49 protein-coding genes (1 of these 49 running past the window's edge) are annotated in these 57671 nt (G+C 44.2%); 15 read left to right on the top strand and 34 right to left on the bottom strand.

The annotated features are described in order from the left end of the window. The 27 genes from ACRN9H_RS12205 to ACRN9H_RS12075 all read right to left on the bottom strand — a co-directional run. Nucleotides 1-4042: the 5' portion of a YhdP family protein gene (locus tag ACRN9H_RS12205; RefSeq protein ID WP_432314000.1), read on the bottom strand. The gene continues 101 nt to the left of window position 1, outside the view; the window shows 4042 of its 4143 coding nt (coding positions 1-4042); the start codon lies at nucleotides 4040-4042; the stop codon falls past the left edge of the window. Continuing rightward, complete coding sequence (rng, locus tag ACRN9H_RS12200; protein ID WP_220773393.1) at nucleotides 4042-5508, bottom strand: ribonuclease G; 1467 nt, start codon at nucleotides 5506-5508, stop codon at nucleotides 4042-4044. The genes ACRN9H_RS12205 and rng overlap by 1 nt, the downstream gene beginning before the upstream one ends. 220 nt (nucleotides 5509-5728) lie before the next feature. After that, nucleotides 5729-6334, bottom strand: a complete 606-nt coding sequence (locus tag ACRN9H_RS12195; RefSeq protein ID WP_432313999.1) for a Maf family protein — start codon at nucleotides 6332-6334, stop codon at nucleotides 5729-5731. Nucleotides 6335-6336: 2 nt separating this feature from the next. Beyond that, the gene (gene mreD / locus ACRN9H_RS12190) at nucleotides 6337-6825 is read right to left on the bottom strand and encodes a rod shape-determining protein MreD (protein ID WP_432313998.1); all 489 of its coding nucleotides are present in this window, start codon (nucleotides 6823-6825) and stop codon (nucleotides 6337-6339) included. Beyond that, nucleotides 6822-7859 (bottom strand): rod shape-determining protein MreC, encoded by a 1038-nt coding sequence (gene mreC / locus ACRN9H_RS12185; protein WP_432313997.1) that lies wholly within the window; start codon nucleotides 7857-7859, stop codon nucleotides 6822-6824. The genes mreD and mreC overlap by 4 nt, the downstream gene beginning before the upstream one ends. Before the next feature lie 44 nt (nucleotides 7860-7903). Continuing rightward, complete coding sequence (locus tag ACRN9H_RS12180; protein WP_076499255.1) at nucleotides 7904-8953, bottom strand: rod shape-determining protein; 1050 nt, start codon at nucleotides 8951-8953, stop codon at nucleotides 7904-7906. 340 nt (nucleotides 8954-9293) lie between these two features. Beyond that, nucleotides 9294-13895, bottom strand: coding sequence for a DUF6701 domain-containing protein (locus tag ACRN9H_RS12175; RefSeq protein WP_432313995.1), 4602 nt, complete (start codon nucleotides 13893-13895; stop codon nucleotides 9294-9296). After that, the gene (locus tag ACRN9H_RS12170) at nucleotides 13888-14355 is read right to left on the bottom strand and encodes an MSHA biogenesis protein MshP (protein ID WP_432313993.1); all 468 of its coding nucleotides are present in this window, start codon (nucleotides 14353-14355) and stop codon (nucleotides 13888-13890) included. The genes ACRN9H_RS12175 and ACRN9H_RS12170 overlap by 8 nt, the downstream gene beginning before the upstream one ends. Next, nucleotides 14345-15205 (bottom strand): PilW family protein, encoded by an 861-nt coding sequence (locus ACRN9H_RS12165; protein WP_432313991.1) that lies wholly within the window; start codon nucleotides 15203-15205, stop codon nucleotides 14345-14347. The genes ACRN9H_RS12170 and ACRN9H_RS12165 overlap by 11 nt, the downstream gene beginning before the upstream one ends. Beyond that, nucleotides 15205-15753, bottom strand: a complete 549-nt coding sequence (locus ACRN9H_RS12160; protein WP_432313989.1) for a type IV pilus modification PilV family protein — start codon at nucleotides 15751-15753, stop codon at nucleotides 15205-15207. Before ACRN9H_RS12160 ends, ACRN9H_RS12165 begins: the two co-directional genes overlap by 1 nt. Continuing rightward, nucleotides 15743-16231 carry a type II secretion system protein gene (locus ACRN9H_RS12155; RefSeq protein ID WP_432313987.1) on the bottom strand — a complete coding sequence of 163 codons (489 nt, stop codon included), beginning with the start codon at nucleotides 16229-16231 and terminating at the stop codon, nucleotides 15743-15745. Before ACRN9H_RS12155 ends, ACRN9H_RS12160 begins: the two co-directional genes overlap by 11 nt. 172 nt (nucleotides 16232-16403) lie before the next feature. Next, complete coding sequence (locus tag ACRN9H_RS12150; RefSeq protein ID WP_432313986.1) at nucleotides 16404-16937, bottom strand: type II secretion system protein; 534 nt, start codon at nucleotides 16935-16937, stop codon at nucleotides 16404-16406. A 127-nt stretch (nucleotides 16938-17064) separates the two neighbouring features. After that, a complete protein-coding gene (locus ACRN9H_RS12145) occupies nucleotides 17065-17682 on the bottom strand; it encodes a pilus assembly FimT family protein (protein WP_432314059.1) in 618 nt (205 codons plus the stop codon). 82 nt (nucleotides 17683-17764) lie between these two features. Beyond that, on the bottom strand, nucleotides 17765-18259 hold the full coding sequence (locus ACRN9H_RS12140) for an MSHA biogenesis protein MshF (RefSeq protein WP_432313984.1): 495 nt from the start codon (nucleotides 18257-18259) through the stop codon (nucleotides 17765-17767). Nucleotides 18260-18264: 5 nt separating this feature from the next. Further along, on the bottom strand, nucleotides 18265-19485 hold the full coding sequence (locus ACRN9H_RS12135) for a type II secretion system F family protein (RefSeq protein WP_432313982.1): 1221 nt from the start codon (nucleotides 19483-19485) through the stop codon (nucleotides 18265-18267). 2 nt (nucleotides 19486-19487) lie between these two features. Beyond that, entirely contained in the window at nucleotides 19488-21248 is a 1761-nt protein-coding gene (locus ACRN9H_RS12130) for a GspE/PulE family protein (protein ID WP_220773115.1), read from the bottom strand. After that, entirely contained in the window at nucleotides 21245-22399 is a 1155-nt protein-coding gene (locus ACRN9H_RS12125) for a tetratricopeptide repeat protein (protein WP_432314057.1), read from the bottom strand. The genes ACRN9H_RS12130 and ACRN9H_RS12125 overlap by 4 nt, the downstream gene beginning before the upstream one ends. 14 nt (nucleotides 22400-22413) lie before the next feature. Next, on the bottom strand, nucleotides 22414-23322 hold the full coding sequence (locus ACRN9H_RS12120) for an ExeA family protein (protein ID WP_432313980.1): 909 nt from the start codon (nucleotides 23320-23322) through the stop codon (nucleotides 22414-22416). A 6-nt stretch (nucleotides 23323-23328) separates the two neighbouring features. After that, nucleotides 23329-25008, bottom strand: a complete 1680-nt coding sequence (mshL, locus tag ACRN9H_RS12115) for a pilus (MSHA type) biogenesis protein MshL (protein ID WP_432313978.1) — start codon at nucleotides 25006-25008, stop codon at nucleotides 23329-23331. A gap of 14 nt (nucleotides 25009-25022) precedes the next feature. After that, a complete protein-coding gene (locus ACRN9H_RS12110; protein WP_246611736.1) occupies nucleotides 25023-25343 on the bottom strand; it encodes an MSHA biogenesis protein MshK in 321 nt (106 codons plus the stop codon). Further along, a complete protein-coding gene (locus ACRN9H_RS12105; RefSeq protein WP_432313976.1) occupies nucleotides 25330-25980 on the bottom strand; it encodes an MSHA biogenesis protein MshJ in 651 nt (216 codons plus the stop codon). The genes ACRN9H_RS12110 and ACRN9H_RS12105 overlap by 14 nt, the downstream gene beginning before the upstream one ends. Beyond that, the gene (locus ACRN9H_RS12100; RefSeq protein WP_432313974.1) at nucleotides 25977-26576 is read right to left on the bottom strand and encodes a fimbrial assembly protein; all 600 of its coding nucleotides are present in this window, start codon (nucleotides 26574-26576) and stop codon (nucleotides 25977-25979) included. The genes ACRN9H_RS12105 and ACRN9H_RS12100 overlap by 4 nt, the downstream gene beginning before the upstream one ends. After that, on the bottom strand, nucleotides 26573-27451 hold the full coding sequence (locus ACRN9H_RS12095) for an MSHA biogenesis protein MshI (protein WP_432313973.1): 879 nt from the start codon (nucleotides 27449-27451) through the stop codon (nucleotides 26573-26575). The genes ACRN9H_RS12100 and ACRN9H_RS12095 overlap by 4 nt, the downstream gene beginning before the upstream one ends. Nucleotides 27452-27689: 238 nt before the next feature. After that, the gene (gene csrD / locus ACRN9H_RS12090; protein ID WP_432313972.1) at nucleotides 27690-29633 is read right to left on the bottom strand and encodes an RNase E specificity factor CsrD; all 1944 of its coding nucleotides are present in this window, start codon (nucleotides 29631-29633) and stop codon (nucleotides 27690-27692) included. A 184-nt stretch (nucleotides 29634-29817) separates the two neighbouring features. Next, nucleotides 29818-31062 (bottom strand): malic enzyme-like NAD(P)-binding protein, encoded by a 1245-nt coding sequence (locus ACRN9H_RS12085; protein WP_432313970.1) that lies wholly within the window; start codon nucleotides 31060-31062, stop codon nucleotides 29818-29820. Nucleotides 31063-31586: 524 nt separating this feature from the next. After that, complete coding sequence (gene rpmE, locus ACRN9H_RS12080; RefSeq protein WP_076499292.1) at nucleotides 31587-31799, bottom strand: 50S ribosomal protein L31; 213 nt, start codon at nucleotides 31797-31799, stop codon at nucleotides 31587-31589. A 181-nt stretch (nucleotides 31800-31980) separates the two neighbouring features. Further along, nucleotides 31981-32946 (bottom strand): FimV/HubP family polar landmark protein, encoded by a 966-nt coding sequence (locus ACRN9H_RS12075; RefSeq protein ID WP_432313968.1) that lies wholly within the window; start codon nucleotides 32944-32946, stop codon nucleotides 31981-31983. A 102-nt stretch (nucleotides 32947-33048) separates the two neighbouring features. Between ACRN9H_RS12075 and priA the strand changes: the two genes are divergently transcribed. From priA to ACRN9H_RS12055, 4 genes are all read left to right on the top strand, one after another. After that, nucleotides 33049-35244 carry a primosomal protein N' gene (priA, locus tag ACRN9H_RS12070; RefSeq protein WP_432313966.1) on the top strand — a complete coding sequence of 732 codons (2196 nt, stop codon included), beginning with the start codon at nucleotides 33049-33051 and terminating at the stop codon, nucleotides 35242-35244. A gap of 134 nt (nucleotides 35245-35378) precedes the next feature. After that, nucleotides 35379-37124, top strand: a complete 1746-nt coding sequence (argS, locus tag ACRN9H_RS12065; RefSeq protein ID WP_432313964.1) for an arginine--tRNA ligase — start codon at nucleotides 35379-35381, stop codon at nucleotides 37122-37124. 3 nt (nucleotides 37125-37127) lie between these two features. After that, complete coding sequence (locus ACRN9H_RS12060) at nucleotides 37128-37856, top strand: SPOR domain-containing protein (RefSeq protein ID WP_432313962.1); 729 nt, start codon at nucleotides 37128-37130, stop codon at nucleotides 37854-37856. A gap of 354 nt (nucleotides 37857-38210) precedes the next feature. Beyond that, on the top strand, nucleotides 38211-38435 hold the full coding sequence (locus ACRN9H_RS12055; RefSeq protein ID WP_220773127.1) for a hypothetical protein: 225 nt from the start codon (nucleotides 38211-38213) through the stop codon (nucleotides 38433-38435). Between the two features lie 187 nt (nucleotides 38436-38622). Here the strand turns inward: ACRN9H_RS12055 and ACRN9H_RS12050 are convergent, their stop codons facing one another. The 3 genes from ACRN9H_RS12050 to ACRN9H_RS12040 are packed head-to-tail and all read right to left on the bottom strand — an operon-like array spanning nucleotide 38623 to nucleotide 40979. After that, the gene (locus ACRN9H_RS12050; RefSeq protein WP_432313960.1) at nucleotides 38623-39561 is read right to left on the bottom strand and encodes an SPFH domain-containing protein; all 939 of its coding nucleotides are present in this window, start codon (nucleotides 39559-39561) and stop codon (nucleotides 38623-38625) included. After that, entirely contained in the window at nucleotides 39561-40496 is a 936-nt protein-coding gene (locus tag ACRN9H_RS12045) for an SPFH domain-containing protein (RefSeq protein WP_432313958.1), read from the bottom strand. The genes ACRN9H_RS12050 and ACRN9H_RS12045 overlap by 1 nt, the downstream gene beginning before the upstream one ends. Nucleotides 40497-40508: 12 nt before the next feature. Beyond that, a complete protein-coding gene (locus tag ACRN9H_RS12040) occupies nucleotides 40509-40979 on the bottom strand; it encodes an NfeD family protein (protein WP_432313956.1) in 471 nt (156 codons plus the stop codon). A gap of 465 nt (nucleotides 40980-41444) precedes the next feature. Between ACRN9H_RS12040 and ACRN9H_RS12035 the strand changes: the two genes are divergently transcribed. Next, on the top strand, nucleotides 41445-42197 hold the full coding sequence (locus ACRN9H_RS12035; protein ID WP_432313954.1) for an outer membrane protein OmpK: 753 nt from the start codon (nucleotides 41445-41447) through the stop codon (nucleotides 42195-42197). Nucleotides 42198-42297: 100 nt separating this feature from the next. On the opposite strand, the gene udp is transcribed toward ACRN9H_RS12035, so the two are convergent. Next, nucleotides 42298-43056, bottom strand: a complete 759-nt coding sequence (gene udp / locus ACRN9H_RS12030; RefSeq protein WP_432313952.1) for a uridine phosphorylase — start codon at nucleotides 43054-43056, stop codon at nucleotides 42298-42300. 413 nt (nucleotides 43057-43469) lie between these two features. Between udp and ACRN9H_RS12025 the strand changes: the two genes are divergently transcribed. Further along, complete coding sequence (locus ACRN9H_RS12025; protein ID WP_432313950.1) at nucleotides 43470-43682, top strand: YdcH family protein; 213 nt, start codon at nucleotides 43470-43472, stop codon at nucleotides 43680-43682. Nucleotides 43683-43759: 77 nt separating this feature from the next. On the opposite strand, the gene ACRN9H_RS12020 is transcribed toward ACRN9H_RS12025, so the two are convergent. Together ACRN9H_RS12020 and ACRN9H_RS12015 are read right to left on the bottom strand one after the other, a co-directional pair. Next, entirely contained in the window at nucleotides 43760-44935 is a 1176-nt protein-coding gene (locus ACRN9H_RS12020) for a type III PLP-dependent enzyme (protein ID WP_432313948.1), read from the bottom strand. A 375-nt stretch (nucleotides 44936-45310) separates the two neighbouring features. Continuing rightward, entirely contained in the window at nucleotides 45311-45790 is a 480-nt protein-coding gene (locus ACRN9H_RS12015) for a hypothetical protein (protein ID WP_432313946.1), read from the bottom strand. A 172-nt stretch (nucleotides 45791-45962) separates the two neighbouring features. On the opposite strand from ACRN9H_RS12015, the gene ACRN9H_RS12010 reads away from it, so the two are divergent. Beyond that, on the top strand, nucleotides 45963-46799 hold the full coding sequence (locus ACRN9H_RS12010; protein WP_432313945.1) for a mechanosensitive ion channel family protein: 837 nt from the start codon (nucleotides 45963-45965) through the stop codon (nucleotides 46797-46799). 365 nt (nucleotides 46800-47164) lie between these two features. Next, on the top strand, nucleotides 47165-48325 hold the full coding sequence (locus ACRN9H_RS12005) for a putative sulfate/molybdate transporter (RefSeq protein WP_432313944.1): 1161 nt from the start codon (nucleotides 47165-47167) through the stop codon (nucleotides 48323-48325). Nucleotides 48326-48345: 20 nt separating this feature from the next. On the opposite strand, the gene ACRN9H_RS12000 is transcribed toward ACRN9H_RS12005, so the two are convergent. Further along, nucleotides 48346-50193 carry a sensor histidine kinase gene (locus tag ACRN9H_RS12000; RefSeq protein WP_432313942.1) on the bottom strand — a complete coding sequence of 616 codons (1848 nt, stop codon included), beginning with the start codon at nucleotides 50191-50193 and terminating at the stop codon, nucleotides 48346-48348. A gap of 211 nt (nucleotides 50194-50404) precedes the next feature. Between ACRN9H_RS12000 and ACRN9H_RS11995 the strand changes: the two genes are divergently transcribed. The 7 genes from ACRN9H_RS11995 to ACRN9H_RS11965 all read left to right on the top strand — a co-directional run bounded on the left by ACRN9H_RS11995 (nucleotide 50405) and on the right by ACRN9H_RS11965 (nucleotide 56849). After that, a complete protein-coding gene (locus ACRN9H_RS11995) occupies nucleotides 50405-51007 on the top strand; it encodes a response regulator transcription factor (RefSeq protein WP_432313940.1) in 603 nt (200 codons plus the stop codon). 194 nt (nucleotides 51008-51201) lie between these two features. Beyond that, nucleotides 51202-52386: a flagellin lysine-N-methylase gene (fliB, locus tag ACRN9H_RS11990; protein ID WP_432313938.1), complete on the top strand. Its 1185-nt coding sequence runs from the start codon at nucleotides 51202-51204 to the stop codon at nucleotides 52384-52386. A gap of 474 nt (nucleotides 52387-52860) precedes the next feature. Continuing rightward, a complete protein-coding gene (hslV, locus tag ACRN9H_RS11985; RefSeq protein WP_076499334.1) occupies nucleotides 52861-53385 on the top strand; it encodes an ATP-dependent protease subunit HslV in 525 nt (174 codons plus the stop codon). 19 nt (nucleotides 53386-53404) lie between these two features. Continuing rightward, nucleotides 53405-54733: an ATP-dependent protease ATPase subunit HslU gene (gene hslU, locus ACRN9H_RS11980; protein ID WP_432313936.1), complete on the top strand. Its 1329-nt coding sequence runs from the start codon at nucleotides 53405-53407 to the stop codon at nucleotides 54731-54733. A gap of 190 nt (nucleotides 54734-54923) precedes the next feature. Further along, a complete protein-coding gene (locus ACRN9H_RS11975) occupies nucleotides 54924-55310 on the top strand; it encodes a gamma-butyrobetaine hydroxylase-like domain-containing protein (protein ID WP_006083302.1) in 387 nt (128 codons plus the stop codon). A gap of 814 nt (nucleotides 55311-56124) precedes the next feature. After that, nucleotides 56125-56394, top strand: coding sequence for a hypothetical protein (locus tag ACRN9H_RS11970; protein ID WP_300482981.1), 270 nt, complete (start codon nucleotides 56125-56127; stop codon nucleotides 56392-56394). Next, nucleotides 56394-56849, top strand: a complete 456-nt coding sequence (locus ACRN9H_RS11965) for a hypothetical protein (protein WP_300482983.1) — start codon at nucleotides 56394-56396, stop codon at nucleotides 56847-56849. The genes ACRN9H_RS11970 and ACRN9H_RS11965 overlap by 1 nt, the downstream gene beginning before the upstream one ends. The last annotated feature ends 822 nt before the right edge of the window (nucleotides 56850-57671 follow it).

The following is a 57671-nucleotide window of genomic DNA, read 5'->3' as shown; positions in this document are numbered from 1 at the left end:
GCGACTCTACCGCCTGGCTTTTTTCGGGTGCGGCAGGCGCTGGGGCCTGTAGCGGTGATGTCGACTCTTCAACCTGTTCTGTAGGCTTAACGTCTTGGGATTGCGCCTCTGGTGTCTCGATTGTTTTAGCTGCGGGTTGAGTTTGACTCGCCGCGCCGGCTGGCACTGCTGGGCGCTCAATACCCACTATCGGTAGGATAGACTCGGGAATTTCAATCTCTTTACTCTTACGTTCCAATTCTTCAACCACAGGTTCAGCCATAGTGCCAGTCACTCGAAAGCGAATTTCTGAAATGATCTCAATCACAGGCTCAAGCACTTTTGTCAGTGCAAATGCACCTAACCCTAACGTCCAAGCACTGGTGCTGAGCAATACCACTGTAGGCACACTTGAGGCTAACTGCGGTACAAAGCGAATATCATAATTTAAACTCTCTGTTGTGAGATCCGTAAAACCACGTACCTTCATGTTGCCGACAATGGCATCCATTTCGGTATCCGTTGTTTTTACCACGCCATTGTCAATTTGTAGATTGCCGTTAAAGGAGTTGAAATACATGCCTTGACCAAAAACATCGGTAAAATCCAGTGACAGTTTTCGCACAAGGGAATCTAAGCTAAACAGAGAGAAGATACGCGCGCCCTTATCACTCACCTCAGATAAGTGACCTTTACCGAGGTCAAACTTCACTTTACCGTTTAAGGTTTCGAGGGAAAATGCATAGGGAGCACCTTGCCAAGACACGTCTGCATTTATTTTCAGCGGCGCTTCCTTTACCCCAGGATCGATACCCAATAGCGCCGATAAGTGATCAAATTGTTTGGCCTTTAACTCAACATTGAGTTCAGTTCGATTCTGTTCTGCTTGCAGCCAAATACCACTACCTTGCAAGCTCACGTTAGGGGTTGTTAACGACAGAGTTTGAATTTTATAACCCGTAGCCTGTGGCTCGGCCTGAAATACCAGCGTACCTAACGGTTTATCATGAAAACGAAAATCTTCCACATTGATAGCAACGGGCGGCAAGTTAGTGAGCACTTGATCACTACCAAAACCAGATTCGGCAGCCGAGGCTATCTCAGGGGATAAATACAATTTATTCGCTACGACTTTAAGGCCTTGAGTACGCCAATTTGGATAGAAATCAACACTACCATCAAACTCATTAGCAAGGATATTAAAGCGCCAACCGGTTTCATTGGGTTTAGCATTTAAGGTAAGTTCGGTAAGCGGTTGTCCCGCAAGATCGAAACGACCAATATGGGCATCAATAGCGCTGACCTTAGGGAATAAACTCCTATGGGAAGCTTCATCAACTAAAATCCCCGTTTTCGGTAATGTTTCTTTATTAACGAAAGCGTCTATCACAGGCTGCCAATCCGCTAATGTTGCCTTACCGAGATCCGCTTGAATATGACCTTGGTCGGTATTTCTGGCTTCGTCTTCATCAAACAATCGACCTAATAATAAGTCAAAATAACTCAGATTTGCGCCCTTACTCGCCTCAAACCCGCCTATAAACTCAGTATGACTGGCGACTTTTATATTGAGCGAGGTATTATCTTGATTACCCACAAACTCGGCAACCAAAGGCCGAGGCTCGTCAGTTGGCTTAGCAAAGTATCCTGGGAGTAATAGTTGCGTACCGATCAGATCTGAGGTGACGTTAGCCTGTATATCATAACCTTGCTCAGTAAATAGCATAGTCAAGCCGCCATCAAAATTGACCTTTCCTTGATAAAAATCACTCAAAGGAGAATGTAACTCTGCAGGTAACCTACTGAGATCCCAGCGGCTTTTAAGCTTAAGATTAAGGCCAAAATCCTTGCCTTTAGGCTCGGTATTAAAAGTTAAACTCAGCGGTTGTTCAAACAAGCGGGCATTAATCCCTTTTCCCGTAACAATTTGGTTAGCAAAATCGACGGTGCCAGTCACGTCCTTTAATTGTAACCCTGGCTGCGCAATATATACCGGCGTATTGTTGAAATTGATTTGACCGCGAATATCTTCGTTATCCCCCTCATAGAGTGGAATGCTCAGATCTAAACTACCAGTCACAGCGCCTTGTACTTGCACAACCTCTAAGGTTTTTCCTATAGAACTCGCTAAAGGCGAAGCCTGTAACACTTTGGTTGCATCTTTACCTTGGACGGCAAGGTCAGCTTCAATCCTCAGCAGCGTTTGCTCACCAATGGCAGGAATATAAACATGCGCGCCGCTAGCATCTACCTCCATCAGCTTGCCGTGGTTTACCCATAAATCCATACGGGCATTTTCAAATAAGGCATTAAGAGATAAATCGGTGATAGCGGGCCAATCGGGTTGAAACTGGAATTTAGCATCCGTTAAAGTAAATGCCGCTTGAAACACGCCGCTGTTGTCATCGAAGGGGAAACCGTTTAACGGACCATTCCAAACCACTTGCGCATCTTGGGTTTGGCCTGCTTTAAGTCCAGTATCCAAATATTCGGCTAGCGACTCGCCCATTGCCTTATTGGGGAAATATTTGTCGGCATTCGCGACATCGTTGATATGAACATTCGCGGTCAGTGCCATATGGATTGCGTGACTGAAATCTAACATGAGTGCAGAATCAACACTAACGTCATCATTATTGAGCTGCAATTGTGGCACGCTTAAGGTTAGGGTCTCGCTATCGAATCGCCCCGTCATCGGCGCGCCCTTGAACACTAACGGCGCGGAAAACTCATCACCAAAATCAACTTGATAGATCTGTTCTGGCAGTGACAGCACGAGACTTTTATCTTGCCAGCGTAAGTTAATATCAAAGGGGTTTGTGCTAGGAATACCGCCGACTTTTTGCCAATTTAACTGCGTTATATTTGTGCTGGCAAGTAAAGGCTGGTCAGCTTGTTGGTATAACCGAATGGGCCCAATACTGGCCTTGGGGGATAACGCCGTCCATTGATGCAGCATCTCTTTGTCAGCACCGGGGAATAGCGGCAACAAGGGTAATAGATTTTGAATATTGAATTGATTTACATAAGCAAAAAATTGATCCTTCTCGCTTTTAGCAGCCAAGGTTAACGTCGGCCAATGCTCACCATTGGTGATAAAATCAAGCCCCGTACTTTGTACTTCCCAGCCCGTTGCTGTGGGTTGCCAAACGATATCGCCCGCCTGAATTTCAAATTTTTGCGCCGATTGCTGTAATGTCCATTGCAGCCAACTGGGCTCAAAATGCACCATTGCTGAGCTGATACTGCGATTAGCAAACGTCAACCAAGCCTTAAGATTCACCACGCCTTCTAAGGGTAACTTTTGGCTTGAATCATAAGAGTTGCTCTGGCGCGAAGCCCACTCGCCCAAATCTAATGATGTAGCAGCCAAATACATTTGCCCACTTAAGCTATCGGGGTTTGCCCCATCTCCATGAATCTCTAACTGTAATGCCAGCGACTCATGCTCAGAGGCATTATTATCCAGATACAGTTCCCCAGCACCACGGTGACGCTCGCCATTATTGCGCCAGTTTAAATGGCGAATATTAATAGGACGGAATTCTTGGCGTAAACTGAGCAATTGCACGGTGGCGTCAGTAAGGGAGAACCTATCGAGTTGCTTGAGTAATAAGGCATAAAGCCAATCAATTTGGGGTGGAGTATCCGCTGCAATGGACTTGTTATCAGATAACTTATCTATATTTAACGCAACATGCACGCCATCAAAATTGACATCTTCAATACGTGGAGTCAGCGTGAGCAATGATTGCCAAAAATCGAGTTTTACTTGCACGCTTTTGATTATCACGGTTACCGGCAGGACATCCTGTGGCGGAATAACTAAGTGATTAATATTGATTGCGGGGCCAAAAGCCTGCCAGTGGGCAGATAACTCCCCCACTTGTACATCAATTTTATATTCGTTTTTTACGTAATTAACCAGTTGCTGACGCACTTCATCAACTTGGGGTAACAAACCGCGAATTAAACTGACTGCAAGCGCAAACACCACTAAAACCAGCGCCAAAAGTTGCCAGCAAAAACGGCTGATTTTTTGTGCAGTCAAAGGCGTAGCCACTACATCATCACCACATCATATTTGTACTGTGAGTACATGGGCTCATTCTGTAAGCGGATACGTTTACCTATGTATACCTCAAGTTCGGCGATCTGATGGTTTTCATCAGTATGCAAACTTTGGTAGACCGCAGGCGCGCAGTATAATAAAAACTCATCGGCATCATAGGTACGATTTAAACGAATAATCTCGCGAAACACCTCATAGGAGACAGTTTCAACGGTTTTCATACTGCCGGTGCCATGACACGCAGGACATTCTCCGCACACCACATGTTCTAAACTCTCACGGGTACGCTTACGTGTCATTTCGACTAAACCTAAGCCCGAAAAACCACTCACATTGGTTTTCACTCTATCCTTAGACAAAGCGCTAGTTAAGCTACTGAGTACCCGAGCCTTATGATCCGCGGTCATCATGTCGATAAAATCGATAATGATGATGCCACCGAGATTACGCAGACGTAACTGCCTAGCGATGGCTTGGGTTGCTTCAAGATTAGTATTGAAGATGGTTTCTTCAAGATTTCGGTGCCCAACAAAGGCGCCAGTATTGATATCGACCGTAGTCATCGCTTCCGTCTGATCGATAATCAGATAACCGCCAGACTTAAGTTCGACCTTACGACCAAGCGCGCGTTGAATTTCGTTTTCTACATCGTAGAGATCAAAAATAGGCGCAGGGCCTGAATAATGTTCAATCTTCTGTGCAATCTCAGGCATAAACTCTTGTGCAAAAGACTGTAACTCAGCAAAAGTACCGCGAGAATCAACTTGAATTTGGTCAAGCTCAGTGCCAACAAAATCACGCACAATCCGCACAGGCAATGCTAAATCTTGGTATAACAAAGACACCCCACTGCGCTTACGACGTTCGCTGACTTTAGACCAAACTCGTCGCAAGAATGCCGCATCTTGGGATAATTCATCTTCACCCACCCCTTCAGCGGCGGTGCGGATAATAAAACCACCGTCATCATCCACATAAGGCAAAGTGATTTGTTTAAGGCGATTACGCTCTTCTTCTAGCTCAATACGTTGCGAAACACCCACATGGCTAGAACCCGGCATAAACACTAAATAACGCGAAGGCAGAGTGATATCGGTAGTCAGTCGGGCGCCCTTAGTACCGAGTGGATCTTTAACCACTTGCACCATAATATCTTGCCCTTGACGGACTAATTCGGCGATGTCACGGACAACGAAATGACCTTTCTCAACATCAGCGACGCACTCAGTATGCGGCACTATGTCAGAAGCATGTAAAAAAGCCGCTTTATCTAAGCCGATATCAACAAAAGCCGCTTGCATGCCGGGTAACACACGGCTGATTTTACCTTTATAAATATTGCCTACCAAACCCCGCTTCATTCGGCGTTCAATATGCACTTCTTGCAGCACACCATGCTCAACTAAGGCGACACGCGCCTCTGAAGGAGTTACATTGATCAGTAATTCTGAACCCATCTTGCGCTGTATTTTATTTGGATTTAAGCGACCGGTATTCACGACTCACCCCATTCGGGAAACTAGATTAATTAATCGAAGTTACATATTTTCTAAGCATGAAAACCGAATGAAGCATCGACGATAAAGAATCACTTCATCGGAGACCCGATTAAGAGCCTATCACTCCTGTAAACTCATTCTAACCTCAAGCTAAAAGCATAATACCAATAACACTAGGTTAGATGAGTCCAACTTCGGCTAACAATTCGCGGGTTTCGACTAAAGGTAAACCCACCACACCTGAATAGCTGCCGTTAATCGCCGCAACAAAGCAGCCACCCAGACCTTGTATACCGTAACTACCCGCTTTATCCATCGGCTCTGTTGAGGCAACATAAGCTTCAATATCTGCTTTAGATAAAGTGCAAAAACGCACTTGTGTCTGCACTAATCGTACTAAGGTTTTTGCCGTTAAGGATGGTTCATCCTTATAATAAACCAGTGCCACAGCCGTCATCACGGTATGAATCTGGCCAGATAACTCACTGAGCATTCGCTTAGCATCGGCAGCATCGGCAGGTTTTCCTAATATTTGGTTTTCAAACACCACGATAGTATCAGAACCTAATACCACAGGCTGCGAAATATCCGCGCATAATGCCAGTCCTGCATAGGCTTTTTCGGCCGCTAAACGTTGCACATAATCTGTTGGCGTTTCACGTAATCGGGGCGTTTCATCAATATCGGGAGCCACTTGCGTAAAACTAAAATCGAGGCGACCAAATCCAATTTGTGCCAATAACTCTTTGCGGCGCGGTGAAGTCGAAGCTAGCACTAAATTCACAATTAGCGAACCTTATAATGACGTCGAACGCGACGTAAAATCCAAAATATCCACGGCCAGATGATTAATCCTGAAATGGCGGGCAAAAATAAATCAGTATGGAATACCGCTTCTTGCATCACAAATTCCACCCAGTAAATCACTAAATGGTAAATACAAAGCAGTAGCATGATCACCAGCGACTGCTGCCATTTAGGAAAATTACGTAAACGCTGGCAATGTAAAATAGCGATATAAATCACCAACGACATGGCCAAAGAACGCACTCCTAAGGTAGCGCCCAATAGAATATCTAAAATAAGCCCTAAAACCCATGCGGTTAAAATATTGTATCTATGGGGTAATGCAATAGACCAATACATAATAATCATTAATAACCAGTCTGGCCGCCACGCATCAACCGCACTTGGTAAGGGCATAATCTGGCTGATAATCCCAATGAATAATGTCACCCAAACGATGAGGCGCCCATTGGCGGCTTGGAAACTCATTGATTTACCTCAGTGGCTGGACGAACGGTTTCCGCTGGCGGATTAACAGCAGCTGGCGTAGATGTCACCGGCTTAGCCGCATTGATATCGGGCCTGGTTAGCTTAACTTGAGGAGTAACTGTCTTAACTGTAGGAATGGTCGTATCGGTATTATCCCCATCGGTGGCAGTAGGATGGTCAGCCGCTGGCGCAACCAATTGATTAGGTAAAGTCACACCAGAATCATTAGCGGGCCAAATGAGCAATAAATAGCGAATACGATCTAAAGCCGCTAACGGTTGGGCAGTAACGCGAGCATAGCTTTGGCCATCTTCAGTCAACACTTCCATCACGCGTGCAACAGGGTAGCCTTCAGGGAAACGATTACCTAAACCCGATGTCACCAGTAAATCACCAACACGAATATCGGTACTTTTAGGTACATGGCGCAGTTCTATCTCGTCCAATTCCCCCGTACCATTGGCGACAAGGCGCACATCATTACGGGTGATACGAACAGGTAAGCCATGCGATACATCAGAGAGCAATAGCACCCGACTGGTCATCTCACTGACTTGTACCACTTGGCCTACAACCCCTTGCGCATCAACGACAGGTTGGCCGACAAAGACTCCACTGCGAGAACCGTGATTAAGTACTACATATTGATGAAAAGGATCGCTTGCGACCTCTAACACTTCAGCTACCATTTTGCGCGAGTCAAGATAAGCTGGCGAACCTAACAGTGCCCGCAAGCGCTCATTTTCTTGGCGCAGGTGCTCAAAACGTTGTAAGCGTTCACTCATCAACAACTGTTGTCTCAGCAGTTCTTTATTTTGCAGCGCCAACATATTACGGGTAGCAAAACTTTCAGAGGACCAATCAAGCGCAGCCCCTGGCACACTGGCTAAATACTGTAATGGGCTAAAAACAGAGGCAAGAGATTGCCGAGCAGGATCGAGACGATGATTAGCAACGAGCAAAGCCACCGACAAAATAATTGCCAGTGTCAGACGAAATTGGTTTGAAATACCACGAACAAAAATTGGCTTCATAGGAGAGCTAAGGCGGTGATTAGCCGCCCTATACCGAAGTTAAATTAGGTTTCTTCGGAGAACAGATCGCCGCCATGCATATCAATCATTTCGAGGGCTTTACCACCACCGCGTGCTACGCAGGTTAATGGGTCGTCCGCCACCATGACTGGAATTCCGGTTTCTTGCATTAATAAACGGTCTAAATCACGCAGTAATGCGCCGCCGCCTGTTAATACCATACCGCGCTCAGAAATATCAGAAGCAAGTTCTGGTGGGGATTGCTCTAAAGCCACCATAACTGCACTAACGATGCCAGATAATGGCTCTTGCAGCGCTTCTAAAATTTCGTTGCTATTAAGCGTAAAACTACGAGGTACACCTTCAGCCAAATTACGACCACGGACTTCGATTTCAAGTACTTCATCGCCAGGATAAGCGGTACCGATAGTATGCTTGATACGTTCAGCTGTAGCTTCACCAATCAAACTGCCGTAGTTACGACGGACATAATTGATAATGGCATCATCAAACTTATCACCACCAATACGCACTGAAGATGAGTACACTACGCCATTGAGAGAAATAATCGCGACTTCAGTAGTACCACCACCGATATCTACGACCATAGAACCCGTCGCTTCAGATACAGGTAAACCCGCACCAATCGCAGCAGCCATAGGCTCTTCAATCAAATATACTTCACGTGCACCGGCGCCCATGGCCGATTCACGGATCGCACGACGTTCAACCTGCGTTGCGCCAACTGGCACACACACTAGAACCCGTGGACTTGGACGAAAAAAGCTATTGTTATGCACTTGCTTAATAAAGTGCTGTAGCATTTTTTCTGTCACATAAAAGTCAGCAATAACGCCGTCTTTCATTGGACGGATAGCTTGGATGTTGCCAGGTGTTCGCCCTAGCATCTGTTTAGCTTCTGTGCCGACTGCGGCAACAGATTTCTGACCGGAGCCACCACGCTCACCACGTATAGCAACAACAGAAGGCTCATCCAGGACTATGCCTTCACCACGAACATAAATTAATGTGTTAGCTGTACCCAAATCGATCGATAGATCATTAGAAAAAATGCCACGCAGCTTCTTAAACATGTAACTAGCCTGTATTCTGTGGAGCCAGAAGAAAAGAAAAATCAGCTAACTTTATCAATGCCACCCTGATTCCACAAGACCGAGGAGGTTAACAATCGCTAATGAAGTGATTTTTTTTCAAATCGCCACGTAAAAAACAGTATTTAAGCGGAAAATACTGTTTATTGTCGAAAATGTCAGCAACAAAAAACGAGCAAACACACAATTCAGCAACAAATATCAAACTAACGCATTGCATTTAGAATCTGTTACAAGCGTTTTCGTCGACTTCCAATAAGTGAAATGGCTGCCCATTTCAATGGAAAGCCTGAGTTCAATTTAATGAGAGAAATTACTCAGATTAGTTTGCCTCACGCCAATAGATTATTTTGTCATGCCCTCGATAGCGACCAAAATACGCACTTGCCCGCGGTTCAGTGACCTCTGTTGGCGATACGCCATTCCAATTCCAGTACCATTCTAGCCATGTTGGCACATCCAAGGGCGCCGTCACTTGACCACGGTATGGCAACCCACTTGTTGTAACGGCTTGCCAGAGCAACTCAAATTGGCCAGCTTGGAATGTTGCAGTCCCGCCAGAACGCACAACACTTTGTCCCGCCACTAAGTCGGGATCAAAATTGTAACCAAGAGCGGAATTATCAACCGGCGAACCCAAAGCATACACTGCCGTTGTGCAGTTATCGGCAGTATTTAAGGCCCAGCTGCTGCCATTCCAATATTCGGCTCGAGTCGGCATACGCAGTATTTCAGTCTCAGGGCCATAGGTGTTATCCATCACCACACGGCCATGACGAAGTTTTTGAGTGCTGATTTTCTTAGCATTACAGTTAGTGCAAGTACCTGTTGATGCCGCATCCATGTCGGGTGAAGCAACATAGGAATAGATGCTATTGGGATGAGGATCGTTATCCAGCACTTGTACACCAATATCGAGCAGCTCGAAGGGGCCATCCTGATACAAATTGGTCAATACATTAGGTGTCACTCGGCTGAAGTTCGCTCGGTAACTGTTACCTAAGCTTGCAACCCCTTTGGCCCAACTTGTTGATATTATTGGTAAGGCACTTAAACGGTTTTGTAAATCGATACCATTATTGATGTTCTCGCCCACAAGCATGGCTGTGGCAAAAGAGAACGGTGCAAAGTAGTTTTGCGTTATATCGCCGGCGATATTAAGCGCGCTTAATGTCATCGACATTGGGAATGATTGATCCATATAGCTAAAGCTATTGCAGGCTGGATACACGAATGCCTCGCTCACCAAAAATCTATCAGGGACAAAACGACCAATATTGGCTGAGTAGCCAAGCGGAATATTCAAACTACTCGCAGTACCTAGGTAGTTACTGCTTGCCTTGGCAGTAAGTTGGAACACGCCAACCTCACTAATAGTCTGATTACTAATAGTATTCAGATTAGTGCTATTCGCCATATGACTATAGGATGCAACACCTAATGCGCCATCAAGTCCACCGTTGGCAATGCTTGGCGCAACGACTTTACTGGCAAGTTTTATCTGCGCATCACTAAAGTTAGGCGTGGATAAGTTGCCCGAACAAAAGTCTGAGTCGCCATCGTTTTCCCACGCCATCGCTTGCACTGTCATACCAAAGGACTGGCCAGCCTTACGATAAACATTACACGCCATACTCGCGCTTGCGCAACTAGCATTAGCATCTACGGGTTTGACACATAATCCTGCCGGAACACTGACAAATAGATCTGCGCCCGTCATCACTAAACCTTGCTCATCCCCTGCCCCCGTATACTTAGCATCTAGCTGTAACTTGCCGGCATCGGGATAATTAACCGAAATAGTTGCTTCGCCTTTAGCATTAAAGACGAGGCTTAAAGGCGTAGGAGCGGAAACCACACTGCTAATAGGGGTGCTATTGATGGTAACTGCTTTGGGTAAGATGGGTGCGCTCGGTTCTACGTAACCACTCCAAAAACTGAGACTCTTCGTCTTATCTTGGAAGCTCGGAATACATTGCTGAGTTACATCTGATTTTTTCACCGCTTTAACTAATACATCTACGGGCTTATTTGCTAGCTTATCAGGGACATCAAAAATAAAACCACTGTCAGCAAAGGCCAGCGAACAATTACTTTCACTTAATGAACCTGATCCAATCCGACAGAGAGTTTTACTCAATGGCTTAGTCGTCGGGTTTGAACCTTTTACGCCTAAATTGACCACTCCAGGCGTATTCCGCCGTAGTTGTAATTGCGTTGTTCCACCACTAAAACTCACTTGATTACCGCCAACCCACACACCATCACTTATCGAATCAGGTAATAGCGTAGCACTAAGAGGCTCAGTAAAAAGTTGGCTACAGCTCGCATTAGCGCAGGCTCGAATCGTTACCGTCTGGGTGTTACAAGTGAGCCCTTGACCCGTATGGTCAAACTCAAAATGATCGATTTGAGCGCCTATGGGATTAGATTTTAAAGCACAAATTTGCACATTATCAATTTCGTGATTGTTATTTGACCCACCTGTAGAGCCAGTCAAAGACAATAAGAAATTATTCGGTATGGCCGCCTGACCAGTTTGTGCTGCTGCGTTAAATGCAGAAACCAAAGTCACAAAACCAGATCCTGTATTACGCTCAACCTTAACCACTGACTGACTAGATAACTGCGAATCAATAGTGATTTTATATCTGTGTGCTGGCGACACATTGTTACTATCCACCGCGGGCGATAAACAGTTCCCCCCCGTATTAGTCGTGCCGTTATTACAAGTGCCGCGTAAATAGCGATACCCACTCGTTCCCACACCCGAACCGCGAACCGCAACAGACTGTCGTCGCTGGCCCACATTAGTGCTACCACCTTCACCGGAGAAATTGCCGAACTCATCAATTCCCACACCAAGCCAACCGCCCGCAAAACCACTAATACCAGGTTTATAACCGTAACCTAAAGGACCACCAAAGGCTCCGGGCTGAGGTGTGATTGCGGCATCAGATAACACCACACTAATGCCGTCGGCGCCGTTACCACCGTAGGCATAGTGGTCAAACTGAATTTCAACTAAATTATTAGCAGCGGGAAAGAGTCGTTGATAGGTAGATGCTGTCGATTGGTTAGATTTAGCTTCAGTTAATCGCAAACGACTACTTACAATTGATGGAGTGAAAGTGCCGCTACTGCGGGAAACGACCCAATCGTTACTTAAAGGGCTTTGGGAAAAGGTATCATCAAAGCATTGCAACACAGGCGCGGCTTTTTCAAAAGCAACAAAACCATAATTTTCAGATGGATGAGAGCGCTCAATAGTTTGGTAGGTATCTTCATCATTTACCATACTGACCTGAGTCGCACTCAGATTACAGCGTCTTAACCAGCCACCATCGCTATCATTACGAGAATTTTTACCTGCAACCAAAGTTGGAGAATTCACAAATTCCGTTAAATTAGTGTAATAAGCACATTGTTCAGCTAAGGTTTTGCTGCTACTTCCTGAATGGGTCATTGCAGTACCAAATTGATAACGAACATCCTCACCATTTAAATTAATGGCGCCTTTAGCAACGGGTAGCGCTAGATAAGCAACAGATTCATTCGCTAAATTTTTTATATTTGCAGGCTGGCACAGTGGACTATTTGAATTTTTGTACACCTGAGAAACATCCATATTAATCTTTAACCCATTAGACGTCGGTTCCGCCACGCTCGTCAGCCAACAATTATTATTATTGGTCTGTATCTGATTAAGTACCACGGCATAACGATTATCTAAGCTAACATTGGTCCAGCTATTATTATTCATACCAAATGCGTTACTAATATTGATATTTCCAGCTCGTAGAGGGGTGCCATCTGGCAAAGTATAATCGCCTGGCGTAACGGCTATCCAATGTACCTCTTGCATATTTGATGCAGGAGCACTCGCTCCAGAAGGCTGCGCCTGGCGCCAAGTAAAGCCTGTTGATGATATTGATGTGATGAAAGTAGAAGATGGAACATCATTATTAGTATTTGTAGTAGATATTGTCGGCATTAAAAAAACTAAAGGCTTTACGCCCGTTGGGAAAGCGCGTTCAAAGGTGACGGAAGCGGTAGTCGCCTTACCGTAATTAAGCTGAAGGCTTACCCCGTTAACTATTTCTGTATCCTCATTAATCGTTAGTTTACGTGATGTAATACGCCCGACTATGGTATTTCGTCCATTAATAATGACGTCTGCATCACTATATATATAACCATTAATTACAATATTTGAAGTATTTAAAGCGACATTACTGTAGCCCAAAAATAATAACTCGCCGACACGATTAGGATTAAACTTTAGTGCACCAGACATGTTGATTGAATTTTTAACGAAAAAACGTACATTACCAGCCGTATTGATAACAGGTGTACCGCCTGTAATAGTGAAATTTTCAACCCAGTAATCTCCAGCAGGCAAATTAAGCACTGTAGATTTGTCTAAAATTAAATTCTTTATTTTATAAGTTTGGTGCGTGGATGAAAATGTTAGGTTACAGCTATTATTATCTAAAATTACCGAGCCAAACTCAGTCGTATTATCTGCACCAAGTGTTGCGTTAGGTTGGCACTCTCCATAGCTAATGCCTGTAGTACCTCTACTTGTTTGGAATAAATTTGTGGCTGCCGTTAAATCTAATCCAGCAATATCTTGACCAGTAATATCACAATAACGAGTACCACCAGCACCATCATCACAGACATTATTACTCATACTATTACTGCTTTTATTACTGGAACAGTAAGCAAGATTTTGCCCATTTGTTCCATCAATAAAGCCTTGATAAATAGTTAAATTAGATGCGGGGTTTGCGCAGCCATTAGCTGTGCCATGATGTCCTTGAACCACAGCGGGGAAATATTTTCCATAGTCTACATTCTCAAAGGCCTGAATCGAGGTGCTAAATAGCAGAATACAAAATACTGTTATAAATCTAACCACGGGCTTCTACCTCAACTTGTCGGCTAACACGGGTCTCGCCGCTTTCACATATTGCTTTACTGTTAATCCTATATTGAGTGACTGCGCCTACCGCATAAGCTGTACAAGTCAACGTCACACTACAGGCATGGAAACCGGTTACATTAGGGGGGGTCCAAGGGCTGGTTGCTAGGCAAATGCCAACGGAACCATTCAATGGAAATAACTGAGCTAATGCCGCATCGGCGCCACTATTGGCGGCGGCAAAGGCTCGAGTGCCCCACACCTCTTGGGTGAGTGCGGTATCGCTGTCCTGCACAATATTAATGAGGGCAGAAGCTAATAAAAACATCACTGTAATTACAAACACACCGATGATAAGCGCACTACCTCGTTGCTGCACTGGTAATGACGCTCTTGATAGCGATGATCTGGATGATGAGCGTTTATATGCCGTTTTACGACCAGAGTTAAGGAACATTAATCACCTGCACTTGATGTCTGTATTGAAACGTCTCACCATTAACATTAAATCTAGGTTGTAAGTGCACCATGGCATTATTAACCAAGGTTGATGGCGTCAATGTCAGAGGCAGATCGGTATTATTCGTTAAACTGTTTGCCACACTTTGCGCCATCAACACACCGCTCCCCATCATATTAGGCTTAGGCTGAATAGTGCTGAAGTTATAGCTGGTATAACGCTGTAATTGTAATTCATTACTCGCGGCGACTTTTTCAAAACAGTAACTTACTGGATTAGTGCCAAAATAAATTCGCTGCCGCGGTGAGCCTTCGGCAAAACGCAAGGCCGAAGTAAATGTTAACGTAACTTGATTACCCGCTGTCGCGATAGCTTTAATCTGAGCACGCTTCTGCCTTGTACTGCTGGAGGTATTTGCATAGACATCAGTATCAAGTAACGGATAGATCCAAACGAATTGATTGACGCTAATCGCACTCGGGACATTGTCTAGCATAACAGTGCCAGAGCTCGCTATAGCAGCAGGACTTATAGGCATAGACAAGTAAGTCGTACTGGCTTTAATAGGTACAAATTCAATACATTGGAAGGTTAACGAATCGGTATTAACTCGCAAACTATTGGGCAAAGCACTGCGTAATTCACGGGTCATACGCTCCACGGCAAAACGGCTCTGACTGAGCACTTGGTCAACAGAACTCGATTCAACAAAAATTCGGGTACCAAAAAGTATAAAACTACTCACGCCAACCACAAGAATACCCAGAATTAAGATTACCGTAACCATCTCAACCAAGGTAAAGCCCCGTGCGGAGTTTTTGTTAACAACAGAGACATGTGAGGCCATCAGTAATTACTCCTCACCATATTGTAAGTAATCACTTCGCTGTCGGGCGTTGTCACATTAATAGTGACTAGCTTAGTATTCGCCACACTGCCGTAAACCACAGTGACACTTAAACGATAGTTGGGATAAGCATCAACATAGGTTTGAGTCGAATTCAGCATAGTTACAGTTTCATTTAAGCCATTGTAATCATCAACATCGTTAAAATTATTTCGACTCTCTAAGACTCCAGAAATTTTATCTCTACCTAACTCAGTCGCCAAGGTACAAGTTTTACCCGTAGGACTACCACAAGCCGGCGTCCCACCATTAGCATTAGTGTTTTGGTCATAGCGTTTACCCCATATTTCATTCATCAGTGAATGGGCAAGTTCAGCACTGCGTACTCTCTGTAATGTTTTTGCGGCGCGATCAGCCTGTGGGAATAACATGCTGGTAAGCATCACTATCGCAATGCCAATTACTAACATGCCTACCACCAATTCAATTAAGGTGAAGCCCTTACTCGATGATTCTTTGCGAAGAAATAAGCGAGAATTAGTTGGCATAAATATATCCCTCGGAGGACACATTAATCAGCACAGTGTCATTAGCGGTCACGCGAATACAGCTACCATTACACACGGGAAAGAGTCGGCCCCGACTGTCGAAATCAAGGGTGAAGTTAGTGCTATTCGTGCTCACCAGCACTAATTGAGCTCCACCTTGAAAAGCTTGGCTATAAAGCGGATTGGGTGACAATGCTGTACCCGTACAAACCGCTCCCGCGCGTGAAGGGAATTGACTCACTTGATAACCAGTATTAGAAACAGCTACGCGAAAACATCTGTCGGTATTATTGAGCGCCTTTTGCTGCACTTGACGCAGCTCACCTATAAACTCATTACGTAAACTATAGGCACTGTAGGATGACTGAGTAAACAGGCGCGGCAACACCACTACAGCAAGAATTGAAATCAAGATGATGGTGGTCACTAACTCTACTAAGGTAAATCCAGCCTGTTTTGACATAGGAAATTTAAGCATTGCTCACTTTAATTACTGATTTCAAGTACTAGTTTCAGTTTCTGCCAACCTTATGATTAACGCAAATAAATGTCGGTAATTTCTTTGTAGACTCATTTATTGCTAATCATATATGCAGCGTATTTCACCTAAAAAAAAGGCCTGCTAGGCAGGCCATTCTCTTAGCTATCAACTAGCATTTAGACGCATCCGGTGTAGCAGTGAACGTTGGTGTAGTAGTAGCTGTCGCAGGTGAGTATTCAATAAAGCACTCCGCTGGAGCACCACTTTGCCAAAACTTAACAACACTGGCGTCAGAGAAAAGCACCCAATCAGAACCATTAGTTGATGCGGCGCTACCAGTCGTAATATCCGTGCCTAGAGACTCAACGCTGATATCCAATGCTCTTGGGAAATTAGTCGCAGTTGCGTCCATATAACCAAAAATAGTGGACACGTCATCTGCAATTTCAGTAGTTCCAGTACCAGGAGTACCAGCAATATCGACTAAAGTGGCAGTTGATGCTTTTTCTAAACCAGCTAATGCCGCTTTAGAATAAACTAAAGTATTTGCACCTTGGATTGAAGCTTTCAGGCCACTCAGTGCAGATACACGAGCATCCGATTGCAAGTTAATAAACTTAGGTGCCGCTGTGACAGCAAGAATACCTAAGATAATGATCACTACGACTAATTCAATTAAGGTAAAGCCTTGTTGTCTTTTCATATCAAACTACCTTTCTTTATAAGTGAGTACTCGTGCGAGTACTAATTAAGTTAAACCACTTTTAAGCTAATTCGCTTAAAACTAAAATCATTTCAAACATAAAAAAAATAAAACTATAAATTATAATCTAAGGTGTAAATGGCGTTTGGGTAAAGCTTAGCACTTTACCTGTACCAGGGTTATACACGACCCCTTTAGCACCTGTTGTTGATAAATCTGGCGTTGGTGTGGGTACACCATTAGTTTGGTTTAACACCAGTGAAGCCACTTGGTGATAAACGCATAAATCTAAACCAGCGACAGCAGTACCTGTGATCGAGTTCGCACTGCCACCCGCACCATCAATCATACGTACTGTGTAACGTTGGTTACGAGCATCATCAGTGTAAAGCACATTACGAGGTGCGCTCTGCAATACAGTATTAAACACTTCTTGGCAGCTAGCATCTGTCATCGCCGTGGCATCCGTCACTGATATGCCCGTTGGATAACCAAAGCGAGGGTCGAGAGCCACTGGTGTGCCGTCAAGAATAACGCTGCTATTTTGGCGTCCGTCAACTTCCCACTGAGAGCGAACAAAACTCACTGCAGTTGATAAGCCTCCGGCGACACCGTCAACACTGGCATCTTCAGCACTATCGGTAACATTTAAAAACCGAGGGATCGCAGTTGCTGCCAATAAACCCAAAATCACAATGACAATGACAAGCTCAATTAATGAGAACCCTGCTTGTTTCGTTTTCACAGTTTTCATATATGCCCCTATGCTTAATCATTTTATTCTAACAGTTAAATCAATTTTAAAAAGCTATTGAGATAACAATATTTTACGGTGCAGCCAAAAATGTAACGCTGCCAGAATCCAGTTGATAACCTAAACTATCGCCATTGGACGACAAATAGCTACAGCTATTATCTTGAGCCGAATAATCAGCGACCAAGTCCGTATTATCAAGTTCTGCCCCCATTAACTGCCACCATAAATCCTGACAACCTTGGGCAGTGAATGACTTAGGTTGTGGCCAACCGAGATCATTCACACTGACGACACTGATTTCTGGTTTTATCGATATATTGTCCAATACTTCCCAATTCAACTGCATCTGTTGTGGTTTACCTAGGGATAGCCACTGCGATCGCACCATGACCAACACATTCAATAAACGAGTATGTTCGACTTCTAATCCACGCGCCGCAATTTGCGGTAACGTCAAAAAATACTTAGCACCGACAACAGCCATAATAACTAATACTAGCCCTACAGAGATCATACGCCCATAGATATGTAATAGATCATTATCGGCCTTTTGTTGGCTCTGCATTAGGGCTACTTCCCACCTTTAACGACATTGAGCATATCCCACATCGGCAGATATATACCTAGTGCTAATATTAAGACAATTACTGCGACAAAACCGATCAAAATAGGTTCCAATTTAGCGGTGAGATTCTTTAAATCATAATCAACTTCACCCTCATAAAAATCAGCAGCGTCATTAAGTAATTGATCAATTTGCCCCGTTTCTTCCCCTACTGCGACCATTTGCAGCACTAGAGGTGTAAACAGCTTGCTCTGATTCGACACCCTTAGCATAGAATCACCAGACTCAATTCCACGGCGCATACCGACTATTTTGTCATGCATATAGGCATTATCTACGGCATCAGCCACTAAGCTTAACGCCTGTGTCATCGGCACTCCAGCGCTGAGCATCATAGAAAAACTACGACAATAACGCGCTAACGTTGACCGCTCAATAATCGACCCCACAGCAGGAATGTGTAATTTCCATTTATCCCACTGTTTCTCGCCTTTTTCTGTATGGTGCCAATAGCGAATACCGATAATCGAACCAATAAGCGCCACCAGCATTAGCCCCCAATAATTCACAAATAGATTCGATGTACCAATCAGCACTTTTGTCGCCCAAGGTAAGTCAGCACCAAAACGTGAGAACATCTCGGCAAATTTAGGGATCACCATAATATTCAGGATCACCATCGCAATAGCGATAGCAATTAATACAAACATGGGGTAACGCATGGCCGCTTTAATGCGTCTCCGCGTTTCTTGCTCGCGCTCGATATAGCCCGAAAGCTGAATAAACGCATCTTCTAACTTACCGGTGTTCTCACCCACATGCACCATAGAAACAAACAAAGAATCAAACACATCAGGATGTTGATTCATCGATGATGATAATGGCCGCCCGGCTGTCAGCTGCTCAGAGATATTATTTAACGCATCTTTCATCCGCTGAGAATGTGCCGTTTCAGATAAGCCCGCAATCGCCCGTAAAATAGGGATGCCAGAGCGCGTCAGCGAGTACATTTGCCGAGTAAAAATCTGTAATTCTTCTAGCGCGACTTTACTGCCAAACAGCTGAGCCAATGAGAAGGGTTTAGTCACTTTGGCCACGTTGACCTCAAGGGGAATAATACCCCGCGACAGCAGGATATCAGCGGCAGCACTTTCCGATGCTGCATCTAATTGCCCCGTCACGGGTTGACCTTGACCACTGCGTCCACGGTATTGATAAATTGGCATAATTACGCCTCAATGCCTTGTTGACTGATAATATCCTTAGATAAGGGGATGTGTGATTCGCTCACGTCCTCGACCAACTTCGCCACCTCTTCAATCGTCGTCATGCCTTCACTCAAATATTGTAAAGCTGACTCGGCAAGCGGAGTAAAGTTAGGGCTATTTAACGCGGCTCTGGCGAAATCCTGTGGATTACTGGTACGCATGGCATCAACCATCTTATCGTCCAGCTCAAGAATTTCAAAAATACCAATACGGCCGCGATAGCCACTGCCGTTGCAACTCTGGCAACCGGTACCTATTTTAAAGTTTGCATGGGTAAAATCTTTACGACTCACACTAGTTAACCACGCCTTTTCCTGCGCGGTCGGTTGATAGTCGACCCCACAGTTATGGCACACCCGCCGCACTAAACGCTGGGCAATAATGACTCTTAAGGCACTGGCGACTAAGTAACTGGCAGCGCCCATATCCAGTAAACGTAGTGCACTGGTGACCGCATCGTTAGTGTGTAATGTCGATAACACAAAGTGACCGGTTAACGCGCCCCTAAGACCAATCTCAACGGTTTCTTGGTCACGCATCTCACCGACCATGATGATGTCGGGGTCTTGGCGTAACGTGGTACGTAAAACGTTCGCAAAATCTAAACCAATCTTATGGTTAACTTGTACTTGGTTTATTCGTGGTAATTGATATTCGATAGGATCTTCGACGGTAATAATCTTACGATCAGCGGTATTAAGCTCGCTCAGAATGCCATATAGAGTAGTGGTTTTACCGCTACCTGTCGGCCCAGTCACCAATAGCATGCCGTGAGGACGTTTAATTTGTTTACGAATACGCGCCAAAATAGCCGGTGGCATACCGGTTTCGTTCAAGGTTAATAAACCCGCCGATTGATCAAGTAAACGCATTACCACAGATTCGCCGTGGTAAATCGGCATGGTCGACATCCGCACATCAATATGATGTCCTTTGATCTCCATTTGAAAGCGACCGTCTTGTGGCAATCTTTTTTCTGAAATATCGAGTCCGGCCATTAACTTAAGTCGCAGCACTAATGCGGCGGCAATGTTAACTTCATTCAGAATCGTTTCGTGTAACTGACCATCGATACGCTGACGAATACGCAGGGCTTTATCACCGGGCTCAATATGAATATCCGAGGCGCGCATTTGCACCGCATCCTCAAAAATCGACTGTAGTAACTTAACGACTGTGGTTTCATTATCACTGTCGCCTGAGGTGAGGCTGGCTAAATCGAACATCTGATCGGCGGCGTATTCCTCTTCAAGCTTACCGGCGATCTGAGCAATTTGGTCTGTGCGGCGATATAAGTTATCAAAAGCTTGTAGCAGTTGCTGCTCGGGCGCCACGGCTAACTTTAAACGTTTGGGGGCAATAAGGGCTTCGAGGTGATCAAGCGCCTGCAAATCAGCCGGGTCGCTCATCGCCACGAGCACGCTGTCGCCTCTGTCTTCAACCGCTAAAGCGCGGAAACGTCGTGCTTGCACTTCAGGAATTAAGTGCACCACCTCTGCGGAAATAGGCAGTTTGCTGATATCAAGAAAGGGGACATTTAACTGCTGGGATAAAAACTGCAGTAATTGATGCTCAGTAATCGATTGTAGATCGATCAAAGTACGGCCTAACTTTTTGCCGGTGTTACGCTGTTCAGCCAACGCTTGTTGTAACTGCGTTTCAGTAATAATTGATTCTTGAACTAACAGATCGCCTAAACGCATTTTTAATCTGGGTTTCATTGGCTATCTCCTAGCTGAGTTAAACGTTGTTCAATAAAGGCACTCGCCTGCGCTGATAAGCCTCTATGGCCTAGTGCAGTGCGATAAGCTTGGCGTGCTTGGGTAAATTGTTGCTGAGAATCAAGTGAATAAGCCAATCCCATCCACCATTTAGCCTGTATTGGTTCTTGTTGTAATAACTGCCTATAAGCTTGTTCTGCTAAGGAAAACTGGCCTAATTTTTGTGCGATATCCGATTGTGCCATCCACTTTTGCCTCGCGAGCAGGTGCGTGTCGGGTATGTTAGCTAACGTCGCCAGTGCCAAACTAGGCTGAGCAGAAGCTTGCTGAACCCTTGCGAGAAGCAGCGCAAAGTCGACTTCTTGCGGATATAAGATAAGACCTTGTTGTAGCAGATCGCTGGCTTGAGCTAATTGATTCTGCCCATAATGCAGCGCAGCCAATTGTTTACGTGCTTCATGCATGCCAGGGTCTAGCGCGAGTGTTTGTTCATAATAATCAATAGCACGACTGAGTTGACCGTCCTTCTGCGCCTCGCTCGCTAACGCAAAACGCTTATTTGCCAATTGCTGTGGCGTTAATGTCACTTCTGTTATCGCCATTTTCCCCTGTGCTTTTGGAGCAGTATTAGCAGCAACGGCGGATATGCTATCTGGCTGATTATGATCATCCTTGGCAGGCATATCCTCAACGAACTCAAGGCTCATGTCTGATTCTGACTCTTGTTCAGACTCAGGCTCTAAATCAGTCTCAGGCACGGGTATGGCAAGCTGTTTAGCGGCTAAAACTGGCGTAGTGATTTGAGTATTGGAGCCAATTTCAGCACGGGCGGCTGTCGTTACCTTGACGGGTGTCGCCACAGTATCAAGGCTTGCCGAGGTGGGTTTCCAAACTACGCTGTCAACTGGCACAGGATCTGTGGGAGCCGAGATTAATGGATTATGTTCATTTGTGAGAGTCGGTGTTGCTTCAACTGATGTTGCCATAAAGGTTTGCCAGCCATAAACAACTCCACCGCCTAGCAACAGCGAAAAAACGCAGAACAATAACCTGTTAAAATAGGAGTTAGAACGAGCTAAATACTGTATCTGTGGTTGGATAACGTTACTAAGCTCATGACCTTGTTGGCGCTTATCGAGATCCTGCAGCATCTTGTTGATCACGCTCATACAACATCCTTAAAAAAATGCTGTAATCCAAGGCCAAATACTAAAGTCATTAGCGCTAAAAACGGTAACCACTTCCACGGCCATAATCGGCTGGTACTGGCATCTTCGGTATCTTGAATTGCTGCTTTAACATGGGAGCTTTGTACACAAGCAGCGCCCTCGCCAAAACTTAACAACAAGGCTTTGTGGGCAAGAATATTGATCAATCTGGGGATCCCTCGGGACGCATGGGCTATCTGACGTGTTTCCCGTGATGTAAATAAGGCTTCGCCAGCGCGTCCTGCTATGGCTAATCGGTGGCGAATATAAGCATCTGTTTCGTCTAGTGTTAATGGACGCAGATTATAACTAAAAGTAATGCGTTGCCTTAATTGCCTAAATTCTTGGCGTTTAAGCCGCTCATCAAGCTCTGGCTGTGCAAATAACACGACTTGTAATAATTTGCGCGTCTCGGTTTCAAGATTAGTGAATAAACGCAGCGCCTCTAAACTATCGTCCGGTAATGCCTGTGCTTCATCAAGCACTAATACAATAGCGTGCCCATGGGCACTTAAAGCTAAAAGCTGTTGTTGAATAAGCCCTGTGAGCTGTTGTTGATCAATATTACTGGCGTATTTAAGGCCCAGCTCACTCGCCACCGCCCAACGTAACTCCGTAGGGGTAAGGTAAGGATTCGGCAAATAAGCACAATGGAACTTACTCGGTAATTCATTGATGAGTTTACGACAAATCAATGTCTTACCCGTTCCTACTTCCCCAGTCACCTTAATAAAGCCTTCACCCGTTTGTAGGGCGGTTTGCAATACTTGCAAGGCTTCTACGTGCGGTGATAGTCCGAAAAAAAATCCGGTATTGGGTGTCAGTGAAAATGGCGCTTGGCTGAGGCCAAAATGCTTCTGATACATAGAAGCTTAATTTGTCTCCGGATACCAACGATCTAATAAGGTCTTAGAACGTTGTAACTCGGTTTTCCAGGTATCGACACCTACAACCGTAGGTTTAAGTAAAATGATTAACTCAGTTTTCTTCTTTTGTTTACTGCGGTTTTTAAACAACTCACCTAACAAAGGAATATCACCCAGCAAAGGCACTTGCGATACCACTTCAATATTTTCACTCTTCATCAGGCCGCCAATCACCACCACATCACCTGAAGCTGCACGAATAACGGTATCTGACTCACGAATTTCACTCTGAGCCAAAGGTAACTCTAAAGAGGCATCGCTCACTTTAATATTTTTAGTTTGTTCTTTTACATCAATAACTGACGGATGCACATGTAACAGTACGTTACCATCACGATCAATTTGCGGAGTGACATCTAAAGCAATACCAGAGAAAAATGGCGTAAGTTCTACCTGCGGCGTTGTCACGGGTGTTGTACTCGCCACTGTGGTCGATGAAACGTCAGTCACAAAATATTCATCAGTCCCCACTTTAATCACCGCTTTTTGGTTATTCGATGCCGTGACCCTTGGGCTAGACAGCACATCGACATCGCCTTGGGTATCTAAGAAATTGATCATCGTCGTAAAGTCTGAGCCTTTGATGCTAAGTGAGGTAACACCACCTATTGCAGAGGTAATTTTATCGCTTAGACCTGGGCCTGCTGAGGTGCCAAAATTCACATTAGTATTACCGACATGTCCCAGCACATTGTCCCACTGAATGCCTTGTTGATAGCCATCGGATAAGGTCACTTCGAGGATTTTAGCTTCAAGGATAACTTGGCGCTGTAAATGGCTTTCTGCTGTATTTAAGAAAGTACGCACTTGACGTAATTCACTCGGAAAAGCACGAATGGTGACTAAACCCGCCTGCGGCGTGACAACCACCTGACGACCGCCTCCGGTTTCACCAATAATAGAGGTCAGCGTTTCTTTTAACTCGCCCCAAAAATCTGTCTTAGTACGCGAACGAATAAAAGTGCCGTTAGAGCTGTCACTACTGCCATTGTTACTGGAGTTGTTACCGTTATTACTATTCGAATTATTGTTCGAATTACTATTATTTGAATTATCGCTGTTTGAGTTATTACTGTTTGAATTATTGTTATCCGACAGGCGCCCCGAACTCACCGAGGTGAGCGACAAACCGTCACGCTCCATATACAGATAGTTCAGTGGAAAAGTCTCTGTGCGCATTCCTGCTGGGAATACGCGTAAAATTCGGCCTTCACGACTTACTTCGTAGCCATAAATATCTTCAACCACTTGAATCGCTTCGGTTAAAGTTACGCCTTTCAAAGAGAGCGAAATCGTTCCTTGCACATCGGGATGCACGGCGACGCTCAGGGGCGTACCTTGGACTAAGCTTGGGAAAAAGACTTTTGCATCCACATCTAGGGCCGACACATCGAAACGGCGCTCAGCTTCCATGACTGGAGTTAAACCAGACAATAAGGCTCCAGCATTCAATTCTCGCTGCACCGCATCTGGCATAGTCGCAGGCGGTGGCGTTGTTGATACCGTCGCTGTCGCCATTGAAGCGGCTAATTCATTTTTACTCGCCTCGGGTTGTGGCCTATTTGTGGTCTGACACGCCACAAGACAAAGTGAGAGTAGAGGTGTGAAGTATTTAATCGCTGTCATCGGAGGTGTATTCCCTATCTCTCTGTTATTGCTTGAAACAATGTCAATTTCCGGCCATCGGATAGTGACACATAAGCTGGGGTGATCTTAACAATTCTCAGCCCCTGAATATTGTCACCTACAGACACTATTTTGTTATTAATTACAGCGTAAGCAGTGTTGCCGGAGCTGACTATGCTATTGAGGATTATCGCCTGATCTTGCATTTGACTCGTGGTATCTACCGCAGCAAAGCCTTTGCCCGGCAATGTGGGATCTCGCAGCGACTCAGCCAAAACAGCTGTGGAGCTTAAGCAAAGTAAAATGCTAATAATATAAGACTTATTTAGACACACTGATAAAGTCCTTATTAATACTTAAGGTATAAAGTTCAATCTCAATCGTCGCCAGTGGGTATTGTGCAACGTTATAATCAAGACGCTTCCAATACAACTTATCTGGCATAGCTTCAACTGCTTCAACAAAACGCAGTACGGAGAAATAATCGCCTTCTAAACTCAAGCGAATACCATGGCTATACAGGTTCAACTTTTTATCTTCACCTACCGCTAACAAGGGTATGGGCGCTATCGACATAAACTTAATTAATTTAATCCCTTGCACTTGTCCAAGTAAGTTACTTAGTAGCTCAGGCATATAATCTGCCGGTACCATAGCCACCATTTGCTCATCGAGTTGGCTATCTAAATCTTGGTTTTGCTGTTCGACTATAGCTAAGCGCTGCTGATAATCTAGGTTAGGATCTAGGGCTAGGCGCTGTTGATATAGATCAACTTGCTGAGCTGAAATACTATTTTCTTGCTCTAGGACTTTAAGCTGCTGCGAAATCGATGCATGGGTTTTCCAAATCGATTCGAGCGGCAAGTAACTCAGCATGCCCAGCACGGCCAACACAGCAGTTGCAATTAACACCCGCTCTCGGCGGCTTAACGCATTAAACTGCTGACCTAAATGGGTTAACTTTTGCTTCATTGCGTGGCCTCCTTGCTACTACTTTTCAAGGTAAAAGCCAAAGGTTTATCTTCACCACGATCCATACTCATCGACGAGAAAGCGTGTCCTTTGAGAGTACGTGTTGTCTTAAGCTTATCTACCCACAGCGGAATACTCTGTGGGTGGTCAGCAAAACCTTCGAACATAAAGTCCTGCTCGTTGATTACAATATGACTTAGCCACACACTGCCATCCGCTACGGCGGCAAGGTCTTTAAGTACTGGAGCAAAACCGCGGCTCGTTAAGGAAGCCCTTAAGCTTAATTCTCCCATGAGCAACTGCTTTAACTCTAACTGCTGGGTCACTAAATTGACTCGTTCAACCAGCGCAGGATCGGCTTTGCGTGCAGTGAGCTCCGCCTCTAATGTCTGCTTTTGAGTATCAAATTGCTGTTTTTGCTGCGTTGCAAATTGTAATTCTTGCCGTAAAGAGTTGACTTGCCAGTAGCTATAACTCACACAAACGGCCAAAAGGAGTAAAACACTTAGGGCATAAGCCCCTAAACGAGTAAAAGTCAGCCTTTGCTTTGGTGGCAATAATGAGGGAGTGTAAAGGTTAACGCGGTATTTAATCACTCTACACCTCTTGAAAACTCGGCAAATGCGAGCTGCGCCATTTGAGCGTTAACACTGCTTTTATTGATAACATTCACACTTTGATTAAAATTAGCTGAAAGTAATGTCGCCAATTTATCCACTGCGCCATCGACAAGCAGTTCGATAGAAGCCACAGGAGCTTGTCTTAATTGACTCTCAAAATAATCCATCGAACGCTGGATTTCTAAGCTGAGATTGTCTGCCATACCATAAGCAAGTTCCTCTGCTGGAGCCTTATCTAAATGAGTAAATCCTCGTACTCGGCGCTGCATATAAAGCTGGCCTTGCTTAACCACAGTTAATAACAATTCCTGACCGGGATTATGGCTCACCACTAACCGAGCTTGGTTATCATCACCAAAAAGGTTTGTCATCGCTAATTCTTCGATACCGATACCAGCAAGTTGTAGATTTTGTTCGTGCATAGCTTGAACCATACTGACAAGCTTGGTTTTATCCACCACCACTACATTAATTTTATTACTGGCTAAGGGGGACTCAAAATAATCCAAATGAATCTGTGGCACAGGCAAGCTAACCATATCTTTAACTGACCACAGTAAAGCTTGCGGCAGCTCAGTCACATCGACATTGGGTTTATCGGTTAGCAGTAATTGATACAGGCTTGAAGCTAAAATCAGTTGTAACTGTGCATTGGGAAAAGATTTGGCTACAGCACTGAAGCCTGCAGACCAGTTTTCATTTTTAAGTTCAAAGGGTTGCCACTGCTCGCTCTTGGCATCTTGTACAGGCGCATATACCCATAACTTATCGGCGCAGACATAGACCCCGATATTAATAGGGGGCGTGTTTTGCTGCCAAAAGGCGAATCGACCCATAAAACTTTTTCCCATAAAATGCCTATAACTAACTGAATTTAAAAGCTTGAGTTTGCTCTTTCGTTTAAACGTCTTGTTTTCTTGCTATCCAATGTTTAATAGCTCTGTGTTTAAACATTCTATTAATACTACCAGCACCGTAATTTTACCTGATTAGTCTAGCTGCTAATGGGCATAGTTTATAGATAAATACGTGAATTATATGTGCTATTTTTCATCTACAATGGCAACAACTACACAAAAATTCAAGATTCTACTTGGCCTCTATCGGTTCACTAAAATACATTCCCTGTGCAGCGCTAACACCAAGAATTTTTAGTGTCTGCCACTCTTCAAAAACCTCAACGCCTTCGGCACAAACTTGCACCTCAGTGCGATATAAACCACCAATCAAGCTACGGATAAATAACTGGTTTTCAGGTCGCATATGGATGTGCCGTACGATAGAACGATGCACCTTAATTAAATCAAAATGACACTCACGAATATAATAAGTACCGACAACTTGCTCACCAACATGATCCACACAGAGTCTGGCACCCATTTTGCGAATCATATCCAACTTAGGGAGTAACTTTTCTTGATGTTGGATCACGATATCTTCAGCTACTTCAAAAATCAGCCGCGGGGTCAAATGCCGATATTCTAATAACGTTGTTTTTAGCCATTGTGTAAATGCTCGGCTCATTAACGAATCCAAGCTCAAGTTAATACTGTATCGCTGCGGCGCAGATTTTACATTTGAGGGTAAATTCGATACTTCGATCGTTGGCTCATTCGATAATAACAGTAAAACACGTTCAATAATTTGCCTTTCAACCTGCGGCATTAAGCCACATTTATTAGCCATAGGAATAAATAAACTGGCACGAATTAATGCCCCTTGATTATCCCTAGAACGCGTAAATATCTCCTTATGATGTTCATTACCATCAGAATCGATTACCGGCTGGCTAAAGGGGAAAAATCGCTTTTGCACTAAGGCATTTTCTAAAAAGCTCCGCCAACGCACTGAACCTTTAGTAAACTCTTCATCAATCGCCCCTTTATCGTACATAAACCAATTACTATTGCCTTGTAATTGTGCCGCCCTTAACGCCATATCAGCCTCTTCAATTAACTGCGCTGCATTGTCTCCTGCGGTAAAATAGGCGCAGCCAAGGTGGAAAAAGTTGTCACGATTATCGATCTCGGGTAAAGGCTGACTCAAACATATCTTGAGTAACTTACTGGCCAATTTTTCAGCTTCAATAAGCGATATTTGTGGTACTACAATGGCAAACTGATGATGGGAGCGACGGGCAAAGATACTATTGGCTTGGTTTTGTAAAAGCAGGCTAATAGCATTAACGGTCGAGTTGAGAAATTCTTTCGCCGCTATTTCACCTTGGGATTGTTGTAATAAATCCAGATCATCCATTTCTAATAAATAAATAACGCCATGGGCGAGCATCGACTGATTATGACTCAGCGCATCGAGACGGTTAGTTAAAAATAACCGATTACCTATATGAGTTTCTGCATCCAGAAAAGTATTAGAGCGGATAAATTTGTCAAAACGACCCCGCTCCTTTTGCGCATCTTGTAACTCTTCGAGTAGCTTAGTTAACGCACGATTAATTAACCGAGGTCTACCCTTTCCGGGACTTGCCAGCGCCTCCTCATGCTTACCTTGTAAAATTAATCGACTACGTAAAGCTAATTCCTCAATACCATCTAATTGCTGTGAAAACCATAAATGGCCAAAACGCACTAATGCAATAACGGCAAAAATACCGATTAATAGAATAAGAATCTCATACCAACTGAAAGTGTAGTGATCGAAGGGTTGTGGCAAGGTCAATTGCATGTGCAAGCCAGATTTAGGCTCTAGTACATGGTCGTATATCACCGCATTTTGAGTGGAAAGATTACCTTTATAGGCAAATAACACTTCATCTTTTAAGCTCAGACGAAAATCAACAGCATTATAAGCAAGAAGCATTGGCGGCAACCAAGCCTCTAACTCCCAGTCTGGCTGACGCTGATAATGCTCCACCAGCATAGTCTCAAGTCCAACCACTTTTTGCTGCTGGAACTTATAAGTCAGCTGCACAAAGCTCATCACCGCGCTCAATATAAATACGAAGGCAACTGCAGCCAAAGACATTAACCAAAAACTGGTTAATTTTGTAGTTAACATCCGAGTGAATTTCATCTATCCGCTATCCTGCAGGATTATTATAATTATCGAAAATATTTCAACATAAGATTAACAAATCTATCTGCTGATTATTCAGTAGCCTAACCCAAAAGGCAACTAAGGTGCGGTAACTTAACCCAAACCTAGAAATAAAAAAGAGACTCATAAGTCTCTTTTTTATGTAGTCAGAACTTTTTGTTTAGTCGGCGTATTGGGGCAAAGTCGTAATAACAGCAACCCCAGAGTCAATAGCCGCTTGTGCAACAGCACGTGCGACTACTGGCAATAAGCGTGGGTCCATCGGTTTTGGCAGCACATACTCAGTACCGAAACTTAATGACGTCACGTTAGGGTAAGCCTTTAATACGCTTGATGGTACCGCTTCTTTTGCCAGTCCCGCAATCGCATAGACAGCAGCAATTTTCATCTCATCATTAATACATGAGGCACGTACATCTAATGCACCGCGGAAAATAAACGGAAAACAGAGGACATTATTAACTTGGTTTGGATAATCACTACGGCCCGTACCCATAATTAGATCACTACGTGTTGCATGGGCAAGTGCTGGTGTAATTTCAGGGTCTGGATTAGAACAGGCAAATATTACTGGCTTATCAGCCATTAATGCGACTTCTTCTGCACCAATCACGTCAGGTCCAGATAAACCTAAAAACACATCCGCGCCCTTAATGGCATCAAGCAGCGTACGTTTATCGGTATCATTCGCAAACAATGCTTTATATTCATTAAGGTCTGTGCGGCCAGAATGAATAACACCTTTAGTATCTAGCATATAAATGTTAGCGCGATTCGCACCACACTTTACCAGCATAGTCATACAAGCTATGGCGGCGGCACCGGCTCCCATACACACAAAGATCGCGTCGCGAATCAACTTACCTTGAATTTCCAGCGCATTGATCATACCCGCAGCGGTCACGATTGCGGTGCCGTGTTGATCGTCATGGAATACAGGCACTTTACAACGGGCAATCAATTCGCGCTCAATAATAAAGCATTCTGGTGCTTTAATATCTTCAAGATTAATACCACCAAAAGTGTCTGCAATCGCAGCAACGGTATTAATAAATTCTTCAGGCGTATTATGCGTAATTTCAATATCCGTCGAATCAATATTCGCAAAATGCTTGAATAATAATGCCTTACCTTCCATTACAGGTTTAGATGCCAAAGGGCCTAAATTACCTAGACCTAAGATAGCGGTACCATTAGTAATCACGGCAACCGTATTACCTTTATTGGTATAACGATAGGCATTGTCAGGATTAGCCGCGATTTCACGTACTGGCTCAGCCACTCCTGGACTATAAGCTAAGGCAAGATCGTGACTCGTTTCGGCTGGTTTAGTTAAACAAACTGCGGTTTTTCCTGGAACGGGGAATTCATGATAATCGAGTGCTTGTTGACGAATATCTGACATTTTAAAATCCTGAAATGCGGCATTTATAAGTTATGAACGTAAGGTCGACCAACACCTATTTAGCCTCTTATAAGGGCGATATAAATAGTCTTGCTGGTCGAGGTAAGATACGCCAATAAAGCGACTTTTAAAATAAGATATTCATAATTTTCATCTTAGCAGGCAAATAGATCCTCTAAGCTTAATTTTATAAACTTATCTCATCTAATAAAGCGACATTTATTATTAATTACTGTAGAAAAAAAACATATATTTTATCGATATGATGCGAGTTACAGCAGGTTTACAGGCGTAATTTTGGTTAAATTACAATATCTAACTGTTAGCCTGTTTATCTTATCCTTAAATACTATAAAAAAGTAGAATAACTAATTTGAATTATAGATATTGGATATATTGGTGATTTATTGAGTGAAGCCATACCAGATGGGTGTTTTATATAGCGCTAGAGGATTGAGAATAACCAATGACAAAAAGTAAAAAGGCACCGAAGGCGCCTTTTTTTAGAATAATTACAATTGTAATTATTTCTTTGCAAGTGCACCAAAGCGCTTGTTGAACTTGTCGATACGACCGCCAGTATCAACAACTTTTTGTGTACCAGTATAGAATGGGTGACAAGCACCACATACGTCTAAGTGTAAATCTTTACCAGCAGTAGAGTTTACTTTGATAACGTTACCACAAGTACAGTTTGCAGTGATGATAGCGTATGTTGGGTGAATACCTGGTTTCATTGGGGTTACCTCAAAAGTGTAAGGCCATGTCGCTCTTCCAACCCGTAGTCGGATACCACATGCATGTTAATAACAATATGTTTAGGGCGCAGAATGTTACAGCATAGCCCTGACGGATACAAGTAGATTATCTGAGCATTTAGTGGTTAAAACCGTCTATTTTTCATGTTGATTTGCCACTTTATTTTCCGGCTTCTTTCGCCTCAAACAACGCCTTTGCCTCTTGCGCATTGGCATACTGCGCTAAAATTATTTTCGAAGGGCAAGCTAGCACCGCATTACTCTTGAGTGCGTTGATTTTATTCTTCGAGAAAGCAGCAGGGTTTGCCTCATAAATCGCCAGCATCGCACCATAAACGCTCACGTTCCAATCCTTTGCATAGCGATTGGCCGTGCGCCATAGCGTCTCACCTGCGACATACGTTAACTGACAATGTTCAAGCGGCGGAGAGGCGCTTTGAGCATTATTGGCCTGCAGTCGTTTATGCTCATCATTCACTGCCACCAAGGTTTCTGCCTGCATAACGCTATCGGCTGCGTTAAGCATTTTATCTGCAGCGGCAACGGGCACTTTTTGCCCAAGAGCAGTATCAGAAAAGTTAAACCCTACAGCGGCTGCCACTACAGGCTCATTCGATTGGGGATTTAAAGTCGTGGGGCTTTTATCGGTGAGTAACGCTGATTCGGCCATCGTTTTGGTAGGCGGCTCAACGGCGGTAGCAATACGTTTGGGAGTCGGTGCGGTAGTCGTTTTAGTCCCTGCTGCTGTCGCAGTTGCTGTTTTGGCTATCGAGGTTGATCTAACGGCACCAAATAAATTGATACTTTTGACGTCATACCATCGATCAAGGCGATATTCTCTCACTAAGAGTTTAGCGCTGCTATCCTTCACATCTTCAACGCCCGTCAGTAACACTAGAAAGCGATTAAGCTCCTCAACCATTAACTTTTCTTCGCCGCCAGCTTGCACCACCACAAACTCTAAGCGCGACATATCTTGATTGTCAGCAATCACATTCACCCTGAGTTTAGGATAACCTCCTAACTCAAACATACGGCTGTTAACGCTCACATGGGAGACTTGTGCCATGCTCGGCGCGCTACACACTAAAGCCAGTAGACCTAATGATTTCACTATATTAGTCATTTATTTGCTCTTAACTATCCTTGGTAAACCATCATTAGGGCTAGCCCTAGCCTGCCGCGCTGAGTACACTAAACCACATTCTTGCCTAAGACTTGCCTGCATATGTCATTGTTTGTCGAAGTTGCGTTACCTGTGCCTATGCGGCAAACCTTTAGCTACCGCGTACCCGAAACTTATCCTAGTACACCGCAGATAGGCGTGCGCGTTAAAGTCCCCTTCGGTCGTCAACAATTAATCGGATTAGTCACAGGTATCACAGATACGTGCAGCTTAGCCCCTAAGCAAATTAAGTCCGTGCTTGAGTTTATCGACGATAAACCTTTGTTGCCTGAATCACTCTATAAATTAACCCTTTGGGCTGCGAGGTACTATTTTTGCAGCCAAGGGCAGATGCTAACCCAAGCTCTACCTGTGGCTCTGCGTAAAGGGCTCGATGCCGCGCCGCAAAAAATCCAATTTTGGCAATTAACCGAAATAGGCCAAAATATTGCGCCAGAAGCGGTTAAGCGCGCGCCCGCTCAAAAGAAATTACTCGAGTTGCTAAAATCAGCCAACTTAACCCAAGAAGAAGTCATTAGCTTAGACATCAGTAAAGCGGCACTGAAAGCCCTCGAAGATAAAGGCTGGGTGGCGCGCCATGAGAAAATCGCCGAGCTTAATCTGGACTGGCGTACCACACTTGAAATGGACGAAACGCCACATAAACTGAATAAAGAACAGGCCGTCGCGGTTGCGACCTTAAACTTACAGCAAGGATATCACTGTACTTTATTAGAAGGCATTACCGGTTCGGGTAAAACGGAAGTCTATCTTGCTGTACTCGAAGAAATCCTCAAGCAAGGCAAACAAGCGTTAATTTTAGTGCCTGAAATCGGCTTAACACCCCAGACAATCAATCGCTTTAAGCGCCGCTTCAAAGTCAATGTTGCCATTTTGCATTCAGGGTTAACCGACAATCAGAGACTCGAAGCATGGCGCCAAGCCCGCTGTGGTCAGGCTGCAATCATTATCGGCACCCGCTCAGCCTTGTTCACACCTATGGCGTATCCCGGCATCATCATACTCGATGAAGAACACGACAGTAGCTTCAAGCAACAGGAAGGTGTGGGTTATCATGCCCGCGACTTGGCAGTTATGCGTGGCCATTTAGAAGCGATTCCGGTGATTTTGGGCACAGCGACGCCCTCACTCGAAAGTCTACAAAATGCCTTAAGCGGACGTTACCATCATTTACAACTGGGTGAACGCGCAGGTGCAGCTAAAAAAGTGCGCCAAGGCATTATCGACATTAAAAATATGCCGCTGAAAGCCGGTATGTCAGTGCCGTTACTGAACGAAATCCGCCTGCATTTAGACGCAGGCAACCAAGTCTTGTTGTTTCTCAATCGCCGCGGCTTCGCACCAGCCCTGCTTTGCCACGAGTGTGGGCACTTACACGAATGCGACCGCTGCGACGCGTTTTTCACGGTACATCAATCCCTTGGCGAAATTTGCTGCCATCATTGTGGCAATCAATACGCTATCCCCAAGCAATGTCACAAATGTGGCAGCACTATGTTGATGGGCCAAGGCATAGGCACAGAACAGCTCGCCGAAGCGCTGCAACTGGAGTTTCCTAAACATCCGGTGGTGCGTATCGACCGAGATACCACCCGCCTTAAAGGTTCACTAGAAACCCACTTAAATGCGATTCATAAGGGGGAATATAAAATCTTAGTGGGCACACAAATGCTCGCCAAAGGCCACCACTTTCCTGATGTCACGCTTGTTGGATTACTCGATGTCGATGGTGCCTTATTTAGTGCCGACTTCCGTGCGCCCGAGCGTTTTGGACAACTTTATACCCAAGTCGCCGGTCGTGCGGGCCGCGCCAGTAAACCCGGCACGGTATTATTGCAAACTCACCAGAGTGACAATCCCATTTTGCGGGATTTACTGCACCGCGGTTATGGCGAGTTTGCTCGCAGCCAGCTAAAAGAGCGTCAACAAGCGCTGCTGCCGCCAGCATGGCACATGGTGTTGGTGCGCGCCGAAGCGCATTTAGCCAGTGATGCCGATAACTTTCTCAACGCCTTTGCCGCGCTCTTGCCCCAAGATAAAGAATTTGAGGTGATTGGCCCTATGCCAGCGCCCTTAGATAAAAAAGCCGGCAAGTTCCGTCGACAACTGCTATTCCAAGCGAAAAACCGCAACCGTCTGCAGCAAGAGTTTGAACGTATTCATCCGCTTGTAGAGCAACTCATTGAGGCCAAACGCTGCCGATGGAGCTTAGACAGAGATCCGCAGGATCTCCTCTGAGTCGCGGATTTAATAAATATTTAAGCATCATTTAATAAAAAATCATCGGGAAGATAGCAATTGCTCACCACAAACGGCTAAAATATGCGGTTATTCCCTGTATTCACTCTTAAAGTTAGTGCCGATTAAAACCCATGAAATCACATATCCAATCATTACTTGAACAAACACTCGAATCCTTTAAACAACAAGGTATTGTGCCTGCTGACTTTGAGGCGCGCATTCAGGTAGATCGAACCAAGGATAAGAGCCATGGCGACTTAGCAACTAACTTAGCCATGATGCTGACCAAGGTCGCGGGCAAGAACCCACGCGAATTAGCTCAGCTGATCATTGATACCTTACCCGCCTCTACTTTTGTGGCTAAGGTTGAAATTGCAGGACCAGGCTTTATCAACTTTTTCATCAACGACAGCGCCTTAGCAGATCAACTGCAAAATGCACTGAACGATGAGCATTTCGGTATCAAACTGCCGACGCCGCAAACCGTCGTCGTCGATTACTCTTCACCAAACCTTGCCAAAGAAATGCACGTAGGCCACCTGCGTTCAACCATCATTGGTGACAGTGTGGTGCGCGCACTAGAATTTTTAGGCCATAACGTCATTCGCCAAAACCATGTGGGCGACTGGGGTACTCAGTTTGGTATGTTGCTGGCCTATATGGAAGAACTCCGAGCCAAAAATGGTGAGCGAGCACAGCTAGAATTGTCTGATTTAGAAAACTTTTATCGTGCCGCTAAATTACGTTTTGACGAATCGGCAGAGTTTGCCACTCGCGCTCGTCAATTAGTGGTTGAGCTGCAATCAGGCGACGCATATTGCAATAAACTGTGGCGCGAATTTAACGATATTTCATTAAGTCACTGCCACGACGTTTACGCCCGATTAGGCGTGAGTTTGACCCGCGCCGATGTTCACGGTGAAAGTGCTTATAATGCCGATCTTGAACAAGTGGTTAAAGATCTAGATGCCCAAGGTTTATTAACTGAAAGCAACGGTGCCAAAGTGGTATTCCAAGAAGCCTTCCGTAATAAAGAAGGTGAGCCACTGCCGGTTATCATCCAAAAGGCCGATGGCGGCTACTTGTATGCCACCTCAGATCTTGCGGCAATGCGTTATCGCTCAAGCGTATTAAAAGCTGATCGCGTATTGTATTTTGTTGACCTACGTCAGGCGCTGCATTTCCAGCAAGTTTTTAGCCTCGCTAAACTGGCTAAATTTGTTCGTGAAGATATGTCATTAGAACACTTAGGATTTGGCACCATGAACGGCGAAGATGGCCGTCCATTCAAAACCCGTAGCGGTGGTGTGGTTAAATTAGTCGATTTATTAGATGAAGCTAACGTGCGCGCGCTCGAACTCGTACGCAGCAAAAATCCTGATATGGATGAGGCGACATTGACTGAAATCGCCCGTGTCGTTGGGATCAGCGCCGTCAAATATGCAGACTTATCAAAAAATCGTACCAGCGATTACATCTTCAGCTTTGAACAAATGCTTAGCTTTGAAGGCAATACCGCGCCTTACCTGTTATACGCTTATACCCGTGTTGTGGGCATATTCAAGCGTGTAACGGATTTGGACCTCAGCCAAGCTAAAATCGAACTTGAGCATGAAAAAGAGAAAGATCTCGGTAACAAGTTGGCGCAGTTCGGTGAAATCCTCAATCGCGTTGTAGACAAAGGCCAACCACACGTATTGTGTGCGTATTTATATGAACTCGCAGGGGCTTTTTCTAGTTTCTACGAAGCTTGCCCTGTGCTTGCTGCCGATAACGACGCGCAAAAGAATAGCCGTTTATTGTTAGCACAACTGACAGCCCGCACCTTACAAAAAGGCCTAAATCTACTCGGTATCGAAACATTAGAGCGGATGTAAGCCATGAGTCATCGCGATTATGCCAATAGAAGGCCGCAAACGGGCGCTAAACCGCGCCCAGTACGCGCAACTCGTCCATCTAGAGCCAAGCCTTCACAATCTAAAGCGGCGCGGCGCACTCAACTGCCGCTGACGCTGATAGCCTTTGCCATACTCGCTGTGGGTGGTTTCATCTATTTTCTCTGGAGTATTAAAAATAATGCTCCGCAAGAGGAAAAGCAGCAACCCACTGTGGTCAAAAAAGCCCAAATCAAGGTTAAGCCGCAAGAAACAACCTTACTCACTCCTAAGGTGAAGGAACCCGCGCGCCAAGTGGTGGTGATCCCCGAGGAAATAGCTGAGCCTGTACCTGTAGCTGAGCCCGTAGTCGTCCCATTGAAGAAAGATCCTAATGCCTTGCCGCCAAAGCCAAAGGAAGAATGGACCTATCTCAAGGAGCTCGAAAACAAACATGTCGAGGTCGATATCCCCGATGTGGTGGCAAGCCGCACACCAGTGCTATATCAGTTGCAGTGTGCGTCTTTCCGCCAAGAGTCACAGGCTAACGAGATGAAAGCCGTGATCGCATTTCAAGGTTTAGAAGCACAGGTAAGGCAAATCGAAGGCACGACTGGTACTTGGTACAAAGTCGCTCTAGGCCCCTACGAGCGCAAGCGTGATGCCGAGCGTAAACGCCATACGTTACAAAAGGCGGGTATTAATGGTTGTCAGATTTTGCCCGTTCCCAAATAACATTTACATCCTATATTAGCTTATTTTAATAGGCTAATGACTCAAAAAATAGCGGCCAGCGTTTTATCGAAGCCGCTATTTTTTATTTGTTAAACGATAATGTGATATCGCTTCGATTGCCGCTTCATCACTCACCATTCATCCAATCACCTCTTAAAAACCTCTGTTTTAAACAACTCAGATTTAAAAAAAATATTTTAACAAAGTTGTAAGTTACTGTTAGTAAATAACAAATAATTTTATTAATAAAGATTAACATGCAGTTTAATTGACCTAGATCAAACTTAGGCGTATTTCTTAATCAACAGCCAAACGACTGTATCTTTATTAAATCCAACCTTAGGGTGACGTATTATGAATGCACTAATTGAGATAGAAGCCACCGAATTTAGCCAACTTTTCAAGAATGGCGACATGCTAGGCATTAGGATGTTTATGGAGCATGTCCGCATGCCACTGGATGTTCAGGATAAAATTTATGATGAAATATCTGCACTGAAACAATTAGAACAAAACCAAATAGCAGCGCTGATAGAAACTCACAGTCATTCCCAAATTCATGAACGTTTAGCTTATTAGTATTACACTTAATGAATCATCTAACCCTGACAACAGCTTCTAATCATTCATTCAACAGAAGCTGTACCATCAATTTTAGCCCTCGACTAACTCATCAAATGACGACCAAAAAATAAGGTCAAATACAGAATATTTGACCTTATTTTATAACAAGAATAAAACCTAAGTTATCGGTTAACTAACAACCTTAAGTGTGTTTTTCTTCCGTTAAGCCGATGCTATTCATCCAATAGTCGAAATCAACCATATTACCCGGCAATACAACGCGACTACTCTTCTGACTTAAGCCATCGAGTTGCTTAAAGTACTGCTGGCCGAGCTGCATCCGCAGAGCATTGTGACCACCAGGCGCAGCAATCACAGAGGCAAGACGTTCTATCGATTCCGCCGTTGCGCGAGAAATGGTTAAAATTTCCTCAGCCTTACCTTCGGCTTCGTTAATCCGGCGCTGCATCTCACCTTCAGAACGGTTTACCGTTTCAGCTTTAACCCCTTCAGAACGATTAATTTTGCTCTGTTTGTCGCCTTCACTCTTAGCCAATAATGCACGACGCTCACGCTCAGCATTCACTTGCATTTCCATGGCATTTTTAACGGTTTCTGGTGGGGTAATATTTTTAATCTCATAACGGTGTACGCGTATTCCCCACATAGCGCCCGCCTGATCTAAAACTTGCACAACCTTAGCAGAAATCACATCACGCTCTTCGAAGGTACGGTCCAGATCGAGCGTACCAATAACTGAACGCGTTGTCGTTTGTGCTAACTGGATTGCGGCATAGCGATAGTCAGTAATGCCGTAACTGGCTTTAACTGGATCAGTCACAGAGATATAAATGACCCCATCGACTTCAACGTTCACTTCATCGCTCGAAAAACACTCCTGCGGTGGAACGTCTATGGTCTCTTCTTTCAAATCATGAATAAAAGCGACTTTGTCCACAAAGGGGATCAAGGTATGAAAACCCGCATCTAAGGTACTGTGATACTTACCTAAACGCTCAACAATATGAGCAGACTTAGTCGGTACTAGGCGAATAGATTGGAATAACTTAATCACGAAAATGGCAAAGATAAGTCCCCAAATTGCCATAACAATTAAATCAGTATCTAGGGGAATATTCATTATCGTGCTCCTTTGCCAAGATTATTCTGGCCGCTCATTGTCTGAGTGACTTGCTCCATACCTTCGAAGAAACCTTCGAGTTTTGCCATTTCCGCAGGAACCACTGACACTTGTGCATCATTTAGAATTTTACCGACCTGAGCAATAAACTGCTCTTTTAGTAGCATATTCATTGCATCAGTACCGCCATTAACGGCTAACGCTTGCGAGATCATCGCCATGCCTTCGGATTTCGCTTTGGCAATAATCGCGATCTCTTGACCTGTACCTTTGGCTTCATTAATCCGTTTTTGTTTTTGGCCTTCTGAAAGGTTAATTGCCTCTTGGCGTTCACCTTCAGACATATTGATCATCGCCGCTTTCTCAGCATTGGCTAAGGTAATTTCAGCGCGCTTACGACGCTCTGCTTCCATTTGCTTTTCAAGGGTATGGATAACATGACGTGAAGGGGTGATATTACGGATCTCATAACGTAGCACCTTAATCCCCCAAGGCTCAGATGCCTTATCAATTTCACGTACTATGGATTCATTTAGGCTATCACGCTCTGAAAAAGTCTCACTCAAACTCAACTTACCGATCTCAGAACGCATGGTTGTTTGGGCTAAGTTCACCGCAGCTTTACGATAGTTCTCAATGCCATAACTTGCCAACTTACCGTCCATCACTTTTAGATAGACGAGGCCATCGACCTCAAGTTGAGTGTTATCTTTAGAGATACAGCTCTGCGGCGGCACATCTAATACTTGTTCACGAGTATCATGACGATAGGAGACACGATCGAAGAAGGGAATGAGAAAGTGAAATCCTGGTTGTAATACTGCACGAAATTTACCAAGACGCTCAATAACATGCACTTCACGCATCGGTACGATGAGCATTAGCTTATAGAGAATAAAAAAGATAAATAAAATGACTAAGGTAAATATAAACATAGATCCCATCCTTTAATTTTTGGCAGTTTCTACAGCAACGGGCTCAACGACTAGAGCAATATTTTCACGACAAATAATTCTGACATCAGTACCTGCAACTATGATACTGCCATCGCCAAGTGCTGGCCATTCACTTCCTTGGAACTCCACCCGCCCAGTTGCTTGCCCTGGACCAATGGTTTTTTTTACATGAGCAATTTGATTATATAAGTCGATTGCCTCATCGGTGTTATCCAAATGGGAATCCCCGCCAACGAGCCTTTGTGTCACTTGTCTAAAGGCCAATAACAGCACAATCGCGGCAATAAACCACAAGGTCATACTCTGCACTACGCCTTCGACTATCCCTATACTTAACGCACCAGCCACAACTAAACACGCGGCGCCGAGCAACACAATCACGCCACCGGGAACCACCAGTTCAGCCAGCATTAATACTAAACCCACCACAGCCCACACTAAAATCGGATTTGAAAACTCCATATTTCCCCCTGAAATGAGAGTGTCCTATGCAGCAACTATAGCAGCAGCGTTACGGATAATCGACATAATATGTCGAAGTTTACAGTTCACAATCTAGCATCAGCTAAACACTATTCTGATGCGCGCACACATTTAAGCCATTACTTTGTTTTAATATTAAGCATAATCAATTTAAAAACTTAAAATAATTTAGACATGACTCTGACGTTAAAAACAACAAAAACCTTTAAATCAATAGTATAAATACAAATTGGCACACCTGTTTATTATGTGATATTGACAACAACACTCAATAAAAACTTTGAATAACGATACGATTTTGCATATATTGCCCTCACTTTTTAGTCACTCCTTTGACGTGCTCCCGCGTTACGTTTGAACTAACTCATCAAAGCATGCCATTAGAGCAAAGAATAGATTGAATAAGACACGAATTAACATCGACCTCTACAGCAGGAAATAACAATGAAAAAAACAGGCCTATGCCTAGCATTAATGCTTTCTCCTCAAGCGCTTGCCGGTGACTTAGTACAATGGTGGGATTTCAGTGCCACAGCGCTATATGGTGAAGACTACGATTTAGCAGCCTCGGATAAACAAGCCACTGTCACACTAGAAACGGCGGGCGCTTGGAAATACGGTGATTGGTTTGCCTTTCAAGATTTTATCTATTTCAAAGGTAACGATGCAGGTATGGACAGCACGACGTATGGTGAAATTTCACCACGCTTCAGTGCCAGTAAAATCCTTGGCGAAAAGATAGCCTTTGGTCCGGTGACCGATCTATCTCTGGCATTAACCTATGAAGAAGGTGAAGGCCCTGTCCACAGTTTGCTTTACGGCTTAGGCATAGATGTCACCGTGCCTTATTTCACCTATTTGAACTTTAATACTTACCGTCGTAATGGTATGAGCACCGGTAACAATAGCGATGGCTGGCAGTTCACACCTGTTTTCCGTATCGATATTCCTATTGGCTCAGCCAACATAGTGCTCGATGGCTTTATCGATTGGGTATTTGCCACCGATGATAACGGCTACGAAGAGAACTTCCACTTCAACCCACAGCTAAAATACGATCTTGGTAAGAGTCTGTTCGGCGATCATCAAGCCAATAAGTTATTTGTGGGTATTGAATATGACCTGTGGACAAATAAATATGGCGTAAAAGGCGTAGATCAAGATACTTATTCTGTGATTGCTAAGTACCACTTTTAATCGGTATTAACGCAGTTTAAAAGCAATAAAAAAGGTGCCTGAGGCACCTTTTTTATTGAGCAGTCCCTTTACAGAGAAGCACTGTTTAGCTGAATTAACCTTAAGCGAGCAGTTTTTTCGCCGCAGCAATCACGATAGAAATCGCGTCCACTTCGGTTTTCTTCATTGTGGTTTCATTAGGAATTTCTTGCTGAGTGCGGTTAACAATAACCCCTGCTACACAGGCTGCACGCCAACCTTGAGTGGCGCACATAGTGAATAAGGTGGATGACTCCATCTCATAGTTCAACACGCCCATGTCTTGCCACTCTTTCATTGATCCTGCAAAGCGACGTGTTATACGGCCACTGACAGTGTCGTAACGCTCTTGACCTGGATAGAAAGTATCAGAAGATGCAGTAATACCAATATGTGGTTCTACGCCAGCATCACGACACGCTGCAACCATAGCAGTAGTACATTCAAAGTTGGCAACCGCAGGAAACTCCATAGGTGCAAAATGTAAGCTCGCGCCATCTAAACGAACTGAAGCTTGAGTCACAATCACGTCACCTACATTCACATGAGGTTGGATAGCGCCTGTAGTACCAATGCGCAAAAAGGTATTCACACCCAATTGTGCAAGTTCTTCTACTGCAATCGAAGTCGATGGACCACCGATACCGGTTGAACACACGACGACAGGCTTACCATCGGCATACGCTAAATAGCTGGTATATTCGCGGTGGCTAGCAAGAAACGTCGCATTATCCATTAATTCGGCAATACGTTTTACACGCTCTGGATCACCTGGCACGATTGCCAAGGTAGCACCATCGAGCATCGCTTTAGTCAAACCTAAGTGAAATACATCAGCCATTGTGAAAACCCCTTTCATTTTTGATAATTAAATTCTTATTAAATCGACTTTAACCTAGTATCGAAGCGGTGAAGGTTAACTTGATCACAGAATTATCGGCAAGAAGTAATTGTTTAGTCGTAATGAAATTACTTATTGCATGTAAATCTGATCACAAGATAGCAAATTTACTCGCGTTGCGGATATCAGTCTGATTTATGCCTGACAAAGTGTGAGCTAGATCCAGCTCAACTGCCATCACTTATGATTAATAATGTGTAGTCTACTGATTTATATTAGATTTAAATAAATCATCCTTGAGTATTAATCTAACGCCGAGCAGAATTTGAGCAAAATGACTTCTTATCGCTAAGTATAAAGGTTAGGGTTAAAGCGAAACTAACTGTGAAATAGTGACGATAAGGAGAATACCGATGTTTCCAGAATACAGAGAATTAATTTCTACCCTAAAGACCAAGGATGCTCATTTTCAACGTAAATTCGATGAGCACAATCAATTAGATGAGGAAATCAAACAGCTGGAAAAACGTGTGGGCAGTGATTTCAATCCAGCGGTGAAGGAGCTTAAAAGTAAGAAATTACACCTAAAAGAAGAAATTTATCAGATCCTCAAATCCCACGGATAACTTCAACGTTTTCTAGATAACCATTCTAGATAGCAATAAGGGCGCCTAAGCGCCCTTATTACCATAATCTCAATCGTTTACAGGTAGTAATCTTTCAGCGGGGGAAAACCATTAAAGCACACTGCCGAATACGTCGTAGTATAAGCGCCAGCGGTTAACCAATACATACGATCGCCAATGGCTAAGTCATTTGGTAAGCCATAGCTATAGTGCTCATACATGATATCTGCACTGTCACAGGTTGGACCGGCAATCACGCATTTATCCAGCTCGCCTTGACGCTCAGTATAAATCGGGAACTTAATCGCCTCGTCCATCGTTTCAATCAAGCCTGAGAATTTACCCACATCGGTAAACACCCAACGCTCTAACGCTGTGTAGGATTTTTTGCTGATCAGTACCACTTCAGACACTAAAATCCCCGCGTTAGAAATCAACGAACGACCTGGTTCCAAAATAATTTGTGGTAAATCGTCACCGAAATCTTCCTTCAGGAAGTGAGTAATCTGCTCAGCATACACACCCAGTTGATTCGTTTTATCAATATAGTTAGCAGGGAAACCACCGCCCATGTTGATCATCTTCAGGGTGATATTGTGCTCATCACGCAGACGGTCAAAAATGCTTTTCACTTTACCAATAGCGGAATCCCAAGCACCAATATCGCGTTGCTGAGAGCCTACATGGAACGAAATACCAAAAGGTTCTAAACCCAATTCCTGCGCCAATACTAATAAGTCATAGGCCATTTCATTTTGGCAGCCAAATTTACGTGATAGTGGCCAATCAGCTGTATCTGTGCCTTCGGTCAGAATACGCACATAAACACGCGAACCCGGCGCTTCTTCGGCGATCATACGCAAATCGGCTTCAGAGTCGGATGCATACATACGCACGCCTCGTTCATAAAATGCACGTACATCTTGGCGCTTTTTAATGGTGTTACCGTAGCTTACGCGATCGGTTGTTACACCGACATTCATGACCATATCGAGCTCATAAATTGAGGCGATATCAAAATTTGATCCCTTATCTTTTAACAAAGATAAGACCTCGGCCGCTGGGTTTGCCTTAACTGCATAATAAACGTTGGCGTAAGGAAAACTATTAACCATGTCATCGTATTGTTTCGCTATGATACTGGTATCGATCACAACGAATGGGGTTGCTTTGTCTTTGGCAAACGCTTCAATACGCTTGAAGGTATCCGTATCATAATAGTCAGCAACATCAATAGATTGAAATTGGCTCATTGGGCCAGAGTCTCCTTGGGGTCAGATAAATAAACATGCGTGTAATGTCTTAAAAACGTGCGCAGTAAACGATATTTCCTTACTTTACGCAATGAATTTTTATGCCGAATTTATAACTTTTTATTCTAGAATAAATTGACGATAGACTACTTTAAAAAAAGCATTTGTAAAACAAATGATTATAAACATAAACCCTAAGGCAAACGAGCGTTCATCATTCAAACAAAAATGAATTGTTACAATGCGAACAAAAGGGAAGTAGATAGACACGTGATGGCTAGAATAGCCAGCACAAAGTCACTTGTTTTAAGAGGCGATCACACCGCCAAATAACGCGAATGTGATGCCTTAATACTGCGGTATTGAACTAAATGGTTACTGCGGTTGGTTAAGTTTTACGAGCGCTTGGCTCAAGGCCTCACTGGAATCAAAATAGGCAATATCTACAATGTTACGCTGATTGAGCAATATCATAGTGGCCATATCTTTAGTGTCTGGTAATAAACGACTGATCTCCCCTTCTCTATCTAAGCCAATCGAAAAAGGTAAATCTTTCATTTGTGGCACTGCAACAAACTTAGCAATCAAAGAGGGCATGCCGCTAATATCGGCGACATAAACCAAGCCAGTAGGCATTTGAGTTTCACTCAAAGGAGTGAGTGTTTCTTTAATTATATCGCCACCTTTCATACTACGGCTAAAGAGTAACACTTGGGTTTTATCCGTCACTGTAACGGCTTTATCATGCTGATCGAGCAGTGTAATAGAATTAACCATATCTCCGGCAACATAACTTGCCGCAAGCGCCCATACTGGGGTCAATAGACAAGACAGGCATAACAACAGCGTTTTCATAAACACTCAACTCCCTTAAATTAGATAAGCTAACAGCATACCTGACTCACCCAATTCACTCATTAAACCAACCGCGATTACATGATACGCTTCACAGATGAATGGCGAATCAGTACCTGTACTGGCTTCTACACTATACTGATACGGTTAAATTTATTACAGAGATATCATAATGATAACACCGGGAATCAATCAAGAATTACAACAATTACAGGGTGTTTATCAACTGGTCACAGAGTTTTTAGTCACCTATAGTTTCCAGCTCGTGGGCGCCTTACTGATCTTTTTACTCGGCCTATGGGTCGCCAGTAAAGTATCGCGCTTAGTCGCTAAACAGTTCAAAAAACACAATGTCGATATCACCCTCAGCAATTTTGTCAGTAACCTTATCCGTATTCTCATCATCGTTATGGTCGGGATTATTGCCCTGAGCAAAATCGGCATCAGCGTGACCCCTATGGTGGCCGCAATCGGTGCCATCTCTCTTGGAGCGGGTTTAGCGCTGCAAGGTATGTTGGCGAACTATGCTGCTGGCGTAACCATTATTGTAACGCGGCCTTTTGTAGTAGGTAACACCATTGAAATAAAAGGAGAAAGTGGTGTTGTTAAACGTATTAATTTAGGCATGACCATTCTCACTAATGAGGAAGGAGAACAAATTAATATTCCCAATAAGCATATTGTTGGTGAGATTCTGCATAATTCCTTCAGTAATAAGTTAGTAGAAACCCAATTTAATCTCAGTTACAGCACAGATCCCGAACACGCCATTAGTGTGCTCACTGAGTTATTAAGCAACAATCCCTATGTTTATCAAGAGACCACACCCAATATCGGCATCAATGGTTTTAATACTGTCGGGATTGAAATGAGCGTACGTTATTGGGTGCCAACGCAAAGCTATTTTCAACACAAATATAAGGTGAACTTAGCCCTCTACAACGCCCTTAAGCAGGCAGGAATAGAGATTGCGTGCCCAATTAAAGAGGTGCACATACAACATCAATAACGCTAATGATTTAGGGTGCTTGATTAAACTAGCCCCCTAAATCACACACTGAAAATGAATTTGTGTAAGAGTGCCGTGTCTGTATTACCATCTATTGACTAGTAATTTACAACGACTCATTCGCGAGATGAACCTTCAATATCTTCGTGATATCAACACTCTAAGCGCAAAAACAATACTGATAGCAAGACTAAACGTAAGTACGCAGATACAGACAATTAGACTCAGCCATCAGCCCACCTTGCCCCAGATTGTCCCGACGCGCATCTAGATTGGGTAGTTTTACTCAGTTTACCACCCGAATAACTTTATTTTTCTGGCACTTATTTTGCGTAAACATAGCGTGTTCCATTACGGCAATGTGTATGTTCTCGAGCAATTCCCCTAAAAAAGTGTGTGACCAGTCATTTAACCGTTTACTTGGAGAAACCAGTGGTGCCTTTGCCGATCTCGGCACTTTTTTACCTTTAGTGCTCGGACTTATCGCCCTTAATCAATTTTCAGCCCAAGGAATATTTTTTGGCTTTGGGCTATTTGCCATCCTAAGCGCATTATTTTACCGCCGCCCGATTCCCGTACAACCGATGAAAGTCATCGCAGCACTCGTTATTGCCCAAGGGTTATCGCCAGGAATGTTGCAAGCAAGCGCTATGTTAATGGGGATAATACTGCTTATCCTTGCCTTTAGCGGTGCGATTACTTGGTTAGCTAAACAACTTTCTCAAGCCGTGAGTGTCGGTATTCAGCTCGCAATTGGTCTACAGCTGATGTGGATGGGCGCAAAAATGATGAGTGAGTTTTGGTTATTAGGTTTTGGTGCTTTTGGACTATTATTTGCCAGTAAATTTTTACCGTTACGCTACTTAGCGATGCCTTTAGTGATTACAGCAGGGATGATTTGGCAGGCAAGCACGCAAACAGGGTTAGCCAGCAATAGTTTTGATATCCAAGCGATGACAACGCCATTTCAGTTAACTTGGCCGACAGCCGTCGAATGGACTTCTGCCGCCCTTTTACTGGTAGTACCGCAACTGGCATTGACCCTAACCAATGCCGTTATTGCCATTTCAGCGATGGCACAGGAAAAATTCCCCGAAGATGCCGCTAAACTCACGCCAAAAAACTTTGCGATAACCTCAGGCCTAGCCAATTTATTACTCGCGCCCTTTGGCGCCTCAGCCATGTGCCACGGCGCAGGGGGTCTCACGGTACAGTATCATTTTGGCGCACGCACTTATCTTGCACCACTTATTTTTGGCAGTACTTGTTTGATTATCGCCCTCTGCTGGGGCAGTAATATCGCTTGGTTGTTAAGCTTAATTCCGATGGCGACCCTCGGTAGCTTACTGACGATTGCGGGGTTACAACTGGCGTGGTCGAAACGCTTAATCGATGGTAGACCTTTTTGTATCTTGGTGATTTTATCTACCGCTGTCACTTGCCTTGCAATCAATGCCGCCGCCGGACTTGCCGTAGGTATTATTCTAGAGCAAGTTCGCCGCAGGGCCATATTAGCCATGCGTTAGGTTTAAGTTATCTGAGTATCTTATCCCTTGGGCAATACCACTGTTACAACGCAACCTTGCTGCCAAGGTAATATCACTTCACTGCTGCAATCTTGGCAGTTTTCGATTTGAATGCTGCCGTGGTGGCGAGTGACAACATCTTTACAAATAGCTAAGCCGAGCCCTAAACCTTCATCTTTAGTCGATGCGAAAGAAGCCATTAAGTCGCTCGCCTGCCCTAGTAGCCCTTCGCCATTATCAATCACTAACACTTTGATTTCATGGGGCTGATAATAAATATCGATCCATAATTGACGCACACGATTATCACCGCAGAGCTCTAGCGCATCTAAACTATTTTTCACCAAGTTAACCCACATCTGGCTCAAACCAACACTATCGCCCATTAACTCAAAGGGTTCTCCATGAACGTTCACATGGCTATGTATTTGAGCACGATCTAGCTCGCGCCGCAGTAAAGCTAAGGCTTCTTTAACTACCAGTACAATATTTAAAGGTTCAGCCTTTGCCTGACGGCGTTTCAGTAAGCCGCGAATCCGGTGTACAACAGCGCCCGCACGAATAGATTGCGCATTAATTTTACCCAGCACATCATAAAGTTCTTGATTATCCTGCCCCAATCGCTCCAACTGCAGCATAGCGCCTTCGCTGTATTGAGTGATGGCAGCAATGGGTTGATTGAGTTCATGGGCAAGACCCGCGCCAATCTCCCCCAAAATCGCCGCGCTTTGTAGGCGTTCAAGTTGCAGCGCTTTATCCTTTAATTGTCGTTCTGTGTTGAGTAAAAATTCACTTTTCTGGCGAAACTTATACTCAAGCCATAAGTGGTAAATCGTGGATATGATAAAAATTAGCAGTAGTGCGCCGCCCCACTCTTTGTTTTTTGCCATCCATTTATGAACCGTTTGATAAAGTGGCGGCGATCCGCGCTGTAGCTGTAATTCTTTAAATAACTCAATGACTTTTAGCTGGCTTATCGGCGCAGTCCAGCCCAAAGTATCAGCCGTGATCGCAGCCACATGGTCAGCAGGCAAATCAAATAAGGCGCGGGTAATCGCCATTGTGAGCTGAGGAGGAACGGTATCCGCCGCCGCAAATGACCAGTTGGGATATAATGCAGTGCTGACCTCACAATCATATCCAGCGGGCGTATTCGGGTGGATCACTCGGTAATCGGTCTTTTTAACCAGACCCGTTTCGATCATTTCCTCTAAGGTACAAAAAGGTACAATGGCGGCATCGGCGTTACCATCGCGCACTTGATAAACCAATGGCTCAAGCGGAAATCCAAGAAAACGTACTTGCCCAAAAAACTCTTCGGAAATAAAGCCCATTTTATACAACAAGCCCATGGCGGCTTGGTATCCACCTAAGGCTTGCGGATCGCTGGCGACGACATTGCGCCCACGCAAATCCCGCAGAGTGCGGATAGGGCTATCGGCGCGCACGATAATCGTCGCACCGATAGTAAAAGTGCTGCCCTGATGTTTACGGCTTTTCATAGTCGCCAGCCAAGACAGCGGGAAATGATTACTTAAGTGCAAATACTGCCCAGGATTGGTGACAATAAACTGCAGATCGTTACTGAGTAACTGGCTGCGCATGCCATTAAAATCAACGGGCACAACCTCAAAATGACTATTAGGCACCTGCTCAGAGAGATAATCCATCATAGGTTGCCAACGCTGTTTGGCCTGTAATACACCATGATTTGCTAACACACCAACTTTAAATTGATGCTCTTTCAACGCTTCGTCAGCGATGCTAACGCTAGAATGGCATAACACCAGCCCACTCAAACACAGCAGTAACCAGTAGCCAAATGTGTTAAATAGTGAAACCCGCTGCAAGGACTCATGTTTTTTCATAGGTATTGTTTGTTTTTAAGAGCCTAGTCATTGATGCCAAGACCATAACTTACCGCCATTATTGCTGCTGTGAAATGCCGCCAAACTCTGACATTAAGATCATAGGATAAGGCTAGTTTAGTGATGCAACTCCCAAGACCTAGACTTAAAATTGAGCTAAGTATCCCTGCGGCTTAAGCTGTTCATGCCCTTTAACTCCAGCAGGAAAGCTATGTTGACCAAATTGCCATTGTATTTAGTTGATGACGATGCCGCGATCCTCGATTCATTGGGGTTTATGCTCAGACAATTTGGTTATCAAGTGCAAACCTTTAGTAATGGCCACGACTTTCTCAAGCACTGTGCATTATCACAAGCAGGTTGCGTTATTTTAGATAGCCGTATGCCTGAAATCACCGGTCAGGAAATACAACAAAAACTACTGGAGACTAAAAGCCCATTGGGGGTGATATTTCTTACGGGTCACGGTGATTTACCAATGGCATTAAGTGCTTTTCGCAAAGGGGCCTGCGATTTTTTTCAAAAGCCAGTGTCAGGTAAATCATTAGTCCAAGCAATTGAAAAGGCACAGCGAGAAAGTCTGACCAACTTCGAACAACAAAGCTTGCAGCAAAAGTTTGAAAGACTCACCGAGCGAGAACAACAAGTGTTAGCCCATCTCATCCAAGGCATGACTAACAAACAAATCTCGGAGGTGATGTTTTTATCGCTGCGCACAATTGAAGTGCACCGCGCAAAAATCATCAAAAAACTCGAAGTCAATAATATGGCAGAACTGGTGCAACACTTAGGTAATCTGAACTCAATCCTATAAGCCATAAATGACTATCTACTTAACGCCTGTTACGTTACGTGTAAAACATTGCATTAAAACTATAAATAAGTCATCCGCTTGGCTGTTGTAACTGTTTTATTTAACTTTGTTTAACACGGTTTGACTAAACTGGCATTAGTCCGTTTTATTTGTTATATTTCATCTAACTCACTGTAAGAATAAAGAAATTACTGATGGACAATATCATCATAAAACCAGGCTATGTCACATTATTCCAATGTATTGGGCCCGAGTGTGAAGACAGCTGTTGTAACGATTGGCGCATATCTTTTGATAAAAAAAGCTATAAAAACACCATCAAACATCCATTACTCGCCACAACAGCAAAAACGGCCTTTATTGAAACAAAAAAAAGCGCAAACGATTGGGCCGATATAAGACTCAATGAACAAGGTGCATGCCCATTCGTTAATGAACAAAAGCTGTGTGATGTCCATGCAAAAGCGGGGGTGCAGGCGCTGAGCCACACATGTAAAACATATCCACGGTTCCACAAGATCATTGGTGGTAATAAGCATGAAAGCCTCTATTTATCTTGCCCAGAAGTCGCTCGCTTAGTGCTGTTCAATCCTGACGCTTTCCAATTTGACACTAATAGAAGTGGCACAAAACAGCCATCATCACCCAGCCCGCTATGGTTAGAAAAAACCCATGAATCCTGTATCGACCTATTGGTGAATATGAAGGGAGGCTGGCAACAAGCATTACTGGCAATCGGATTATTAATCAAAGTCAGCGACCAAGTTCGTCAGAATATCCTGCCAATAGAAGAGCTCGACAAACGCTTACAACAATTAAAATTGTATGCTGAGTCTGGAGCGTTGGCGGAGCAATATGAAAAGTTACCTTATACGCCTAAGCCACAGATGCATGCGTTTATCACGGTTCACAATGAACTATGTAAATCACACTCTAGAGGATTGCGTGCAAGATTTACCACGTTAAATGAAGCGGTTGGCGTATTGTGTAATGAAGAAAATGAGTACCATATTGATGCGTTGAATCAAGCTTGGACTGAACATGCAGCGCCGGCTCTGGCTGGGCATACCGAACTGTTTGAACGCTATATTTTGTATTCTATTTATCACAACCACTTCCCTTTACTAGACTCACAACAACCCTCTTGGGAAGCATTTCGTTTACTCGTGCTCGATTGTTTTATGATCCGTTGCTATTTATCTGCAATCGCCTTTAAGAATAAAGGACTATCAGAAAGTGACATAGTGATGTGTTTTCAGATTTATCAAGTTGTTAGGCAACATAAAACTGAGTTTGTAAAGAGTATGAGCGCAACATTGCAAGAATGCGGAATAGACAGTGTGCCTGCCGCTATTTGCCTTTTAAAAACTCAAGCATAACGCTTTAATACTATAGCTATTAACGCGCCTTTCACTGCAGATAAGCCACACTATGTGGCGGAGTAAACTGCGACAAACTGTCGCAGTTTGTGCATTTGGCTTTGTTAAATATCGTCTCTACCCGCACACTTGTGTATTAGGTTCCTTTCTTTGTGCCCCGCAGGCGCTCAAGAAATCCACTGCTTTTGAACCTCCCCCGAGGGCAACTATGTCCTCGGGTATTTTTCAAGCCGGATATCAGGGTTTCAATTAATCCCTGCGAGTCTCTTTTAAAAATTTTGGTGACCATGCTGCATCAAAATCGGCAGTACAACCCTTCCCCAGTAAGCGCTTATTTTTGCTGCCAAAGGCGCGCGAAAGATCGCAAACTCCTTTGGCTTTTCTCGCTATAACTTGAATTATTGTCATCTATCCCCATATCTACTGCATCATCCACCGCATGATTTGTCATTGCGGGTCAGAAGAGGATTCATTGTGACCACTATCGTATCAGTACGCCGTAATAATCAAGTTGTCATCGCCGGCGATGGCCAAGTCTCCCTAGGCAATACCGTGATGAAAGGTAACGCCAAAAAAGTGCGTCGCTTATATCACAACAAGGTACTGGCAGGTTTTGCAGGCGGCACCGCCGATGCTTTCACTCTATTTGAGCGTTTTGAAGCCAAACTCGAAATGCACCAAGGTCATTTATTACGCTCGGCCGTTGAGCTCGCCAAAGATTGGCGTACCGACCGTATGCTGCGAAAACTCGAAGCTTTGTTGGTTGTTGCCGATGCCGAAACCTCGCTGATCATCACAGGTAATGGTGATGTGGTTCAGCCAGAATACGATTTAGTCGCTATCGGTTCGGGCGGCAACTATGCCCAAGCGGCGGCCCTTGCGTTATTGCAAAATACCGAGCTGTCGGCCTTAGAAATCGCCGAAAAATCCCTTACTATAGCGGGTGATATTTGCGTATTTACCAATCAATTTAAAACGATTGAAGAACTCAATTACTAAACAGCCCGTGAGGAATATTATGTCTGAAATGACCCCCCGTGAGATTGTCCACGAGCTGGATACACACATTATTGGCCAACAAAAAGCCAAACGTTCTGTTGCTGTCGCCCTACGTAACCGCTGGCGCCGGATGCAACTGGATGCTGATTTCCGTCAAGAAGTCACCCCAAAAAACATCCTGATGATTGGCCCCACTGGAGTAGGTAAAACTGAAATTGCCCGCCGTTTAGCTAAGTTAGCTAACGCGCCATTTATTAAAGTCGAAGCGACTAAATACACAGAAGTGGGTTATGTCGGTAAGGAAGTCGAGCAAATCATCCGCGATTTGACCGATATCGCCATCAAGCTGACCCGTGAACAGCAAATGGGTAAGTGTCGCCAACTTGCAGAAGAACACGCCGAAGAACGTATTCTTGATGCCCTGTTGCCTAAGCCGAAAAATGACTGGGAAAGCGCAGAAACCGACTCAGGCTCAAATACCCGCCAAGTGTTTCGTAAAAAACTCCGCGAAGGTCAATTAGACGATAAAGAAATCGATATTGACGTGGCCCAACCGCAAATTGGTGTTGAAATCATGTCGCCTCCGGGTATGGAAGAAATGACCAACCAGTTGCAAAGCCTGTTTAAAAACATGGGCCAAGCCCCCGCGAAACGTCGCAAGATGAAAATCAAAGAAGCCTTTAAGTTATTAATAGAGGAAGAAGCAGCTAAACTGGTCAACCAAGAAGATTTAAAAGAGCAAGCCATTGAAATGGTTGAGCAAAATGGTATCGTTTTTATCGACGAAATCGATAAAATCTGTAAACGCGGCGAAACCTCAGGCCCAGACGTTTCCCGTGAAGGTGTGCAACGTGATTTACTGCCGCTGATTGAAGGCTGCACGGTAACCACTAAGCACGGCATGGTAAAAACCGACCATATTCTATTTATCGCATCTGGTGCATTCCAGATGTCTAAACCGTCAGATTTAATTCCTGAGTTACAGGGTCGTTTACCGATTCGTGTCGAGTTAGATGCGTTATCAGCCAATGATTTTAAACGTATTCTTACCGAGCCACACGCATCACTAACCGAGCAATATATCGCGTTAATGGGTACAGAAGGCGTGAAAATCGAGTTCACCGAGTCGGGTATCGACAGCATTGCCAAAGCCGCATGGCAAGTGAACGAGCGCACAGAGAACATCGGCGCCCGTCGTTTACACACTGTGATGGAAAAGCTGATGGAAGATATCTCCTACGAGGCATCGGAAAAATCGGGCTCCGCCTTTGTTATCGACGCCGACTATGTTAGCGCCCACTTAGATAACTTAGTCCAAGACGAAGATCTCAGCCGCTTTATCCTTTAAACGGTAAGGCTGGTAAAGCTTGAACCTAGACAAAGGTTTGGTATGCCATTAAATACCAAGCCATCCAAGGGCAAAACTGTGATCACGGCTAAGGCATACTCTTTGTATCCTTAGCCGTTAATGGTTACAGTAATCAGGCATTATTTTAATGAGCCGTTATCTTATTTTAGCATTTTCTGGTAGCCAACCTATGACCACAGCAACGCCCAATGTCACCGATCTTAAACTGAAACGTAAATCACGCATTCTAGAAGTCAGTTTCGACAATGGTGAGCAATATCAGCTCAGCTGCGAGATGCTCAGAGTCTACTCGCCCTCGGCCGAAGTGCATGGTCACGGCAATCCTAAGCTGGTCACCCACAAGAAAAATGTCAACATCAGCGCCATAGAACCCGTCGGTAACTACGCAGTAAAAATCGTCTTCGATGACGGCCACGACACCGGCCTATTCTCGTGGAAAGTACTCTACGATCTCGCCACCCACCAAGTGGATCTATGGGAAAAATACCTCGCCCGCCTGCGCGCCGAAAAAGCCTCCCGCGAACCGCTGATAGCGATGAATATTAAGTACAACTAGCATGTTAGGTAGACGCCTAATTGTGTGATTTAAACAATTGGTGGCTAGTAAAATTGAGTGGCATTACAGCTAATAGCAATTTTCAATTTATTAATCGAGCCATTAAGCACTGCATTAACTTAATCATTTAATACCATTTTACGGATTAAAGTCGTGGGGCTTCACCCCACACCCGACCAAGAGGGGATCAACAGCAATTCCCTCTTGGATCTCCCTTGCCGCCCCTAGCGAAGTTACATGCATTAGATACTAGCCTTGGTCTTATGGATAAATTGCTATCGCTTCCGAAGGCAACGTCCCTGTACCTACGAAAGCTAGCCAGTCATCCATGACCGGGCTCACGCAATTTATTCCAACGCCCCGCGGCAACTTCGCAGGGGAAGGTGAACTTCTGTAACTTCTGTGTTGGCTGTTAATCCTAAAAGAATTTTGCATGCCCATCTTTCAGTTATCGACTTTATCACCAAGTAATGGTTTGTCATCGACAGTTTTCATGCTGTGCAACTCAAAGGCATTGACCTCGCCTTTGGTGATAAACTTGCGGCGAACGCGACGGCCACCTCCGTTTGCCTCTACCGTCTTTAAGATTACGAACTGTCATAACTACAACGAATCTCCAAGACGCACAAAATGAACGCTAATAGTAAATTTAATTATGCAATATAGTGCAATATTGCTATAGATACTGCAAAATACTCGTCCCGCAATGTGTAGTATTTAGTTGTGTTTAGACTAAAATAATCAGAAAGTTAACCTTACAATTAATGCAGTTTGTATAGTTGACTAACTAAGTAACGCAATAGGAGTTTTACCTATGGCTGTTTTTGCAGTGATGGTGACAGAAGACAATAGCGAAAAAGTAAAAAGTCTAAGTCTGAAGATTGCTCAAACATACCCAAACGAGTTCATGGAATTGAGCAAAGGCATTTGGCTGGTAAGTGCGCCAGAAATTTTTCAACCTAAGCTCGTTTTCGATGCTCTGCTTCCTGAGCACACAACTTCGAGCCTCGTAGTACCAGTGAATGCGTTTTGGGGAATACAAGATCCAAGTGTTTGGAACTGGATACAGCAAAGGATGAAATAATGGCTCAGGTAAAGAAACCACCTTCATTACAAAGTGAACCATCATCCAGTGGAGCATCTGAAAAAAGCCAACTGGACTGGGTGCTGCATAGCTTAACAGGCATTCAGAATGACATTTCATCAATGGATGAAAAAAGCTCATCCACCAATGAACGAGTAATTGAAATATCGTCGCGCATGGCCGCGATTGAAACCCATAATGCTTACACAGCTAAGTCGCTTGAAAGAATCGAGAAAATGCTAGACAAGCAGGAAGATTTAGCTACTGAACAATCAAAAGACATCAATAAAATCAACACTAAAATCGCGGTTGGCATCGCGATAGTGCTGACAGCAGGAGCAATTTTTGGCTGGATCTTAAATGGTCAGGTAGGTAAGTTGTCGGCATTTATGGAGCAGCAGAAAGAAGCTCAAAAATTAGAAGCATCGAAATCTGGTGAGCAACCACCGAAATAGGCAGCGTCACCAAAACAAAAAGGCACCTTTAGGTGCCTTTTTGTTATCTGTGTGACCCGTCCTAAATAACGTTGACACTTTTCAAACTCATTTTGAGAGGGGAAAACAGGACATCCACAACTATTTAATGCTTTAAGTGACCAATAGACAACTCAATAATCAAAGGAATAAACCTCCCCTCGGAGTTGCCGCAGGGCATTTGCGTTCGTTGCGTGAGCGAGGCATGCTCGTTCTCGTGCATCCATGCACTTCACGACATTCAGGCATCCTGCCTATCAGAAAATTTAACGAGCCACCCATTGTTAAATTTCTAAATGTGGTAGTAAGCATTACTCGGTTTGCTTTGCATGACTTGCAAACAATACAAAGAAAAGATGGGACAGGCAGAACTCTTTTGAGATTAAAAGCTAACACCAAAACTTCAGGAGTTCACCTTCCCCTGCGAAGTTGTCGAAATACGCAGATAGCTCTTAGTTGTTTGAGTGGGGCCGTGGCGACATCATGGATGATGGCGCAGGCTCGGGGGGACAGGGATGTCCCATCTGAGCCGTTAGGCAATTTTTATTGGAGTATGAGACCAGTCACTAATACATGTAACTTCGCTAGGGGCGTCTTGGCTGATGTGAAAACAATAGGCAAGAAGGATAGGACGAGCAGTCCTCTTTGGTCGACTCTTTATTAAAAAATCAGGGGGTGAATGTTCTGGTCTAATCCCATCGGACACTTAATTTTGAGACAGTATGGTCAATAAATTAAGAGGTCTATATGAGTTTAAAAAAATCACATAAGAGTTATCCGCAGGCATTTAAAGATGAAGCCGTC

The sequence above is a fragment of the Shewanella sp. MF08487 genome (assembly GCF_050848685.1).
GTDB classification, from domain to species: Bacteria; Pseudomonadota; Gammaproteobacteria; order Enterobacterales; family Shewanellaceae; genus Shewanella; species Shewanella glacialipiscicola.
This window is presented reverse-complemented; position numbering and strand designations above follow the sequence as displayed.

Coding starts and splice junctions, on each gene's coding strand:
- ACRN9H_RS11970 (WP_300482981.1), top strand. CDS start 56,125: ATGGCTGTTTTTGCAGTGATGGTGACAGAAGACAATAGCGAAAAAGTA.
- ACRN9H_RS12040 (WP_432313956.1), bottom strand. CDS start 40,979: ATGGAGTTTTCAAATCCGATTTTAGTGTGGGCTGTGGTGGGTTTAGTA.
- rpmE (WP_076499292.1), bottom strand. CDS start 31,799: ATGAAACCAGGTATTCACCCAACATACGCTATCATCACTGCAAACTGT.
- ACRN9H_RS12165 (WP_432313991.1), bottom strand. CDS start 15,205: ATGGCCTCACATGTCTCTGTTGTTAACAAAAACTCCGCACGGGGCTTT.
- ACRN9H_RS12075 (WP_432313968.1), bottom strand. CDS start 32,946: ATGACTAATATAGTGAAATCATTAGGTCTACTGGCTTTAGTGTGTAGC.
- ACRN9H_RS12050 (WP_432313960.1), bottom strand. CDS start 39,561: ATGAATATTCCCCTAGATACTGATTTAATTGTTATGGCAATTTGGGGA.
- ACRN9H_RS12005 (WP_432313944.1), top strand. CDS start 47,165: ATGTTCTCGAGCAATTCCCCTAAAAAAGTGTGTGACCAGTCATTTAAC.
- ACRN9H_RS12160 (WP_432313989.1), bottom strand. CDS start 15,753: ATGCCAACTAATTCTCGCTTATTTCTTCGCAAAGAATCATCGAGTAAG.
- ACRN9H_RS12155 (WP_432313987.1), bottom strand. CDS start 16,231: ATGCTTAAATTTCCTATGTCAAAACAGGCTGGATTTACCTTAGTAGAG.
- ACRN9H_RS12140 (WP_432313984.1), bottom strand. CDS start 18,259: ATGCAGAGCCAACAAAAGGCCGATAATGATCTATTACATATCTATGGG.
- ACRN9H_RS11975 (WP_006083302.1), top strand. CDS start 54,924: ATGACCACAGCAACGCCCAATGTCACCGATCTTAAACTGAAACGTAAA.
- ACRN9H_RS12180 (WP_076499255.1), bottom strand. CDS start 8,953: ATGTTTAAGAAGCTGCGTGGCATTTTTTCTAATGATCTATCGATCGAT.
- rng (WP_220773393.1), bottom strand. CDS start 5,508: ATGGGTTCAGAATTACTGATCAATGTAACTCCTTCAGAGGCGCGTGTC.
- ACRN9H_RS12045 (WP_432313958.1), bottom strand. CDS start 40,496: ATGTTTATATTTACCTTAGTCATTTTATTTATCTTTTTTATTCTCTAT.
- argS (WP_432313964.1), top strand. CDS start 35,379: ATGAAATCACATATCCAATCATTACTTGAACAAACACTCGAATCCTTT.
- ACRN9H_RS12125 (WP_432314057.1), bottom strand. CDS start 22,399: ATGCTGCAGGATCTCGATAAGCGCCAACAAGGTCATGAGCTTAGTAAC.
- ACRN9H_RS12000 (WP_432313942.1), bottom strand. CDS start 50,193: ATGAAAAAACATGAGTCCTTGCAGCGGGTTTCACTATTTAACACATTT.
- ACRN9H_RS12130 (WP_220773115.1), bottom strand. CDS start 21,248: ATGAAACCCAGATTAAAAATGCGTTTAGGCGATCTGTTAGTTCAAGAA.
- priA (WP_432313966.1), top strand. CDS start 33,049: ATGTCATTGTTTGTCGAAGTTGCGTTACCTGTGCCTATGCGGCAAACC.
- fliB (WP_432313938.1), top strand. CDS start 51,202: ATGGACAATATCATCATAAAACCAGGCTATGTCACATTATTCCAATGT.
- ACRN9H_RS12035 (WP_432313954.1), top strand. CDS start 41,445: ATGAAAAAAACAGGCCTATGCCTAGCATTAATGCTTTCTCCTCAAGCG.
- ACRN9H_RS12150 (WP_432313986.1), bottom strand. CDS start 16,937: ATGAAAAGACAACAAGGCTTTACCTTAATTGAATTAGTCGTAGTGATC.
- ACRN9H_RS12055 (WP_220773127.1), top strand. CDS start 38,211: ATGAATGCACTAATTGAGATAGAAGCCACCGAATTTAGCCAACTTTTC.
- ACRN9H_RS12010 (WP_432313945.1), top strand. CDS start 45,963: ATGATAACACCGGGAATCAATCAAGAATTACAACAATTACAGGGTGTT.
- ACRN9H_RS11965 (WP_300482983.1), top strand. CDS start 56,394: ATGGCTCAGGTAAAGAAACCACCTTCATTACAAAGTGAACCATCATCC.
- csrD (WP_432313972.1), bottom strand. CDS start 29,633: ATGAAATTCACTCGGATGTTAACTACAAAATTAACCAGTTTTTGGTTA.
- udp (WP_432313952.1), bottom strand. CDS start 43,056: ATGGCTGATGTATTTCACTTAGGTTTGACTAAAGCGATGCTCGATGGT.
- mshL (WP_432313978.1), bottom strand. CDS start 25,008: ATGACAGCGATTAAATACTTCACACCTCTACTCTCACTTTGTCTTGTG.
- ACRN9H_RS11995 (WP_432313940.1), top strand. CDS start 50,405: ATGTTGACCAAATTGCCATTGTATTTAGTTGATGACGATGCCGCGATC.
- mreC (WP_432313997.1), bottom strand. CDS start 7,859: ATGAAGCCAATTTTTGTTCGTGGTATTTCAAACCAATTTCGTCTGACA.
- ACRN9H_RS12170 (WP_432313993.1), bottom strand. CDS start 14,355: ATGTTCCTTAACTCTGGTCGTAAAACGGCATATAAACGCTCATCATCC.
- ACRN9H_RS12020 (WP_432313948.1), bottom strand. CDS start 44,935: ATGAGCCAATTTCAATCTATTGATGTTGCTGACTATTATGATACGGAT.
- ACRN9H_RS12015 (WP_432313946.1), bottom strand. CDS start 45,790: ATGAAAACGCTGTTGTTATGCCTGTCTTGTCTATTGACCCCAGTATGG.
- mreD (WP_432313998.1), bottom strand. CDS start 6,825: ATGAGTTTCCAAGCCGCCAATGGGCGCCTCATCGTTTGGGTGACATTA.
- ACRN9H_RS12025 (WP_432313950.1), top strand. CDS start 43,470: ATGTTTCCAGAATACAGAGAATTAATTTCTACCCTAAAGACCAAGGAT.
- ACRN9H_RS12085 (WP_432313970.1), bottom strand. CDS start 31,062: ATGTCAGATATTCGTCAACAAGCACTCGATTATCATGAATTCCCCGTT.
- ACRN9H_RS12060 (WP_432313962.1), top strand. CDS start 37,128: ATGAGTCATCGCGATTATGCCAATAGAAGGCCGCAAACGGGCGCTAAA.
- hslU (WP_432313936.1), top strand. CDS start 53,405: ATGTCTGAAATGACCCCCCGTGAGATTGTCCACGAGCTGGATACACAC.
- ACRN9H_RS12120 (WP_432313980.1), bottom strand. CDS start 23,322: ATGTATCAGAAGCATTTTGGCCTCAGCCAAGCGCCATTTTCACTGACA.
- ACRN9H_RS12105 (WP_432313976.1), bottom strand. CDS start 25,980: ATGAAGCAAAAGTTAACCCATTTAGGTCAGCAGTTTAATGCGTTAAGC.
- ACRN9H_RS12095 (WP_432313973.1), bottom strand. CDS start 27,451: ATGGGAAAAAGTTTTATGGGTCGATTCGCCTTTTGGCAGCAAAACACG.
- ACRN9H_RS12135 (WP_432313982.1), bottom strand. CDS start 19,485: ATGCCAATTTATCAATACCGTGGACGCAGTGGTCAAGGTCAACCCGTG.